Annotated in this window: 47 protein-coding genes, 3 tRNA genes and 2 pseudogenes; 17 read left to right on the top strand and 35 right to left on the bottom strand. The window is 50.7% G+C overall.

Annotated features, from left to right (window positions below; translation table 11 throughout):
* Positions 1-207: pseudogene (locus FDW92_RS23235) on the top strand (L,D-transpeptidase); the annotation flags it as partial.
* Between the two features lie 85 nt (positions 208-292).
* Here the strand turns inward: FDW92_RS23235 and bhsA are convergent.
* Positions 293-550 carry a multiple stress resistance protein BhsA gene (bhsA, locus tag FDW92_RS11370; protein WP_029139491.1) on the bottom strand — a complete coding sequence of 86 codons (258 nt, stop codon included), beginning with the start codon at positions 548-550 and terminating at the stop codon, positions 293-295.
* Positions 551-793: 243 nt separating this feature from the next.
* On the opposite strand from bhsA, the gene comR reads away from it, so the two are divergent.
* The gene (gene comR / locus FDW92_RS11365; protein WP_042309103.1) at positions 794-1429 is read left to right on the top strand and encodes a TetR family copper-responsive transcriptional repressor ComR; all 636 of its coding nucleotides are present in this window, start codon (positions 794-796) and stop codon (positions 1427-1429) included.
* Positions 1430-1678: 249 nt separating this feature from the next.
* Positions 1679-3859, top strand: a complete 2181-nt coding sequence (locus FDW92_RS11360) for a TonB-dependent siderophore receptor (protein WP_042309105.1) — start codon at positions 1679-1681, stop codon at positions 3857-3859.
* 56 nt (positions 3860-3915) lie between these two features.
* Here FDW92_RS11360 and FDW92_RS11355 read toward each other — a convergent pair whose 3' ends face one another.
* The 8 genes from FDW92_RS11355 to hinT all read right to left on the bottom strand — a co-directional run bounded on the left by FDW92_RS11355 (position 3916) and on the right by hinT (position 9960).
* Complete coding sequence (locus FDW92_RS11355) at positions 3916-4455, bottom strand: glycine zipper 2TM domain-containing protein (RefSeq protein WP_003030814.1); 540 nt, start codon at positions 4453-4455, stop codon at positions 3916-3918.
* Positions 4456-4623: 168 nt separating this feature from the next.
* Complete coding sequence (ndh, locus tag FDW92_RS11350; protein WP_042309107.1) at positions 4624-5928, bottom strand: NADH-quinone dehydrogenase; 1305 nt, start codon at positions 5926-5928, stop codon at positions 4624-4626.
* Positions 5929-6163: 235 nt separating this feature from the next.
* On the bottom strand, positions 6164-6706 hold the full coding sequence (gene ycfP, locus FDW92_RS11345; protein WP_003030817.1) for an alpha/beta hydrolase YcfP: 543 nt from the start codon (positions 6704-6706) through the stop codon (positions 6164-6166).
* A gap of 21 nt (positions 6707-6727) precedes the next feature.
* Positions 6728-7753, bottom strand: a complete 1026-nt coding sequence (gene nagZ, locus FDW92_RS11340) for a beta-N-acetylhexosaminidase (protein ID WP_042309109.1) — start codon at positions 7751-7753, stop codon at positions 6728-6730.
* A 10-nt stretch (positions 7754-7763) separates the two neighbouring features.
* A complete protein-coding gene (thiK, locus tag FDW92_RS11335) occupies positions 7764-8588 on the bottom strand; it encodes a thiamine kinase (RefSeq protein WP_042309111.1) in 825 nt (274 codons plus the stop codon).
* Positions 8569-9210: a penicillin-binding protein activator LpoB gene (lpoB, locus tag FDW92_RS11330; protein WP_042309113.1), complete on the bottom strand. Its 642-nt coding sequence runs from the start codon at positions 9208-9210 to the stop codon at positions 8569-8571. The genes thiK and lpoB overlap by 20 nt, the downstream gene beginning before the upstream one ends.
* A 13-nt stretch (positions 9211-9223) precedes the next feature.
* Positions 9224-9598: a YcfL family protein gene (locus FDW92_RS11325; RefSeq protein ID WP_042309115.1), complete on the bottom strand. Its 375-nt coding sequence runs from the start codon at positions 9596-9598 to the stop codon at positions 9224-9226.
* Between the two features lie 2 nt (positions 9599-9600).
* Positions 9601-9960, bottom strand: a complete 360-nt coding sequence (hinT, locus tag FDW92_RS11320) for a purine nucleoside phosphoramidase (protein WP_042309339.1) — start codon at positions 9958-9960, stop codon at positions 9601-9603.
* A gap of 280 nt (positions 9961-10240) precedes the next feature.
* Here hinT and FDW92_RS23305 point away from each other — a divergent pair, with 280 nt between their 5' ends.
* Positions 10241-10372, top strand: a complete 132-nt coding sequence (locus FDW92_RS23305; protein WP_256372627.1) for a hypothetical protein — start codon at positions 10241-10243, stop codon at positions 10370-10372.
* Positions 10373-10397: 25 nt separating this feature from the next.
* Here FDW92_RS23305 and FDW92_RS11315 read toward each other — a convergent pair.
* Positions 10398-10473, bottom strand: a tRNA-Asn gene (locus tag FDW92_RS11315).
* 160 nt (positions 10474-10633) lie between these two features.
* Between FDW92_RS11315 and FDW92_RS11310 the strand changes: the two genes are divergently transcribed.
* The 3 genes from FDW92_RS11310 (at position 10634) to FDW92_RS11300 (ending at position 13720) form a co-directional block, all read left to right on the top strand.
* On the top strand, positions 10634-12121 hold the full coding sequence (locus tag FDW92_RS11310; protein WP_283205081.1) for an EmmdR/YeeO family multidrug/toxin efflux MATE transporter: 1488 nt from the start codon (positions 10634-10636) through the stop codon (positions 12119-12121).
* Positions 12122-12220: 99 nt separating this feature from the next.
* Positions 12221-12296, top strand: a tRNA-Asn gene (locus FDW92_RS11305).
* A gap of 161 nt (positions 12297-12457) precedes the next feature.
* The gene (locus FDW92_RS11300) at positions 12458-13720 is read left to right on the top strand and encodes an integrase arm-type DNA-binding domain-containing protein (RefSeq protein WP_042309119.1); all 1263 of its coding nucleotides are present in this window, start codon (positions 12458-12460) and stop codon (positions 13718-13720) included.
* A 621-nt stretch (positions 13721-14341) separates the two neighbouring features.
* Here the strand turns inward: FDW92_RS11300 and FDW92_RS11295 are convergent.
* From FDW92_RS11295 to FDW92_RS11270, 6 genes are all read right to left on the bottom strand, one after another.
* Positions 14342-15226, bottom strand: coding sequence for an integrase domain-containing protein (locus tag FDW92_RS11295; protein ID WP_020898928.1), 885 nt, complete (start codon positions 15224-15226; stop codon positions 14342-14344).
* 506 nt (positions 15227-15732) lie between these two features.
* Complete coding sequence (locus FDW92_RS11290; RefSeq protein ID WP_042309123.1) at positions 15733-16035, bottom strand: helix-turn-helix domain-containing protein; 303 nt, start codon at positions 16033-16035, stop codon at positions 15733-15735.
* Positions 16036-16039: 4 nt separating this feature from the next.
* The gene (locus tag FDW92_RS11285) at positions 16040-16393 is read right to left on the bottom strand and encodes a type II toxin-antitoxin system RelE/ParE family toxin (protein WP_000269841.1); all 354 of its coding nucleotides are present in this window, start codon (positions 16391-16393) and stop codon (positions 16040-16042) included.
* A 496-nt stretch (positions 16394-16889) separates the two neighbouring features.
* The gene (locus tag FDW92_RS11280; protein WP_042309125.1) at positions 16890-17111 is read right to left on the bottom strand and encodes a helix-turn-helix transcriptional regulator; all 222 of its coding nucleotides are present in this window, start codon (positions 17109-17111) and stop codon (positions 16890-16892) included.
* Positions 17108-17581, bottom strand: coding sequence for a hypothetical protein (locus FDW92_RS11275; RefSeq protein ID WP_020898931.1), 474 nt, complete (start codon positions 17579-17581; stop codon positions 17108-17110). Before FDW92_RS11275 ends, FDW92_RS11280 begins: the two co-directional genes overlap by 4 nt.
* A gap of 278 nt (positions 17582-17859) precedes the next feature.
* Entirely contained in the window at positions 17860-18870 is a 1011-nt protein-coding gene (locus FDW92_RS11270; protein ID WP_042309127.1) for a DUF4917 family protein, read from the bottom strand.
* Between the two features lie 287 nt (positions 18871-19157).
* On the opposite strand from FDW92_RS11270, the gene FDW92_RS11265 reads away from it, so the two are divergent.
* The 5 genes from FDW92_RS11265 (at position 19158) to FDW92_RS11245 (ending at position 31442) form a co-directional block, all read left to right on the top strand.
* Complete coding sequence (locus FDW92_RS11265) at positions 19158-20393, top strand: DNA cytosine methyltransferase (protein WP_023888430.1); 1236 nt, start codon at positions 19158-19160, stop codon at positions 20391-20393.
* Positions 20394-20395: 2 nt separating this feature from the next.
* Positions 20396-22954 carry a hypothetical protein gene (locus FDW92_RS11260; RefSeq protein ID WP_042309131.1) on the top strand — a complete coding sequence of 853 codons (2559 nt, stop codon included), beginning with the start codon at positions 20396-20398 and terminating at the stop codon, positions 22952-22954.
* 23 nt (positions 22955-22977) lie between these two features.
* The gene (locus FDW92_RS11255) at positions 22978-25074 is read left to right on the top strand and encodes a hypothetical protein (RefSeq protein ID WP_042309134.1); all 2097 of its coding nucleotides are present in this window, start codon (positions 22978-22980) and stop codon (positions 25072-25074) included.
* Between the two features lie 19 nt (positions 25075-25093).
* On the top strand, positions 25094-30934 hold the full coding sequence (locus FDW92_RS11250; protein ID WP_042309136.1) for a DEAD/DEAH box helicase: 5841 nt from the start codon (positions 25094-25096) through the stop codon (positions 30932-30934).
* A 94-nt stretch (positions 30935-31028) separates the two neighbouring features.
* Positions 31029-31442 (top strand): very short patch repair endonuclease, encoded by a 414-nt coding sequence (locus FDW92_RS11245; RefSeq protein WP_024142979.1) that lies wholly within the window; start codon positions 31029-31031, stop codon positions 31440-31442.
* A 200-nt stretch (positions 31443-31642) separates the two neighbouring features.
* Here the strand turns inward: FDW92_RS11245 and FDW92_RS11240 are convergent, their stop codons facing one another.
* The 11 genes and pseudogenes from FDW92_RS11240 to FDW92_RS11190 all read right to left on the bottom strand — a co-directional run bounded on the left by FDW92_RS11240 (position 31643) and on the right by FDW92_RS11190 (position 39103).
* A complete protein-coding gene (locus FDW92_RS11240; RefSeq protein ID WP_042309140.1) occupies positions 31643-31975 on the bottom strand; it encodes a type II toxin-antitoxin system PemK/MazF family toxin in 333 nt (110 codons plus the stop codon).
* Positions 31976-32233: an antitoxin gene (locus FDW92_RS11235; RefSeq protein WP_042309142.1), complete on the bottom strand. Its 258-nt coding sequence runs from the start codon at positions 32231-32233 to the stop codon at positions 31976-31978. It abuts the gene before it with no gap.
* 189 nt (positions 32234-32422) lie between these two features.
* A pseudogene (locus FDW92_RS11225) lies at positions 32423-32515 on the bottom strand (helix-turn-helix domain-containing protein); the annotation flags it as partial.
* Between the two features lie 48 nt (positions 32516-32563).
* Positions 32564-33589, bottom strand: coding sequence for an AbrB family transcriptional regulator (locus tag FDW92_RS11220; RefSeq protein ID WP_042309143.1), 1026 nt, complete (start codon positions 33587-33589; stop codon positions 32564-32566).
* 65 nt (positions 33590-33654) lie between these two features.
* The gene (locus tag FDW92_RS23230) at positions 33655-34440 is read right to left on the bottom strand and encodes an ATP-grasp domain-containing protein (protein WP_227255145.1); all 786 of its coding nucleotides are present in this window, start codon (positions 34438-34440) and stop codon (positions 33655-33657) included.
* Between the two features lie 15 nt (positions 34441-34455).
* The gene (locus tag FDW92_RS23225) at positions 34456-34887 is read right to left on the bottom strand and encodes a hypothetical protein (RefSeq protein WP_227255146.1); all 432 of its coding nucleotides are present in this window, start codon (positions 34885-34887) and stop codon (positions 34456-34458) included.
* Positions 34887-35525 (bottom strand): 2OG-Fe dioxygenase family protein, encoded by a 639-nt coding sequence (locus tag FDW92_RS11210; protein WP_042309146.1) that lies wholly within the window; start codon positions 35523-35525, stop codon positions 34887-34889. The genes FDW92_RS23225 and FDW92_RS11210 overlap by 1 nt, the downstream gene beginning before the upstream one ends.
* A gap of 159 nt (positions 35526-35684) precedes the next feature.
* Positions 35685-35888 carry a 4-oxalocrotonate tautomerase family protein gene (locus FDW92_RS11205; RefSeq protein ID WP_038639801.1) on the bottom strand — a complete coding sequence of 68 codons (204 nt, stop codon included), beginning with the start codon at positions 35886-35888 and terminating at the stop codon, positions 35685-35687.
* Between the two features lie 15 nt (positions 35889-35903).
* Positions 35904-37244: a hypothetical protein gene (locus tag FDW92_RS11200; RefSeq protein WP_042309149.1), complete on the bottom strand. Its 1341-nt coding sequence runs from the start codon at positions 37242-37244 to the stop codon at positions 35904-35906.
* Positions 37245-37484: 240 nt separating this feature from the next.
* On the bottom strand, positions 37485-37916 hold the full coding sequence (locus tag FDW92_RS11195; RefSeq protein ID WP_042309153.1) for an FAD/NAD(P)-binding protein: 432 nt from the start codon (positions 37914-37916) through the stop codon (positions 37485-37487).
* Entirely contained in the window at positions 37913-39103 is a 1191-nt protein-coding gene (locus FDW92_RS11190) for an MFS transporter (protein WP_042309155.1), read from the bottom strand. Before FDW92_RS11190 ends, FDW92_RS11195 begins: the two co-directional genes overlap by 4 nt.
* A gap of 108 nt (positions 39104-39211) precedes the next feature.
* Between FDW92_RS11190 and FDW92_RS11185 the strand changes: the two genes are divergently transcribed.
* Positions 39212-40084, top strand: a complete 873-nt coding sequence (locus FDW92_RS11185; protein WP_042309157.1) for a LysR family transcriptional regulator — start codon at positions 39212-39214, stop codon at positions 40082-40084.
* Between the two features lie 105 nt (positions 40085-40189).
* On the opposite strand, the gene cbl is transcribed toward FDW92_RS11185, so the two are convergent.
* Both cbl and nac read right to left on the bottom strand, forming a co-directional pair.
* Positions 40190-41140, bottom strand: coding sequence for an HTH-type transcriptional regulator Cbl (gene cbl, locus FDW92_RS11180; protein ID WP_137400625.1), 951 nt, complete (start codon positions 41138-41140; stop codon positions 40190-40192).
* Between the two features lie 101 nt (positions 41141-41241).
* Positions 41242-42159 (bottom strand): nitrogen assimilation transcriptional regulator NAC, encoded by a 918-nt coding sequence (gene nac, locus FDW92_RS11175; protein ID WP_042309161.1) that lies wholly within the window; start codon positions 42157-42159, stop codon positions 41242-41244.
* Between the two features lie 325 nt (positions 42160-42484).
* Between nac and FDW92_RS11170 the strand changes: the two genes are divergently transcribed.
* The 4 genes from FDW92_RS11170 (at position 42485) to FDW92_RS11155 (ending at position 47453) form a co-directional block, all read left to right on the top strand.
* Positions 42485-42560: transfer RNA gene (locus tag FDW92_RS11170), tRNA-Asn, on the top strand.
* Between the two features lie 208 nt (positions 42561-42768).
* The gene (shiA, locus tag FDW92_RS11165; protein WP_042309164.1) at positions 42769-44085 is read left to right on the top strand and encodes a shikimate transporter; all 1317 of its coding nucleotides are present in this window, start codon (positions 42769-42771) and stop codon (positions 44083-44085) included.
* 119 nt (positions 44086-44204) lie between these two features.
* Positions 44205-45659, top strand: coding sequence for an AMP nucleosidase (locus FDW92_RS11160; protein ID WP_042309167.1), 1455 nt, complete (start codon positions 44205-44207; stop codon positions 45657-45659).
* Positions 45660-45674: 15 nt separating this feature from the next.
* Entirely contained in the window at positions 45675-47453 is a 1779-nt protein-coding gene (locus tag FDW92_RS11155; protein ID WP_042309168.1) for an aminopeptidase P family protein, read from the top strand.
* A gap of 55 nt (positions 47454-47508) precedes the next feature.
* Here FDW92_RS11155 and ptsG read toward each other — a convergent pair whose 3' ends face one another.
* The 6 genes from ptsG to pabC all read right to left on the bottom strand — a co-directional run.
* Complete coding sequence (gene ptsG, locus FDW92_RS11150) at positions 47509-48942, bottom strand: PTS glucose transporter subunit IIBC (protein ID WP_003036277.1); 1434 nt, start codon at positions 48940-48942, stop codon at positions 47509-47511.
* Between the two features lie 416 nt (positions 48943-49358).
* Positions 49359-50156, bottom strand: a complete 798-nt coding sequence (locus FDW92_RS11145) for a metal-dependent hydrolase (protein WP_061381762.1) — start codon at positions 50154-50156, stop codon at positions 49359-49361.
* A 10-nt stretch (positions 50157-50166) separates the two neighbouring features.
* Entirely contained in the window at positions 50167-51171 is a 1005-nt protein-coding gene (gene holB, locus FDW92_RS11140) for a DNA polymerase III subunit delta' (protein ID WP_042309172.1), read from the bottom strand.
* A complete protein-coding gene (gene tmk / locus FDW92_RS11135) occupies positions 51168-51809 on the bottom strand; it encodes a dTMP kinase (protein WP_042309174.1) in 642 nt (213 codons plus the stop codon). The genes holB and tmk overlap by 4 nt, the downstream gene beginning before the upstream one ends.
* Complete coding sequence (gene yceG / locus FDW92_RS11130) at positions 51799-52821, bottom strand: cell division protein YceG (protein ID WP_042309177.1); 1023 nt, start codon at positions 52819-52821, stop codon at positions 51799-51801. Before yceG ends, tmk begins: the two co-directional genes overlap by 11 nt.
* A gap of 2 nt (positions 52822-52823) precedes the next feature.
* Positions 52824-53372, bottom strand: a 549-nt coding sequence (pabC, locus tag FDW92_RS23220; RefSeq protein ID WP_249357170.1) for an aminodeoxychorismate lyase, incomplete at its 5' end; no start/stop codon positions are given.

Genomic DNA, 53372 nt, shown 5'->3' with positions numbered 1-53372 from the left:
ATGCGGCTGGCGGAAGTACACCAGCCGCTGTCAGAAAAGATTAATGACGACCCGCAACTGTTGCCAATCGTTTTGAATGCCGCAATGCAGACCTTTAAGAACGCGGCGCAAACGGACCCAGCCGTCATGGAACATGCGATGGAGATCCGCTCAGGCATGCCGGTCGATGTCACCCGTCATCACGACGTGGCTCAACAACCGATGTAAACGTTACGCATAAAAAAACCCCCGCTGGATTTTTTTCCGCGGGGGTTTTTATTTAACTCGCAGTGGCATTGCGATGGGTTAAATCTTATTTGTAGATTACTGCAGTCCCGTGAAGGGTGTTAGGACCGGTAACGGAAGTAATACGGAAAGACTTCGCGCCCATCTCATCCGCTTTCTGCGCCAGTTGATCTTCCAGAGAACCTAAGTTCGTCCCCGCATTTGCAGAGATAGTACCAACTTTCTGTTGACCTGCAGGCGTGGCCTGAACTTCAACAGCGGCGAAGCTGGCAAATGACAGTGAGCTAAGAACAGCAGCAACAAACAGAGTTTTTACGTTTTTCATAATAGTGACCTTTTGCAGATGAATGGGTGTCGTAAGGATTAACTTAACGATCGATAGGTAAATCATAGATGTGATCCAGGTCACACGTCAACATTTTTTTATAATGATCGTTATATAAAACATAAAGACCTTATTTTTCATGCTAATAGCTATAAATTATTTTTATCGCTAATCCGCTGGAGTGTGGGGGGGAATATTTTTATAATGGTTATTCAATAAACCCAACTAAGGTACATCGGCGCCATGACAACTGAAACGACAGGTTGTGCAAAAAAAAGCCGTGGCCGACCAAAAGTGTTCGACAGGGAAGCCGCGCTTGATAAGGCCATGACACTCTTCTGGCAGCACGGATATGAAGCGACATCGCTCGCCGATCTCGTGGAAGCAACCGGTGCAAAAGCGCCCACGCTGTATGCGGAGTTTACCAACAAGGAAGGGTTGTTTCGTGCCGTGCTGGACCGCTATATAACTCGCTTCGCGGCGAAACATGAAGCCCAGCTGTTTTGTGAGGAAAAAAGCCTGGAGTCCGCACTGGAAGACTATTTCACTGCCATAGCCACCTGCTTTACCAGTAAAGATACTCCGGCAGGATGTTTTATGATTAATACGTCCGCTACGCTGGCGGCCTCTTCCCGCGAGATCGCCCATACCGTGAAATCACGCCATGCGATGCAAGAACAGACGCTTACCCAGTTCCTTCGTCAGCGCCAGCAGCGGGACGAAATTCCGGCCCACTGCGACGTGCAAAAGCTGGCCGAATATCTGAACTGCATTTTACAGGGTATGTCGATTAGCGCCCGTGAAGGCGCAACGTTTGAAAAACTGATGCAGATCGCACACACCACCCTGCGACTGTGGCCCGAACTCGTCAAAGCTTAACCCTTTCCTCTCTCTTCCATGAACAGATGACACCCCCGGGGGCCAAAAGCCCTCGGTTTTTTTGTACCAATACCCCTTCATTCCTTATTGTTTTCATCGCATTAGCAGATCTTTTTTAAAAAAGGTATTGATAACGACAATTATTATCAGCAATATTCGCATTTGTTTTAACTCCTGTTTCCCAATGTAACTATCGGTTTCTCTACCGCAATAACAAAAACAGACTGACTTTTTTAAAAAGGAATACAAATGCATAAGCGTCTCTGGGTGCTCAATCCGCTCTTATTATCCTTAACCCTACCGGCCATCGCGGCAGAGGAAGAGAATCTCATCGTCAGCGCTAACCGTAGCCAACGCACCGTGGCAGAAATGGCGCAAACGACCTGGGTTATTGAAGGAAGCGAAATTGAACAGCAAGTTCAGGGTGGTAAAGAGTTCAAGGATGTTCTTGCTCAGTTAATCCCCGGAATTGATGTCAGCAGTCAGGGACGAACCAACTACGGCATGAACATGCGCGGTCGCGCCATCGTAGTATTGATAGATGGTGTCCGTCTGAATTCTTCCCGCACCGACAGCCGTCAACTTGACTCCATTGACCCGTTTAACATTGCGCACATTGAAGTCATCTCAGGCGCAACATCCCTGTATGGCGGGGGAAGTACCGGCGGTTTGATCAACATCGTCACCAAAAAAGGTCAGCCTGAGCATGAAGTTGAACTCGAACTGGGCAGTAAAAGCGGGTTTAATAACAGTAACGATCATGACGAACGCGTCGCCGCCGCGGTGAGCGGAGGAACCGATCGTGCATCCGGTCGTATGTCCGTCGCATATCAACGGTTTGGCGGTTGGTATGATGGAAACCACGATGCTCTGCTGCTGGATAACACCCAAACCGGCCTGCAGCATTCCGATCGTCTGGACGTGATGGGCACCGGGACGATTGAGCTGGATGATAACCGTCAATTGCAACTGGTTACCCAGTACTACAAGAGCCAGGGGGATGAAGATTACGGGCTGGATCTCGGCGAGAACATGTCCGCCGTGACCGGAAATGGTAAAGCTTATACCAGCAGCGGACTGAACTCCGATCGTATTCCCGGCACCGAACGTCACCTGATCAGCCTGCAATATTCAGATGCAGATTTCTTTGGTCAGAACCTGGTCAGCCAAATCTATTACCGCGACGAATCGCTGAAATTCTATCCTTTCCCGACGCTCAGCAAAGGTAAGGTCACCAGTTTCTCCGCCTCACAGCAGGATACCGACCAGTTCGGTGCCAAAATCACCCTCAACAGCCAGGTGATGGATGACTGGGAACTGACGTGGGGTATCGATGCGGATCATGAAACCTTCGACTCCAATCAGAAATTCTTCGATCTGGCTTACTCTCTGCCCTCCGGCGGCATGGACAACCGTACCGCCTATACTACCGGGCGTTATCCTGGTTACAGCATCACCAACTTCGCACCTTTCCTGCAAAACAGCTATGACATAAACGACATCTTTACCCTCAGTGGCGGCGTACGCTATCAATGGACCGAAAACAGGGTTGATGATTTCGTTGGCTATGCGCAACAGCAGGGCATCGCGACGGGCCTTGCAAACTCCGCGGATACCATTCCGGGCGGCAAAACCGATTACGATAACTTCCTGTTTAACGCCGGGATCCTCGCCCACCTGACTGAGCGCCAGCAAACCTGGTTTAATTTCTCTCAGGGCGTGGAGCTTCCGGACCCGGGGAAATATTACGGTAATGGTACCTATTCTCTGGTTGGCGATCATTACCAGCTTCAGCGCAGCGTCAACGTTGCGGATTCACGACTGGAAGGGATTAAAGTTAACTCGTACGAGCTGGGATGGCGTTACACGGGCGATAGCCTGCGCACGCAACTCGCCGCTTATTACTCCACTTCGGATAAATCGATCGTTATCAACCGCAGTGATATGACCATAAACGTACAGCCCGACGATCGTCGGATTTATGGTCTGGAAGGTGCGGTAGATTATTTCATCGCCGATACCGACTGGAGTCTGGGCGGCAACTTCAACGTCATTAAATCCGAAGTGAAACAAAACGGTAAATGGCAGAAATGGGATGTCACTCTGGCTTCGCCATCTAAAGCAACCGCATGGGTCGGCTGGGCGCCTGAACCGTGGTCGCTGCGAGTACAGAGCCAGCAAACATTTGATCTGAGTGACGCCAGCGGCAATAAGCTGGACGGCTATAACACCATGGACTTTATCGGCAGCTACCAGCTCCCGTTAGGTAAGCTGACCTTCAGTGTGGAAAACCTGCTGAATGAAGAGTACACCACGCTATGGGGACAACGTGCGCCACTGCTGTACAGCCCAACTTATGGTAGCCCGTCACTGTATGAATACAAGGGCCGGGGTCGTACCTTTGGTCTGAACTACGCCTTAACCTTCTGATAAAAAAAGCCCCCCAGCCTGAGCGAATGGGGGCTAATGTTCAGGATAATGCTATTTTACGCTTTGTTATTCAGTACCAACTGTCCGTTGTTATCCAACGGAATTTGCGCGCCGGGGTCCTTATCCATGCGAATTTTCCCCTGCTGATCGCCAATTTTGTACGTCACGTCGTAGCCCAGCATTTTTTCTGATTTGTCATACACCGTTTTACAGCGCTGCTGCGTGGTGGTGTACGTATCGTTTTCTTGCATCGAACCCTGGATCTGGTTACCGGCATAGCCGCCGCCTAACGCCCCCGCCACGGTGGCAATATCTTTACCGCGTCCGCCACCAAACTGATGGCCGATAACACCGCCGGCTACGGCACCCAGCACAGAACCCGCGATACGGTTTTCATCTTGCACCGGCTTGCGGTGCGTGACCGTCACGTTCCGACACTCCTGACGTGGCGTTTTTACCGACTCTTTAATCGGTGTTGCAGAGACAACTTGCGCATACTGTGGGCCACGCTCGAAAACGTTAAGACTGGCCACCGCTGCAACACCCAGCGCAGCAGCTACGCCAATCCCTATACCCGCCAACATTGATTTATTCACGGGACTTCCTCCTTTTTTGCTATTAGCAACAACTTTGCAACAGAAGGTAAGGAATGCCAATCAGATTACGGATGAAAATAGCGGAAGGAAGGGATAAAGCGAGATGATTCAGAGAACTCTGAAGGAAGGCGTCGGATGCGTGAAAGCGTCCGACGCCAGAGGTCAATATTAATGCAGCTTCAGACGCGGGCGAATCACCCGGTTAATACTGCCGACCAGCATCATCAGGCCGGTTTTGAAGTAACCATGCAGCGCAATCTGATGCATACGATACAGTGAGATGTAGACAAAGCGCGCAATACGGCCTTCTACCATCATTGAACCGCGCGTCAGGTTGCCCATCAGGCTACCGACGGTAGAGAAGTTAGAAAGCGAGACCAGAGAACCGTGATCTTTGTACTGATACGCTTTCAACGGCTTGCCGTTCATCTGCGCCAGAATATTGTTCATCGCGCAGGTCGCCATCTGGTGCGCAGCCTGAGCGCGCGGCGGCACAAAACCACCTTCCGGACGCGCGCAGGAAGCGCAGTCGCCAATCGCATACACGTCAGGATCGCGAGTGCTTTGCAGCGTCGGCTCAACCACCAGTTGGTTAATGCGGTTCGTTTCCAGACCGCCAATATCCTTCATAAAGTCTGGCGCTTTGATCCCTGCGGCCCACACCATCAGGTCGGCCTCAATGTATTCGCCATCTTTGGTATGCAACCCGCCTTCGTCAGCGCTGGTAACCATCGTCTGCGTCAGTACACGTACGCCCAGTTTGGTTAACTCATTGTGCGCGGCGCTGGAAATCCGCGGCGGCAATGCCGGCAGGATACGCTCACCAGCTTCAACCAATGTGACGTTCAGCGCGTCATTGGTCAGTCCTTTATAGCCATAGCTGTGCAGCTGTTTGACCGCATTGTGCAGTTCCGCGGAGAGTTCAACCCCCGTTGCGCCGCCGCCGACAATGGCAATATTCACTTTACCGTTAGCGCCCAGATTCGCGGAATACTTGAGGAACAGATTCAGCATCTCCTGGTGGAAACGACGCGCCTGATGCGGGTTATCAAGGAAAATACAGTTCTCTTTGACGCCCGGCGTGTTGAAATCGTTGGACGTACTGCCCAGCGCCATCACCAGCGTGTCATACGGTACTTTACGCTCGGGAACCAGCAGATCGCCCTTCTCGTCGCGCAGCTCAGCAAGAGTAATGGTTTTCGCTTCGCGGTCGATATCAACCACCGAGCCCAACTGGAACTGGAAACCATGGTTACGGGCATGCGCCAGATAGCTCAGCGCATCCACACCTTCATCCAGAGAACCAGTCGCCACTTCATGCAGTAACGGTTTCCATAAATGGCTGTGGTTTCTGTCCACCAGCGTAATTTTGGCTTTTTTCTTACGCCCCAGCTTTTTACCCAGCTGCGTCGCCATTTCCAGTCCGCCAGCACCGCCGCCGACAATCACGATCCTTTTCAATGGTGTAGTCAACGTGACCCCCTCAAATTTATTAACCAATTGTTAATTAAAAGTTATTAACATAGCCTTTAATTAACAACAAGTTACGATAATGAAAATGTCCTTCGAGAGTGAGAATAACACGAACGGTGCATTGGTCATACCAAAATTGATGTGCATCAAGTTTTGATGCTGAAAAGATAGACAACCCGAAGGTTAAAGACAAAAAAACCAGCCCGAAAGCTGGTTTTTTAGACACTCATCAGGCTTAACCTAACGTCTTGAACGCCTTAATGCGCTGCAAATGCGGAGAGATATTTTTAAACTTATGCGTCTGCTCTTCGTCCCAGACGATCTCATAAAAGTGATGCAGCTCTTCTGACGAGCGCTGACTGTTCAGTGCTTCATCATGGCGAGAGAGGATCACCAGGCAGCGATCGCGGTTCTTTTCACGAAAATTGGTCACGCATTTTGTCGCAATGTCAGCATACTCTTCAGGTCTGTCGATTTTCCCTTCCATATTCTCATACGGGAACAGGTTAGGATTAAATACCACCTGACGAATATCACACAGGAAACCAATGCGTTCTGCCCAGTATCCCCCCAGCCCGACGCCACAAATCAGCGGACGGTCGTCCACATTAAGCTGCAGCATTTTGTCCACTTCTTTCAGCAGATGCTGCATATCATGTTTAGGATGCCGCGTACTGTAGCTAATCAGCCTGACATCCGGGTCGATAAATTGCAGCTGCAACACCTTCTCGTGGTTGCCCGGACTATTAGAGTCAAAACCGTGTAAATAGATAATCATCGCATCCTCGCCAAACGTGCGTTAATGACCTGCTTTCTCTTCCTGCCAGCGCTCATGAAGCTGGTTGAGCTGGGCGCTTACCGTCTTCCAGCGTGTCGTGTCCATCAGTTCCTGACGTGAAAATGAACCTTTATGATACAAACGTGTAACACGTTCTGCATTGATCGGCGACAGATTATCTAACACACTGACCGCTCCCTTACGATTATTGCAGACCAGGATCATATCGCAACCAGCATCCAGCGATGCCTGCCCACGCTCGGCGTAGCTTCCCATAATCGCCGCACCTTCCATCGACAAATCGTCAGAGAAAATAACGCCGTCGAAGCCAAGCTCCTGACGCAGTACCGTCTTCAACCAGTGAGGCGAACCACTCGCCGGACGCGGATCCACGTCGCTGTAGATAACGTGCGCAGGCATAATGGCATCGAGTTTGTTTTCTGTAATTAACGTCCGGAACACGGACATATCTTTCGCACGAATCTCAGCTTCTGCGCGTGGATCGGTTGGCGTTTCTTTGTGCGAATCCGCCGTCACCGCCCCATGCCCGGGGAAGTGTTTACCGGTGGTCTTCATGCCAGCGGCATGCATACCGTCAATAAAACGGGTCGCCATCGCCAATGCTTTCAGCGGATCGGCATGGTAAGAGCGCTCGCCAATCGCTGCGCTGATATGTCCCACGTCCAGAACCGGTGCAAAGCTAATATCAATATCCATGGCGATCATTTCGCTGGCCATCAGCCACCCGGCGTCCTGAGCCAGTTTGCCGCCCTCTTCCAGACCGTGTAGCGCGGCAAAAGATTGGGCCGCAGGCAGGCGGGTAAAACCTTCGCGAAAACGCTGCACGCGTCCGCCTTCCTGATCAACCGCCACGACCAAATGATTACGTGACGCGCTACGGATCTGACGCACTAACTCACGCAACTGTTCCGGGTCATGATAATTTCGGGTAAAGAGAATCAACCCACCTACCAGCGGATGCGCCAGAATCTCACGCTCTTCAGCGTCCAGCTCATACCCTTCGACATCCAACATTACTGGGCCCACACTACTCTCCTCATCCTTTCATTGTTAGCTGCCGCCAGGTTTCATCGGCCAGCCTGATAAATTGTTGATCGCCGGTTTGTCGCCAGCGATACTCAAACCACCCTGCTTTTAGCATGATTACCCAGGGTCGCCATCGCCTGACCTGTCGCCACAAAACGGTTGGCTCAATGCACGCTCGTCGGGCATAGGCGCTGACTAGCTGTTGGTGCTGGAGCTCATCACTGACCCACACCGCCGCCAGCTCGAGGGCGATATCGCCGTCTCCGGCATATTCCCAGTCAATCAGCCGCAACCCTGACGGTGCGCGTACGATGTTGTCACCGTGGACATCCATATGTAGCGGCCCCAGCCGCAAAGGGCGGGGCTCGCCGCTTTTTCTTAGCCGCTTTAACGCTCGTAACCAATGTGGTGTACGACGCGCCGGATCACCACACTGCCAGTACTGTTCAAGTAACGGCAGCAGGCTGATTCGCCAGCCCAGCCGAGGTTGCTGATGCAGATAATACAATAAGTCAGCAAGTTCGTCGGCGTCCGGTAATCTGGATTCTACCTTACCGTGAAAAAAGTCGACTGCCATCCACCCACGCGTATAAAAACGAGGTCGGGGCGCAAGATTTTCCGGTAGGTGTTTTAACGCATGATATTGGCGCAGAAAATGCGATTCCGGCGCGTCGGGGTCGTGATGGCAGCGCAGCACTAAGCGGTGGGTCTGATGTTCGATAATGCAGCTCCCGCCGCTCAAGCCGCTCTGGCTGGCTACGACGGGATGATACTGCGGAAAGTAGCGCGACATAACTTCATCGCGCGTCAATCTGTTATTGTTGCTGAACAGCACCTTTACCTGACCAGATTATCTCGCCAGTTTGTACCAGCATTAATTGCATTTGCAGCGCCGGCGAATTGACGTTGCCAGATGCGCTGGAATAGAGCACATACTGCGCACCAACGTTACGGGCAATACCAATCGCTTTGCTGCGCGTTCCCAGGCTATCGTTCGGCGACAGACCTAACTGCTGCTTGGCGACAGCCAGTTGCTGGGCGGAAACCAGGGTAAATTTGCCGTTATTCGCCAGCGCGTTACGTAAGGTTTCAGTCGCTTCGCCAGCGTTCAACGAACCGTTGGTACGGTTATTCACACTATCAACCAGCAGAACACCACCCGCTTTGACGCCATCGGCCTGCAGCATTTTACCCACCATCGGCTGCATTGCGCTGTTCCAGTCGTAGTGACGTTGGCGCGGTGTTGGCTGCGCCGTTTGATCCTCGTGTTCGATCGGACCCGGCTGCTGCGGTATACCTGGCACCGTTGGTACCACCGGTACCGGCTGTTGCGGCTGCGCTGGCTGTTCCGGTACCGGCTTCACTTCCTCTACCGGCGCAGGTTCACGTTGAGCCACACAACCAGAGAGAAACATCGCCAGCGCGGCAAGCAATGCGTAGCGATTCATTTTGATCATCAAGATTCACCCCTTACAAATATAGATAAAGTCTAACCTTGTGCGCACCCAGATAATTGGCGCTGCCGTACAGTGTTACCGACGAATGAGCCGGGATAGTCACGCTGCGTGGCGCTTCCAGAGGGTGCATCTCCAACCCTCTGGCGTCATACCAATAAAACCGATAATGCACGGTGACGGATTCTTGTCTTTCGTTATAGAGTCGCGAGGATGCTGAAGCCTGAATATCAGACGTTGTTAACACGGGCTGTTCTGCGGTTATGCCCGCCGCCAGAATAGCTGACTCCATCACCAGAGACTGTTCATCACTGACCGGAATTTCAGGGTGTGAGCGACAGCCTGCCAGCAACAGCAAGCCCAGTGAAAGTGCAATGCATCCTCTGGTCATGCTTAAAGACCTTTATGTGCGAGCATCGGACCAAGCGCACGTCCCCCCAACAGGTGCATATGAATGTGATACACCTCCTGGCCACCGTGACGGTTGGTATTCATGATTAAACGGTATCCATCCGCAGCAATGCCTTCCTGCTCCGCGATTTTCGCCGCAACGGTAATCATTCGGCCCAGCGCATGCTCATGTTCTGCCGTCACATCGTTGACGGTGGGGATCAGGATATTAGGGATGATCAGAATATGCGTAGGTGCCTGAGGGGAAATATCACGAAACGCAGTGACCAGTTCATCCTGGTACACGATATCCGACGGAATTTCACGACGGATAATTTTGCTGAATATAGTTTCTTCTGCCACGACGTTTTCCTTTTTCATTAACAGCCCAAGCGTTATGCCATGCTACGCCGGGTAACACTGCGAGTATAGAGTATGAGCGAGTTACTCACGCTCTTTCAACTTTAACCCTCGATTTTTTAAGCAAAAACCCTGGTCAGCGCCGCTCTTATAACCATTTCCCTACGCTATTGCTTAAGCATAGTACTGAAACAACATTTCATATGTGCTGTATCATCTGTATGCGTATGGAATGTTAGTGGTTATAGAGAATCTCGATGATACTCCCATAGAGGAGGATTACATGGAGCAATCAACTGGCGTGCTAATCACCGGTACTCAGTGTGGAAAAACAACACTGTATAGCTCAACTCAAAAAGCAGCTTGCCAGGTAACTGCGCCTGGCAGCAAAAACAAAAGCAAAAAACCCGCTTAAGTTTCCTTAAGCGGGTTTTTAAATTTGGCTCCTCTGACTGGACTCGAACCAGTGACATACGGATTAACAGTCCGCCGTTCTACCGACTGAACTACAGAGGAATCGTTGTGGAGGCTAATCTTAGCGGCGAAATTTTTTTTGTCAAACCCCATTTTCCTGAATAACGCTCAATTGATGCTTCTCTCGACAGTTTGTTGCATTTGCAGACATTTTAAATGGAAAAAACTTTGCAGCTTTTTGGATTCTCCCTCATCATTTGAAATGAGGTTTCAACTTTCTTCTTTAAGGTCCACTTTGAACGTCTCCGCAGCCTTACGCCAGGTCGCATCTCGCACGCCCTGGTATGCCAAACGCAAGAGTTATAAGGTTCTCTTCTGGCGCGAAATCACTCCGCTTGCCGTGCCTATTTTTCTGGAAAACACCTGCGTGCTATTGATGGGTGTCCTGAGTACTTTCCTGGTAAGCTGGTTGGGAAAAGAGGCGATGGCAGGTGTTGGACTCGCCGACAGTTTCAACATGGTCATCATGGCATTTTTCGCCGCTATCGATCTGGGTACCACGGTGGTTGTGGCTTTTAGCCTGGGAAAACGAGATCGTCGCCGGGCCAGAGCTGCTGCCCGGCAATCGCTGGTGATTATGACGATTTTTGCTACCGTGCTGGCAGCGGTCATTCACTATTTTGGTGAACAAATTATTGACGTTGTCGCAGGTGAAGCGACGCCCGATGTAAAAGCTCTGGCACTCACCTACCTGGAGCTGACGGTGCTCAGCTACCCGGCAGCAGCCATTGCGCTAATCGGTAGTGGTGCCCTACGCGGTGCGGGTAATACAAAAATACCGCTGTTGATCAACGGTGGTATGAACATTTTGAATATCATTATCAGTAGCATCCTGATCTACGGCGTATTTTCCTGGCAAGGACTGGGATTCGTGGGGGCCGGACTCGGACTAACCATTTCACGCTACATAGGTGCGATCGCCATTATTTGGGTACTGATGATTGGTTTTAATCCGGCGTTACGTATCACTTTCAAAAGTTATTTTAAGCCACTCAACCTCGCCATTATCTGGGAGGTGATGGGGATCGGTATTCCAGCCAGCATCGAGTCAGTGCTGTTTAATGGCGGTAAACTGTTAACGCAGATGTTTGTCTCAGGCATGGGCACCAGCGTAATTGCCGGAAACTTCATTGCCTTTTCTATCGCCGCGCTCATTAACCTACCGGGGAACGCTTTAGGCTCTGCGTCGACAATCATCACCGGCAGGCGTTTGGGAAACGGCCAGATTGCCCAAGCCGAAATCCAGTTACGGCATGTATTCTGGCTGTCGACCATCGGTTTAACTGCCATTGCCTGGCTTACCGCCCCTTTTGCTGGTGTAATGGCCTCGTTTTATACCCAGGATCAGGACGTAAAAGAGGTCATAGTCATTCTGATTTGGCTCAATGCGGCATTTATGCCGATATGGGCAGCCTCCTGGGTATTACCTGCTGGGTTTAAAGGCGCACGCGATGCCCGTTTTGCAATGTGGGTATCTATGCTGGGCATGTGGGGCTGTCGCGTTGTGGTAGGTTACACCCTGGGGATCGTTTTAGGATGGGGCGTAGTCGGCGTCTGGTTAGGGATGTTCTTCGACTGGGCCGTACGCGCCGTATTATTTTACTGGCGCATGGTGACAGGCCGCTGGCTATGGAAATACCCGCGTCCCGAACAGGAAAAGTGCATAAAACAACCTGTTGCGCCTGAATAATCGGCGAAATGGGGAATATTTCGGCAAACGATTGAATTTATCGATTCAGGCTTTGACATCACTGAGTGGTGTCGCTAATATGCGCCTCGTTCACACGATTCCTCTGTAGTTCAGTCGGTAGAACGGCGGACTGTTAATCCGTATGTCACTGGTTCGAGTCCAGTCAGAGGAGCCAAATTCTTGTTTTCAGGCGTGCTTATAAGTCCTTATTAACTTAGACTTCAATAAGTTAGCGTGAAAATCTTTCCCGATGCGTATCTGGTTTTCCCTGCGCATCCGGCGAAATTGGTGGTCTGATTTGGGGTCATTTCAGTTCGATAATGGAGTGACCACCATATGTCCCTGTCCGATGCGAAAATCCGCAGTATCAAGTCTTCTGATAAACCCTTTAAACTGACCGATTCTCAGGGTCTGTATCTGCTTGTCAATCCGGGTGGTTCACGCCTCTGGTATCTCAAATATCGCTTCAACCGAAAAGAATCCCGAATTGCCTTAGGTGCCTATCCGCAGGTCTCGCTTTCCGACGCCCGCCAACAGCGCGACGGTATCCGTAAACTACTGGCGCAGAATATCAATCCAGCACAACAACGCATGACTGAAAAAGCCGCCGCGTCACCGGAAAAATGCTTTGAGGCCGTTGCGGTGGCATGGCACAAAACCAATAAAAAATGGTCGGCTGACTATGCAGAGCGCATTCTTGCCAGCATGAAAAACCATATCTTCCCGGCAATCGGTCATCTGCCCGTCACGATGCTGAAAACTCAGCATTTCACGGCGTTACTGAAAGTTATCGAGGATAAAGGCTTTCTGGAAGTCGCGTCCCGAACCCGGCAGCAACTCTGCAACATCATGCGCTACGCCGTGCAGCAGGGGCTGACCGAAAGCAACCCGGCGCTGCATCTGGAAGGCGTCACCGCGCAGCCGGTAAAAAAGCACTATCCCGCCCTGCCGCTGGAGCGGTTGCCCGAATTGTTTGAGCGCATTGGCGACTACCAGCAGGGACGGCAGCTTACGAGGCTGGCGGTAGTGCTGACTCTGCATCTGTTCATCCGTTCCAGTGAACTGCGCTTCGCCCGCTGGAGCGAGATTGATTTCAGAAACAAAATCTGGACCATTCCCGCTACAAGGGAAACGATTGAGAAAGTCCGTTTCTCTGGCCGTGGCGCAAAAATGCGTACTCCACATATAGTGCCGCTTTCTCGTCAGGCTATCGCCATTCTGAAGCAGATAAAGGAAATCTCCGGGCATCTGGAACTGGTGTTCCCCGGCGACCATAACCCGTATAAGCCGATGAGCGAAAATACCATCAACCGGGCCTTGCGCCTGATGGCTTACGATACTAAAACCGACGTTTGCGGGCATGGCTTCCGTACAATGGCCTGTAGCGCACTGGTGGAATCTGAACTCTGGTCGCGGGATGCCGTGGAGAGGCAGATGAGCCATCAGGAGCGTAACAGCGTGCGGGCGGCATATATCCACCGCGCCGAACATCTTGATGCACGCAAGGACATGATGCAGTGGTGGTCGGATTATCTCGATGTGAGCCGCGAGGGGTACGTCGCGCCGTATATTTATGCGCGGCGGCATAAGGCAGCCTGAGCCAGTAGCAGTATAATTTGTTAAAAATGAAAAAGCAGTTTCCGGCTATTCAGGGACTGCTTTTTTGTATTGAAAATTTTTATCTGTGCCAGATACCATCGGATAAACATTGAATTGCGCCAGCTAAGGCCCTTTCAGCCCTTTGGCCTTTTCCGGTCTGGCGCTGTTACCCTTAGCCACCCTTTACCTTTATCTGGCCTTTTCCTTTTGCTGGCACAATCATCAGAAAAATACCGTAATGCTGCACCATAAACCTGTTAATAGGCTTTACCGTTCGTAAGCACCATTATTAAGAGGAAACCGTACAAAAAATTTCTACGTAGAAATTTTTTCGGTGGATAACGATGAATAAGGGGTATTTTATAATGTGATGGCTATCAAAAATCGATTATCAAAATATAACTACTTGATTTATCATGAATAGCCATGAGTTTAATAGTCGATTATTATTGTTCTTATCAGTATTGATAGGAAAGTATACAAAAAATTTTGCCCCCAAAATTTTTTGTACGAAAACCGATTAATCCCCTCAAGATTAATAGGAAATCACCCAAAATTATTTGAGGCAAATAATTTTGTACGAAAACCGATGGATAACTCAATTTTTCAAGGCAACGACTATCAGTCAGTATCCTTTCGCCCGTAAACCTGCGCTACATACCGCCCGCGCCCGTCGCCGTGCCCCAAATCCATCGCTGTCATTGCCAGCGCTTCTTTCTCACAAAATCCCTGCGCCAGATAATGACGGATCGCATCCTGCGCCCACGCATAGCGCAACGAGTGCGGGGAATATGCGCCCGTTAAGCCGAGACGTGACGCCTGACTGTGCCAGTATTTCATCGCGCTTTTCAGATCCGGCTTATCTATCAGCCTGCCGTGTCGATCTTCTGCCACAGCCAGCGCGTTATCCAGCGCTTTTCTGACAGCGACAGTATCAAGAATAATCGTCTCGCGGGGCCGTCCGCCTTTGGTGCCGAAAACCACGGCTAAACGGGTATCACCGCGCTCCAGCGCCTGCCGCCACGTTTTCAGCGACTGCACGCTCTGCACCACCTCCTGCGAACGCAGCCCCATCAGTCTTGAGAGTTCCAGCGCTGCCGCCATCCCCGGATCTTTTACGCGGGCTGTCTCCAGCACATCACGATAGTGCTCCGGCGTGATAGCCAGCTTTGTACCGTTACGGGATGCGCCGGACAACCCCAGCGAGCGGTTATTCAGCCGCTCACTCTGCGCCAGCCTGTCACGCCCGGCCTGTTTCAGAATGCAGCGCACCGCCGCCATCTCGTTTTGCAGGGAACGCTTCGTGATGCCCTGCACCAGCCGTTCACGGACATAGCCCTCAATGTGCCGCGCCTTAAGCTGCTCCACACGGCGGATCTGCACATTCTGCGCCAGTACCAGGCGCTCACAAAACCGCTGCGCCAGCTTAATGCGGTCGTGAACGGTCTTATGGCTGCCGCCCGCCTGCTGCGCCAGTCGCTTCATTTCCTGTTCCAATATTCCCATACATTCCCCTTTTCATGAATGCCGCAAACTCATTCCCCAAAAATCCAAAACTGATACCGCTTTCCCCGGCGCACAGGCCAATAGCCCCTGTTTTTTTGTCGGGGCTGCGAACGATACCTGAGCGCCGGGGCGGCAGCCGTTGAGGTGTGGTGGGGCTTCGGTTATGCTCTCTGAGCAGCCGCCCGCTTGTGCGGGTTATCCCCCGGATCGTCCAGATCCGCCTCGGTATCGGTTCATGTTCTCCTTATGGGGAAAATGGCCTGAAAAGGCAGTGTCAGAATCCAGCCATGAGCTGGCACAGTTGAGTTGTCTGGTGCAGGTCGAAAGGACTGCGTGCGTCACTTTCCCGCTTTGCGCGGTTAAAGTGACGCACTGGACTGGTGCAGCGTCTGAAAATTTATCGTCTGGTGCAGTTTTACGGTCACGCGGCAACAAATGCCTGACGGCAATGCAGGCCGCAGCCCGTCATGAAGGGGTTGACGCTCCGGTTAAGGGAGCGTCAGTGTTTACAGTACAAATCCGTAGTGAGAACCATCCGGCAGTTCAACATCAAGACGTAGCTTACCGCCAGTCGCTTCAACGTAGCGTTTGAGAGTGGAAAGCTTCAGATCGCGCCCTAGCTTTTCCATTCCTGCAACGGTAGGTTGCCTGATGCCCAGCGCCTGTGCCATCTCCACCTGCGTTTTCTGTACTTTCTCACGCAGTTCAGCAAGGTGAATGTTGAGCAGGATGTCCGTCGCCATCGCCTGAGCTTCGGCCACGACTTCAGGTTTCTCATCCGCAATAAGCTGTTCCAGCGTTCTGCCCATCGCGTTACTCCTTCTCTTTTAATGTGTTCAGCCAGTTCGTGAATTCCCTGTCAGCAACAGGGAGCATCTCATCGTAAAAACGTTTTTCATTGCCGACCTTATTTCCGGCACAAAGCACAATGCCGGTACGGGTTGGGTCAAAAGCGAAAAACGCCCGTATCGGCTCGCCCCGACTCTGAATACGTAGCTCTTTCATGTTGCTGTAACGGGAACCTCTGACCGTATCGGCATAAGGTCTGGACAAACCCGGCCCCTTTTCTCGCAGGACCAGCAGTGCTGCAAGCACGCTGACCCTGTCGGTATCGTTGAGCGAGGCAAACCAGCGATCAAACGTATCCGTTGTTTTAATTGTCCACACGGGACCTCCCAATTAATATAGGTTAAATGCTATATAGATGTAAAGCTATAAAGCGGATTATGAAGTGATGGGATGAAGGATTCATGCGTCATTACTTCAAAGATGAAGACGCATTCGGGTATTTCAGTGAATAACATGCAAGACATTCACCGTTTTACGACCTGTACCGAAAAACCAGTTCAGGTATTAACGCAGTGTGAAGAGTGACCTTAACTGCAAAGCAGTCCGACATTTTCAAAGGTATTGTCGGTAACGGGACGACCAGCCTGAAATCAGGCCGCTTCTTGCAGGTCATGAAGCGTAAGGGCAGCCCGGAGGGCCATTCGTTGCATGGGGGAAATTATACGAATGCTACTGGCGCAGAAAGAGGAAACTGTTTTTGCCTGAAAAACATTTTCCGTTGATTTGATTAGATGCTGAGTTGCCGCGCGTCACTGGCGTTCTCTCGATCTCCCACCCGCAAGGGCAGGCAGAAGATCGGGAGGATCTGTTTACCTTATCGATATTCTGATTTACTGTAGCGCGATGGCCAGATGTCCTCAGGCGCAACATCTAACGCTTCAGCAATCAATCTTTCGCCTTTGGGCCAGTGGCGGGTAAGCGCATTAGCCAGCGTGGAGGACGCCAGCCCGGCATTACGGGAAACCGCCGCCAGCGACATTCCCCGCTTTTTCAGCGCCGCAATAATGTCGGCAGAATGCCAGTCCTGTAGCATCATGCGGCCACCTCGTCGATAAACTTCACGCCATCGGCAGTGCGGAGCCAGCGCGGCGCTTTCATTTCCGCAGCGAAATAGTTGATCAGTTCATACAGCAAGCAGCTAAGGTGTTTCTCCATTTCAGAGTAAAAGCCTTGCCCTGCCAGCATCTGCGTCAGGGAGAGACAGTAGCGACAAAGCTCTGTGCATTCAGGCTCGAAACGGGGGGAATTTGCAGGGAGGGTGTCAACGGTCAGGCTTTCAATAAGATGGGGCGGGACTGGCTCTAACAACGTGTGTTGTAACAGCGTCAGACAGGCATTGAGCCTGCCGCATAGCGCCATTTTCAGTGTGGGATCGTTGCTTTCAATCATTGTTTCGGCGAAGTTTTCGCAGTGGCTGGCAAGGACGGTGAAGTCCGTGGCGGCGCTAAAGGGAACTGTAAGCAGCTTGTCGGGCGATTGACTTAAAGGAAGTGAAAAATTAGGCATAATAACCTCGTTAGTTTCTTTGAGAAAAGCACCACCAATAGGGTGCCGGGAGGCTCAAAACGGTCTAACGAAACCGCGGACTTATTTCCCCGAAGGGTGTTGTATTCGTCGCCCTCCCGACCTTGATCGGGCAGCATACACCCTCCGTCCTTACGAACGGAGGGTACAAAAAAGCCAACACTGACGGGGTTGGTTTTGGCCGCGTTAGATGAGGTTTTGAGTCCTCAGTTCATAGGGTATTACAACCAAATGCGGCAGGCAAGAATGGCGAGGAAATATTACTGATTTTCTGGAGGTTTATTCCAGCAACCGGGACTTTCGCTGTCGAAAAACTCTATGCGGACATCCTGCCCCAGATTCTCTTTGATTAATTGGCTTGCCCTGTTGCAATAAGCATGATCTCTTCTAAAAACAGATACCGCAACTCGCTGTATTCCTGTTCCCGCCATGCGTTTTAACAGATGTATATCATGCTCTCCCATTCCCCAGCCCAAAATCACCAGACTTTCTCGCGGCTCGACGAGAACTTCCCTATAAACCGTTGAAAGATAGAAACTATTTTGAATGGAGTTTACTTTTTGCTTATGCGTTCCTTCACTCACAAACAGAGGAATAACCTCCTCGCTCTGCCATCGTTCCAAAATGGATTCAAGCAGCCCCGCTCCCCGGATATGAATTTTATGTTCATGTTCAATACGGTTTCGACATAATACGAGACTGCCATGCGGATAAAAAACAAGCGTATTGGATTGTTCATCGCCGTATAGCGCTCTTAACCGCTGCCAGTCTTCTGCAAAAACGCCTCTGGCAAGAAAACAGTCCTTAAACCGGTGATGATCGTTTTTATCCAAGCCGTAGGTCATCGTCCAGTAAACAATAAGGTCATAGTTGAGCGAAATAACCGTATCGAATCTTTTCAAAAAATCATAAATACAGGGCAGTTGCCCGCTAACTTCATGGTGTTCGGGGTGTACATCGCGAACGGCCTGAATAAGGCATTCACGAATACTGAGGTAGGCGTCGCGAGTACGCGCATCCTCAATTCGTAAAGATTTATTGACGTTAGAAGCTTGCCAGACAATGCGGAGGATAAGCTCAAAATCTTCGGTTTCAAAAAAATCAAACAACCTGCGCGCGTCTTCCGCCAGACTCTCTCGCTGTCTGACGCATTCAAGCAGAGATCTATACGCAAAACGAGAGCTTACGGCGATACTCGCGCCATTGCCTAATAAAATCGTTCCATCATAGCTTTGCTCAAGCTCAGACCAAGGACGAATAACAGACTCCATACTCGGTTTTCCTGTCTATAAATAAATTATTTCTTTAAATATAAATACGTTATGTCAACGACACAACCTCGCGAATAAAATCAGACGATCTATTTCGCTATTCGAATCAGAAACATACCATTAACAGTTAAGGGATAGCTCATCACCGGTACTTAAGTCCAGGTAATAAGCCGAATGTCCATGTAGCTATTATCCTCATGATTTTATAGACTATCTCTCCGACAGTATCGTTTTGCGGCAGCTAAGCATCCCCCTCCGATTCATCAATATAAATTTATGGTCAAGCAATGAAAAAAGAAGCCGTTACGAGCAAGAACGGATCAGGATCAGAAGAGATGCGCGAGGCGGAATTCGGTTTCTATGAGTTTTTCGCCGGTGGCGGCATGGCCCGGGCCGGCTTAGGAAAAAAATGGCGATGCCTGTTCGCCAACGATATGGATCCGATAAAAACGGCGAGTTATATCGAAAATTGGGGAGCCGAACATTTTGATGGCCGCGATGTACGTGAAATAAAACCAGACGATTTAACAGGATCCGCAGATTTAGTCTGGGCCTCATTTCCCTGTCAGGACTTGTCTCTGGCTGGTAATGGACTTGGGATCGGCGAAATCGACGCTAGTGAGGATGAAACCACGCGTTCCGGCGCGATATGGCCTTTTCTTGATCTAGTAGACAAACTTGAGGAGGGAAATCGGAAGCCGCCGATACTGATTCTTGAAAATGTCCTTGGGCTGCTGACATTGGATCAGGGACGGCATTTCGCTGCGATATGTCGCCAGTTAAGTAAAATGGGCTATCGCTATGGCGCAATGATCATCGATGCAAAGCTCTTTTTGCCTCAATCCAGACCCCGCGTGTTTATTGTTGCGATTAGTCGTCAGTTCTCCGTTCCTGCATCTTTACTTTCAAAAGAACCTCTAACGCAATGGCATTCTTCTTCGCTTCTTCGCGCCTGCGAAGCGCTTCCAGCGGAGACGCTCGGCGACTGGATCTGGTGGACGCCCGGCGATGCGCCGGGTTCGAGAACAAAGGAACTTACCGACCTTATTGATTGTGAAGATCAAAACACATTATGGCACTCTGCCGATGAAACCCAAAGACTGATCGATATGATGGCTCCGGCGCATCTGACACGTTTGGCGAAGGCGCGGGAATCAGGAGAAACGACAATAGGCAGTCTTTATCTTCGCATGCGCAGAGAAAAAGGCGTTAACCGGCAACGAGCAGAAATCACGTTTTCTCCTGTTATCGGTTGTCTGAGAACGCCGAAAGGCGGCGCATCCCGCGCCCGTATTATTGTCGCCGATAAAGGCGAGGTGAAAACGCGCCTGCTGTCGGTTAAAGAAGCGGCGGCATTGATGGGGCTGCCGGAAGATTTCATCCTTCCGACCGCGTATCAATCAGCGTTTAAGATCATTGGCGACGGACTTGCCGTTCCTTCCGTCCGTTTTCTGGCCGAGCGCATACTAGAGCCTCTGGCGGCATCGGTCCGAAACGACAGCCATCAGACGGAGAACAGATAAGCATGAACTGGACGCTGCCCGTAACACCTGATGGTTGGGAAAGTAAGCTAGTCGATTATTTTCTCCGTTTCGGCGCCGACGGCGACGCACAGGATATTCGTTGGTTTGAAGTGACGCCGTCGACGCTCTCGGCGGCATTCGCAGGAAGCGGCGTCGGTGCGGATGAAATAGAAGAAGCATTTCGGACCTGTATGTCGAACATACCGGATCTGCCTCAGCGCCTTGAAAGCGGCATGATGGAAAGATCCAATGACAAATCGCCCGGATATTTCACTTATCTTGTCATGACGCTACTTATCAGCAGTCAATTCGATGCCCAAGAAGGACACAATGACTTTCGCCTGAAGTTACAGAACTGGCTGCGGACCGGACATAGCTATCAGAATCTGGCGGGCGTTAACGCCATGTGGGAAGCGCTGGCCGGTTGGCTTGAACGACGAGTTCAGAAAGGAGAACCTTATCGCCGACTGTGCCTACCGGAGATCCCCCCAAGCTGGAGCCATATCGGATATACCCTGCGTCTGGCTTTTCCCGGGAAAGCGGATGTGCGCTTGATGCGCCGTGTTCTTACGAGTCATCCGCAAACCATTTCCAGTCCACGGCTGTTAATCAGCTATTTTCAGGTCGCTATCCAGAAAGAGAACGCCTCTCACGCTCATGCGCTGAAACAGGCGTTTAGCGAGTTTAAAGACGCTTGGTTTTCAGGACGCAGAGCGCTTGCCGACATGCCTTTCTGGCGTTTGCGACAGCGGGCTATAGCGCTGATCTCCGATGTTGAGACGCGTAAGGCGTTCATCGATATGCGCGTCGATTTCGACGGTTCGCGATGTTACTTCAGCGCCGCAAGCGAGAATGACGAAAGCGTTTTCGCCCCTTCGTTGTCTGACGCGTTATTATCGGCTTCTGCGGGAAATAGCTATAATTTGGGCATCGCCACGCAGAGCGGCCTGCTCTTTTTCCATCAAGTCGGTCATGGATGCTGGAGAGCTATAGCCGCTCCCGATGCGTTTTCTTTCAAATTTCACATCGCGTTATCCTGTAAATACGCTGCGCGCGCGAGACAATATTTTGACGATGCGGTCACAGAAAACGACTGGATTCTGACGTCGCGTCCGCAGAGTCGTCATGCGGCGATGGAAATATTTCGTGCGCTGAAAACATCATCGACTACGCTGGATGAACAGATCTCTCGCTTACAGCTTTCCGGTGGCATCCGAGTGCCGGGCGGGTGGCTGGGACTACCCGCTTTTCTACCAACCGTCCATTCAGACACGCAAAATTACAGAATTTACTCGCCTCAGGGAAACGGCGCGAAAGTTAGCGTCAGGGAAGAAGATGGACGCTTGACGTCATCAATGCCTCTTAACGGCGAGTTTATTATCGAACCTGAGCTGGAAATTGGCGAGAAAACGCCGCCATGGCGACAACGGGCGCGTTTTTTCGAGCGCGCCGTTCCTCGCCCTGCGCAGGAAGATAGCGCCAGATATCGCCTCGAACTTCTTACCGATTGGAAGACGTCTCCCCTGACAACGCCGGCATTCCACATTGAACTCCCCCTGACGACAGAAAATAACGATGAACGTCTCGAACATCTCCTTGAAGCGATTTATGCAAGCGGTGCCAGCGGATGGGAGGAAATCGAATTGGTCGCGCTTCTGGAACGCGCCGCAGACAGCGTCAATGTGTGGCATTTGATTCGCTGTTTGCATGACGCAGGTCTGATAGAACCGCGCTTACGCCAAGGCTGGAAAGGTCGGGTATGGACGTTAGTCAAACCTTCGCTGTTTCGTATCCGCAATGGGGATAACAGCATGATCGTCGTGGAAGGCGCTACCTGCGCCAGCCTTATGGATGATTTTCAAAAAGCGGTCTCCGGGCTGGGCGGAAAATGCTTTCGTCGCAGCGGCGTAAGCGTCTGGTCTCCTCCCGTATGCGGCGCGGAGATCGATGATCCTGTCGAGTTGTCCCGAGTTATGGAATGGCCGCTTATTGATATATCGTCAACGCCTGATATGACGCCGCTCGCGTTAACCTCGACCTGTCGTACCGCCGAATTCCACCTTCAAGCAGCAGTGTGGGACTGGCGTTCAGGGCGTTTCTCTCCGCATGCGGCCTCCAATAACGCCTCGACGCTTTTAACGCGCCATGTCCATCCGGGCGGGCGCGATCATGACGTATACAAGGTTGTTTCCCGGCGCAAAATGGCGTTTTTCTTATCCCGAACCGCCGCGATTATCGCCGCGAATGTGAGTGCGCGCCGCCCGACATTCAGACGCGTCGGGAATCATCGCTTTATTTGCCTTGTCGACGATTGTGGTTTGCCTGACGCACTGGCGATGGGATTACGACGCAGCGTGCTCAGAAACGGCGGCCCAACGGAAGCCGGATACGCTTATCCTATCGACGACGTCGCTTTCCGTTGGCTAAATCGACTGCTTCCCGGATGCTTCGCTCCATTCCCGCCGGATGACGGCGATGACGCAAATCGTTTAGTTGCGGCAGCGCGCCATTCCGGCGGGAAAACGCGCCTGCGGTGGCAAAACGGACATCTGGCGTTATAGGCTAAAAAATAAGGAAAAGAATAATGAAAGATCTTCCCTGGTATATTGGCCGATACGATCGACGAAACGATCGGTTCTCGTATTTTAAAGTCGTCGCTCAGCAAACGGAAAATGGTTGGCACGCAATCGACAGCCCTAAAAAAATGTTTCCTCGTACAGGTGAAGTCGAACTTACCGGATTCGACGCGTCTCAGCTTCGTCCAAACGACTGGATCGTCTTTCAGGTAGATACCAATACGCGCAGCAAATTGACGAGAGCGAAACATCCTCGCCGTATTTATCCTTATTATGATTTATCCTCGGCACAGTCTCTTCAGAAAGCTCGCCATCGTCTGAGCCTGGAAGGCATCGAAACGTGCGGCGAACCGGGGCAATGGACTATTCGCTTCGAGACGGGCGGAGCCATTCTGGCGAACCTGACAGAGTCGAAACCAGGTTTTTTTATTTTGTCACGGAATCAGTACGTTGCCGAATATGCGTTTAATGACAGCGGAATCATCTCCGTATCCGGTCTGTCTGAAAATAACAAAATATTTTATATGCCGGACGCAGATGCCTCGCCCACGCGACGCCATGACTGGACACCTGACAAACATTACATTGAAAATGCCGTTCAACTTATCGCCGGAACCGACTCGTCAACGCAGATCGCTTCCTGGCTTCGCAAGCATGTCGACGAGCAAAACGGAAAATTGAAATCCGGCGTCGACGATCTGTTGGCTGCCGCTCAGATTCTCCGATCCGGAGAGTTGGCGAAAAAAATAGAAGAAGAGGACGCGCTGGCCCGGGAACTCTCCCAGGCTGTGTTGAATGACGAGCGTATCGCCGCTCAGCTTGAACGCCAGATACAAAGCATCGCGGAAGAAGAACGGGACAGGTTGCGCGCCGAACAACAAAAAGCGCTCAACGAAGCTTTTTGCGCCGAGCGTCTGCTCCGTAGCGAAGCGATTGAAGCGGAAATGACGGTCTTTCAGACGGAGAGAAAAAGCGAGATCGAACAGCAAATCGCGCAATTACGTTTGGACGAAGAAGAAAAATTACAAAAGGAATTCGAAGAAAAGCAGTTAAGCATAGAAAAAACGTTAAAACATGAAAAAGACGCTCTCGAAAGCGAAATCAACCGGCTGAAAAACGCCGCCGCGGATTTATGCCGTCAAAACGAAAGTCAGCGCCGGACGTTGTCTTCTCTGGAGATCAAACGCGAAGCGTCTTCAGGCGCGCTTCGGGAAGTTGAAGAGCGCGTTGCGCTGGCGCGGATCGAACTTGAGAAAATCAATGCCGCTATTGCTGAAAAAGCGCGTCGAATGGCGCATTCGGCGATCCCTGCGATATGTCTTCCCGCCGAAGCTAAAACAGTTTCCCGCGCAGAACTGGGACGTATCATCAGTGAAAACAAACTACTGACGCACGAAGGAAAAATACTGATGGAGCAATTCCTGGCGTTGACGCTTGCCGGCGAATGCCCGTTGCTCTACGGCTCTGAAACACAGGACTTTCTGGCTATCGCCGCGTCGCTTATTTCTTCAGGACGCGCTATCCGACAAATTGCCGATCCGACGATGATTTCCTATGAGGATCTGTGGATCCGCGCAGGAAATAATCTGGCGACGCCGCTTTATCAAGGATTGTTATTAAGCGACGCCCATCGTCCCCGAACAATTCTTGCCGTCATCGAACGCGTCGAATGCTCCGCCGTGCGTTTCTGGCTGCCTGCTCTGAAAGAGGGGTTGCGTAATGGCGATCTGCCCCGACGATTCCTGGTGTGCGGCACAATTACGAATGAAGATAACGAGGAAGCGGAAAAGATAAAGGAGGAACATCTTTTTCTGCCGGTGGAAAACATTGTCGTTCGAAATGCGATTACGCGCGCGCCGCTTTATCTCTCCACCAGACATCATAGCGAACTAACGCCCGAAGCCGCGCCGCCAGAATCGCTTGAGGAAAAACTTGCCATTGCGGATGAAATGTCGGGCGAGCGTCTGAACGTGGTAAATACGCTGCGGGCGACGAAAGCGGCGCTGGAGGTCGGGTTGGCCGTCGACGAAGACAAAACGGCGCATCAAAAGCGATTAGTCGATTTATTCGCAAATTTGCAAAATAGCGAAATCTGCGCTCCATAAATTACAGGAGAAGGAAATCATGTTAGATCCGATTGGCGGCTTTCGCCGTATTCAGGATTTCTTTATATCATATATTGAAACCAGTTTCCGAATTGCCGATCCGTTCGTAGCAGCGTCAAGGCGCGAATTGCTGAACAGCAGCGGAGAGTTCGCCGCAGAGCCCTATATTGAACCCGTTTTACGGTATGAGTCTTCGGATAAAACTCTTGAAGATTTGGCCGATATGGAAAACGGTCCGTTAAAGAGCTTATCGCAGGAAGGCCGAAAAGCGTTCGTCGAACTAGCGTTATCCGGTTTGTTTGATTCAAAATCCGGCGACGCGTCTTGGCGGCGTCGGTCAGTCCATGCGCCTTATATTCATCAGGTGAAAATGCTGGAACGAGGCATTCGTGCCGGTCGCCCTGGCATAGTGACATCCGGGACGGGATCGGGAAAAACGGAAAGCTTTATGTTGCCCATACTGGCCGCATTATCGAATGAGGCGATCGGTTGGCCCGCTCCCCGCGACAGTTACCTGCAAAATCGCTGGTGGCATAACGCGGAAGCGAACTGGGTTTCTCGTCGTAAAGGGGAAAAACGCCCGGCAGCAATCAGAGCGTTAGTGCTTTATCCGATGAACGCTTTAGTTGAAGATCAAATGGCGCGTTTGCGCAAAACGCTGGATTCCGATGAAGCGCGACAGACGATGGAACATCGTTTCGCCGGAAACCGCATCTTCTTCGGACAATATACCAGCGCCACGCCGGTTACCGGTTATGCCAGCCATCCTCGCCTTTCCGGCGATCGTACGGAGAAAAGCCGCCGCGCCCGTAACCTTGAAAAATTACGTAAGGCGTTGAACCGAATCGATTGCGATCAACAGGCCGCTCGCGCATTCGACAAGGAAAAAGAAAAATCGTCGGAGAAGACCCGATATATCTTTCCTTCAACAGACGGCGGCGAGATGGTTACTCGTTGGGATATGCAGGCCGCTCCGCCTGACGTACTCGTCACCAACGCTTCCATGCTGGGAGCGATGCTTTCGCGAGAAGTCGAAGACGCTATTTTCGACATGACGCGCGAATGGCTTATGAGTAATGAAGACGCTTACTTCTATCTGGTATTCGATGAATTACATTTAATGCGCGGCTCCGCAGGAACGGAAACCGCAATGTTGATTAAGTCGCTAATCATTCGACTAGGACTCGACGATCCGAAGCACCGCTATAAGCTGCGTTTGCTGGCGTCTTCCGCGTCTTTGCCGATGGAAGGCGCGGATGGAGAACAATCGAGAAAGTATCTACGCGATCTCTTCGCTCCCTTCGGCACTTGTCGCGATCCCCGGGATGAAGGCAGCGACTCTCCGGAATTCTGGCGTAACTGCGTCGTTGAGGGTACTCCCTTCATACCTGAACCAGAAAGTAAAGTTGACGCGCGGCCTTTTGCCGCCCTGATGAGGATGGCGCTTACAGGGCAAGGCGACGTTGTCCGCCGCGTAAAGATGACAGACGAGTTTGAGCGAGCTTTAGTTAACGCTTTTCAGGCTCTTGGCGTAAAAGAGCGAAATATCCGTCAAGGCGTTAAGCTGGCGGCGGAAACCGCAGCCGCGTTATTAACCCACGCCTGCATTGAAAAAAAAGGCGACAAGCCGCGCGCCACGTCTCCCAAGCATATCATCGACAAAATTTTTCTGGCGGAAAGCCTGGAAGGAGAGAAGGAATCTGAGCTCGCGTTACGCGGATTAATGTTGTTACGCGCGCTTCCGGATTCCGTACTTGACTGCGATAAGCCTGACGCCGCTACGCCGGCTTTTCGCGTGCATACGTTCGTCAGAAATATTGAAGGTTTCTTCGCGTCGGTCTCGCCCGGAGAGCGAAAAGCGAAATTCGCCGATTTTTGCCTAGAACGTGGCCTGTCGCACGCGCCTTCAACCTCACAAGAAAAGCGCGGTCGGCGTTTATTCGAAATGCTTTATTGTGAAGCTTGCGGCGATTTACTGCTTGGTGGTCAGAGGGGACAAAATTGCGGAGGCGCTACGGTAGAACTATTACCCTCGACGACCAATCTTGAAAATCTTCCCGAACGCCCCGGCGCGGAATATTACGATGATATGGCGCTGGATGAATTTGCGGTTTTCTGGCCTGTTGAAAAAACGCCCGCCGCTAGTGAAGCCAGTGAAAAAAGGTGGGATGTTTGGCAGGAGGCGACGCTGAATCCTGTCACAGGTATTGCGACTGTCGGGCAAGAAACATCGCCATTGAACCCCGAGGCGATTCGCGGATATCTCTATTTTCAGAACCCGCCCCCGGCGAAAAAAGGAGAGCCGGTAAAACCGCCTTCCGCACAACCTTTCTGTTGCCCTAACTGCGGTATCGACTATTCCAGTCGACCGGCAACTAACCGCGCCAGAACGCCTATTCGCGCATTCCGTACCGGCGTGACGAAATCATCTCAACTGGTAGCGACAGAGCTATTCGAATTGCTGCATGCGATAGGCGCGGATGCGAAGAGTATTGTCTTTTCGGATAGCCGACAGGATGCGGCTTCGATGGCGCTGGAGATCGAACGCCTGCACTTACGCGATTTGCGCAGGGAAATACTGGTCGCGGCCGCCAGAACGATGATCAGCGAGGCGGAAAAAGAATATATTCCAGAAAAAGAATTTAAAGAAAAAAGAGATAAAGCGATACAAGCTGGGGATGATGATGAACTCGACAGGCTGTATGAGCTCAAAACAAGGCAAAAAGATATTGCGAGCCTTTGTAAATTCCGACGGGTAAAAATAGATAGCTTATTGGAGTCAGAAGGAGACTCCATCGGAAAAATATCCTCAGAATTAGCTGGGTTGGGAATATCACCTTACAAATATCGCCCGAGCGCTGATGGAAACGACAAAGTCGTTTGGTACGAAAACTTTGTAAAAGATAAGAACATTGTTAGGTACCACGAAAAACTTTCTTTATCTGACAGGCTGGCGATCAAACAAAGGATTATAGACGATCAATCTGAATTGATAGACGATGTTATTTTCGCCAATACTTTTTTCGCGTTAGAGGAAACGGGTCTGGCGTATCCCTGCGTCTCGGATAATGAGAATACGCCCGAACTCGACGCCTGGTTAAGAGTGTTCGCAGGCGTTTATCGCGTAAAAGAAAACAAATATGTCGATCCTGAACAATCCGACGGCTGGTACGTTGGAGAAGATATTAAAAAAGCGAAAGTCAAGCGCGTCGCCAGAGCCGTATTCAGCGACGACAAATATCTGGATAATTTGACGCTAGTCTTAAATCAGTTCGCTGATCGAGAGCATACGGCAGGGCTATTCAATATTGGCAAATTGTTCCTCAAGGTAGCGAAATCAGGCGATCCCTACTGGCAATGCGGCAACTGTGGGCGGATCCACTTACATTTAGGGTTTAAACGTTGTACCCGTTGTGCGGAACCGCTTGATATCACTCCCAAAGATTCTGTTGAAACGCTATGGGAACAGAATTTCCTTGGCAAACGCATTGTACGCGGCGAACGGGACGGCGTTAAGCGATTTCGATTGAACGTTGAAGAATTGACAGGGCAGACTGATGACTTTTCCGATCGACTTCGTAAATTCAAAGGGATTTTCGTCGATAAGATGAGCGAACTTGAAAAACTGGACGCCGAGATCGATATGCTTGCCGTCACCACGACAATGGAGGTTGGTATCGATATCGGTTCGCTTCAGTCGGTTTATCAGGCCAACATGCCGCCTCAGCGTTTCAATTACCAGCAGCGCGTCGGTCGGGCCGGGCGGCGCGGTCAGGCTTATTCTTTTGTCATTACGTTTTGCCGTGGACGGACTCACGACGCCTATTATTTCGCCCATCCTCACGCGATTACAGGCGATCCGCCGCCCCCACCCTTTTTGGCGGTAGATCACGACGCTATCCCATTAAGGCTTTTGCGTAAAGTCTGGCTCAGAAGCGCCTTTAATCTATTGCGTGAAGAAGATCGCGAGAACGGGATAGATTTTCCTGGCGATAAACTTGTCCCGCCTGACGTTCATGGCGAATATGTTTCTACGCATGATTACTATTATGACGATAACGCGAACTGGGCTGAACGATTGCAGGGTGCGCTGGAAGCGACGCAGAGCATACGCGAACGTTTTATCGAAGCGTCGACGTTCGATCCGGAACAACGCCAGAATCTTCATTCCGCATTGAATGCGAAAAAAATAATCGATGAAATCGCCGACCTGAACGCTTACGCGCCTGACGACAACGTGGGGCTCGCCCGTTTTCTAGCTGAATGCGGAAAATTGCCGATGTATGGAATGCCGACCCGGGTACGCAATTTGTATCTGGGATTACGTGAGAAAAAAGGTCTGAACAACCAGACTGAATACGAATGGTCGACAATGGATCGCGATCTTGACCTTGCGGTATTCGAGTATGCTCCCGGCTCGGTATTAATTAAGGATAAGAAAAAGCACAAGGTGATCGGCTTCACAGGAAATTATCGGGAACCGCATAATCGGAATAATCGCGTGTCGGATCTCTCGACGGTGGGCTCGTGGCTGGAGTCATCCAGTCATGTCGCATTTTGCCCGGCATGCGGTTCCGCAAAGCTGGAATTGCGTCAACCAGACAATGAAATTCAATGTAAGGATTGCGGCGCGCCTATAAATCCTGACGAGTTCAAACTCTACATCACGCCTGCCGCTTTCCGTACGGATTTCGAGCCCAAAGACGATCTGGATAGTTTTACCCGCATGTCTTTAAAGACTACCGCGACAGTATTAAACGAAGAAACTCCTACACACTGTGATCCCTTGATCATACGACGTGGAGAAGTCACTATACTGCGCCTTAACGACGGTCCTATTAATGGAGAAAAAGAAGGAGAACGTTTTACTGTCGACCTCACAAGCGATCAAAAAGCGCCGGTTCCTTTCGTTGCTTACCGCTCGCCGATTAAAGGCGAGCAAGCGATTGATTCTAATTGGTTAAAAGAGCAAGATAATTCACGTTGGCGGCGTAAAGGCGAGAGCAGAAATTTCGGTCTGGTCTCCAGTAAGGAGACTGAGTCGCTTCATCTCGAATTAACAAGGTTCGATCCTCGTCTTAATTTGAATATGGTCGCCAGGTATGGCGAGCATATGCACTTGCCTACGCGAGCGGCGGCCATCAGCGCGATTCAGATATTAACGCATAAGGCCGCCCTCTATCTGGATGTCTCGCCTGATGAGTTCGAAACGCTTGAACCTCGATTGCATTTTGGCAAACCTATACTGCAGATCGCAGACGCGTTAATCAATGGCTCAGGATTATGCAGACGTCTTGCCGAACCGGCGGTTGCCGGAAGTTCTCCCTTAATAATCAAATTGCTGCATGAAATTCTGACAGATGAACGCGGCTGGCCGATGGTTGATTTTCTAAAGAAAGATCATCCAGTTCAATGTCGGACAGCATGTTACAAATGTATACAACGCTACGGAAACCGCCAATATCACGGCTTACTGGACTGGCGTTTAGGAATAGCCTATTTACGCGCCATGGTTATGCCGGAATTCGCATGCGGCCTGAATGTTGAAGACTGGAACCATCCAGAAATGAAAGGATGGAAAGAAAGAGCGTTTGAACTTGCGGAGGATGTCGAGGCGTTACGACCGGGGACTATCAAATTGTTAAAGGAACATTCTTTACCAGTTCTTGAAATAAATGATGGAAAAGATCTTTGGCGCGCGGCTGTTACACATCCCTTATGGCAATGCCGAGACGCTGAACGTGATGCCCTAATTGGTTCTTTTGGATTAGATAATATAGGAGCGCCATTACGATTTATCGACACCTTTGAACTGGAAAGACGGCCACTGCGCGCTTTGGCGAAACTTAACCGAGGTTAAAATTTAGCTTAGCGCTATTGGACAATGTTCTAATTCAGCCGAAGACGCTTTGCATCTGAAGCGTCTTCAATCGACAGCATAGCGAGGTTTTCTGATGGATACAGTAACACCAGCTAAAAGAAGCTTTGTGATGTCCCGAGTTAAAGGGAAAGATACTAAGCCTGAGCTAATCGTCAGACGCCTCGTCTATCATGCCGGATTTCGTTATCGTTTATGCGACCCTCGACTGCCTGGCAAGCCCGATTTAGTCTTTTGGGGAAAGCGCAAAGCCATCTTCGTACATGGCTGCTTTTGGCATGGTCATAAGGGATGTCGGCGAAATCGCATGCCAAAATCAAATCAGGAATATTGGTTTGCAAAACTGGAAAGAAATAAATCAAGGGACTCCATGAGCTTATCAAAGTTACACGAAATGGGCTGGCGAACGTTGGTAGTTTGGGAATGCGAACTTAAAGAGACGGATATCCTGCTGGAAAAATTGAAAGCGTTTTTAATAGAGGATGCCTAGATAAGAAGCGACATTGTTTTTAACTGCTATATCGCAAGTAGAAAATGGTGGTCATTCTGGTGGTCTTGACAACCTAACTTTTTAGGTTTAGCTTACCAATCAGCCAGTTAATGGCAAAGGCGATCCCAGTCAGAGGAGCCAAATTTAAAAAGCCTGCTTAGGAAACTAAGCGGGCTTTTTGCTTTTTTGCGTCTCTGGTGTTAACTCAGAATCGCATCCAGCCTTGCAAGCACCTCATTGACAACGGCGTCAGGTATGCGTTCCAGACACTTGCCGTTCCGGGCCGCCATATCTATAGTTCTGGGCTGGTCGCAGCCAATAACGCCCATAGTTTTTGTCCCCGCCCCTTCCAGTGAAACAGTGAAACCTGCCGTGCGAGCAAAGTTTCCGCCACTGGTGAAGGGAACGACAATAGGTAGCCGGGTGAACTTATTAAATGATGCCTTCGATACGATAAGTACCGGACATTTTCCGCTTTGTTCATGTCCGGCTGTAGGATCCAGTGAGACAAGCCAGATTTCCCCTCTGTCCATTTACAGGACCTCTTTGCCCATCGCAGGCGCATCAATCCATATCCGATCCTCGTCGCTCATTTCGGCGTGCGGATCGCACTGTGCCAGCAGTTCCTCAAGCGAATAACGGGGCCGTTTCTGGGGTTCAATAATCAGGCAGCCATCATCAATGGTCATACCCACTTCGCTGTCCGTCGACAGCCCCAGCGTTTTCAGCACGGCGGGAGGGTCCGCCAGTATGACGGATCCGCCAACCTTTTTCAGACGAGTGGTATACATAGAGCACCTTCGGATATTATATTTTGATATAACATCTGTATCAGGCGATGCACAATTATTCATCAGATTTATCGTGATTTCCTGAGCGTAATAAAGCGTGAAAACTGTTTTTGCGGTTCAAAGGATTATGACAGATCTGATAAACGAAATACGGCGCACCTTCCATATCCGGACTGCACCGGAGGAGCATCAGCGATAGCATGAAGGCCAGATTTTTTCAGGCACGACGTCAAGCGCTTCGGCAATCAATCTCTCGCCTTTGGGCCAGTGGCGGATAAGCGCAATAATAACCGCAACGCCACAACATTACCTTGCTCTTCAAGGAAGACATTAATCCACTTTCATCTGTCTTTTGCGAAAGAAAACCAATGCTGGAACGGTATGAATGAGAAGCATACGAATAATATGATTCGCCATAACAAAGCTCGCATCCGCTTTTAACGCCAGCGCGGCAAATGACATCGACTCCACACTGCCGGGAACCCAGGAGAGCATCAACACCGGGAAGGGATAATCCAGCAAGCGCGCCGAGATAAATGCCATGATTATCGTCACTCCCAGTCCAATGAGAACAAGCTGTACCGAAGACCAAAGATAACGACTAAATTCAGCCATCAAATAAGTCGTAAAATGATGCCCCAGCAAGATCCCCATCAGCACCATGCTAATCTGGTTAAAGAGATCGGGGAAAATTAGCGGTTGTGAAGATAACGGGTGCAATGCCGCCGCGCAAACCAGCGAGGTTATCATAAAGGGTGCAGGGAAATGTAAGCGCTCCAGAAACTTCCCTGCAATATATCCTGCTAATACCATTCCGGTCAGCCAGAGCAGATTGTGTCCGGAGAAAAAAACAGCTGGAGTCGCTGCCAGAATATCTGCAGATGCCCCACGCGTGATATACCCGGCCAGAAACGTCAGGGTAATGAGACGCAGAGAATGCGAGATCACAATCTTTTGTGGCGGCGTCTTAATATGGGAGGCTAACGCCAGTACCGCCGCCATCGCTCCTGGCACCGCACCTAAAAGCGCCTCTTCTTTACTCCAGCCTAACCGCCGCACACACCAGAAGTAACTCAAGGTAAATTGTAAAGATAAGCAGAGTAATAACAAAGCAAACAAAAGGCTTATCTGTCGATGTTCGCCATATGAAAAATCTCTGAACATAATCCCTATCGAGATTCCGAGAGAAAGCTGGATAACCGTGATACTCCCCGGCATTGAGGATACGGAGAACCCAATACGTTTAAGCATAAGCACGGTAAAAAGGGCACCAAACATCATGCCCAGTGGAACGTTACAGAAAGTGAATCCCTGCCCGACGAGAAAACAGAGGATAATACCTGCCAATACTCTCATCCAGTACCTCTCCTGGCCGGTTGTTCAGATAACAATAGTTTTCGCCGGCACCGTCATGAATATATTCAGTGCACCGTATCTTTAACCCAATGCGTATTATCGATCACCCATTGCGTTAGCATCGCAAGATGTTCCTCAATTTCGCGACTGGACTCACCTTCAACAATAGCACTGACAATCTCACCATTCGTCAGTTTCATCACATCGTAATGACGTCCGACAACACCTGTAGCCCGATAATTGATCACAAAAGGTAACGGACATTTATCCGCAATAGCCTGTAAGGTTCCTTGAGAAGGCGGCACATTCAGTTGTCCAACCCGGATAACAGGTATTCTTTGCGCTAAATCCCGCGGATACGTTTCGTTCAGACAGGCCTTCAGCCATGTCATACGCGGATCGAGGCCAAACGCCGCACCTAATTCTTCATTAACGAAACATCCGCCTAACCGGCAGGCAAGCTCGCCGAAAATAATATTACCGCCCTGATCCACAAATACCTCAAGATGAAGTAAGGTGTTTTTCTCAATAGGGAAGACTTCTTTCGCAAGGTATTTTGTATAGTCAATCAACTTCTGGTGTAGTGAATTATCATCTTCCATGACCAGCCCTAAGGTTTGCCCTGATAGAAAATCAAGACAAGATACCGTGGCCCGAGAGGCGGAAATAAATATGGTTTTCCCCTGCAGATACAACGCGTTGATCTGATAAGCCTCACATTCGATAAACTTCTCGATTAACAGATTATGGTATTCAGAGGATTTCATCTGCGCCAGATATTTAAATAACTGACCTTCATTTTTTAAAACCACCACTCCCAGAGATCCACGTCCATCATTTGGTTTTATCACGCAGGGATATCCTTGTTACGCAATAAATGAGGCCATTGCCGTCGCATTTCCCACGCGAGCCATTGCTGGAATCGGTAACTGATATTGCTGCACACGGGATTTCATCAGAAACTTATCGCGAAACAGGATCACCGCATTCTCACGCCCCTGCGTTAAACCTAAACGATCGCTGATCCTTGCCGCTCTGAGCACATCAATTTCAGCCAGGAAGTAAATACCGCTGGCGTTGTTCGAACGAGCATAATGATAAATATCCAGTTCTACCAGGGGATTATCGTTAAAGTTTTCATAAAACAGAAAGGTAAAATCATTCCCCATATGATGCAAGATCGCCGCTTTTTGACTAGCGCAGGTGGCTATCACTAACGGCGTTGATTGCTGGAGTTCATGCCAGGCGTTTGGCGAGTGTTGTAAAAGAATTTTGGGTGGGCACAGTAAGATGTTCATTATTTTTCACTCTCGATATCAAACGTAATGACAAACACATCCCGAAATCCTTTCCCGGGCAACAGCGGTACGATAGGTGCGGTATAATGCAGATAATTAACATCATTGAAAATGATCGCCTCCCCCGCCAGAATTTTGAAGGTTGTTGCGTCATTTCCGCCGTCGTGATGAGGGATTAACGTAGTATCGCCACCGGCGATATTTTCCATTTCGCTGCAATAGACGGCAATGAACTTAAAGCCATCCTGATGTATACCTTCCGGAGCAGGATAGCCCGGTTGTCGATCATGTGTTGTAATTCTTATTTGATGAATACCTACGTTATAGTTCTCCTTCGGTAACAATGGCAGTAATTTGCTAAATACCAGATTCATAACTTCTTCGGCAACATCCTGTTTTATTTCTGGATACTTTCTGCTGATACCACCTGAATACGTATTAACTTTTTCAGACTGAAAGAAAACTCCGGCCTCACACAAACTAAAATATTTTTCACACCCTGCTTTTGCCTGAAGATAACTTCGAAAACGAAATTTTCCATCTTCAGCTTTAAGCCAGGGATCAGGTAGCAACTCATCAAAGCTTTTTTTAACATTAATCGAGGTATTACCCAAACGTATATGATGATAAGCATGCATATATGACATCCTCAGAAAAGAGACAATAATGTATGTTGGTTATTTTTCTCAACTTATGACACCGGCAAGGGCCAATATCATTACCTGCATCTTGGGCAAAATACGATGACTGCGGATATCAGGCGAGGAACGCACGTTCCCCCGCCATCACATTCACTATTACTGGCTTTTTTTACGCAACTCGGTCACCGGTACGCCGCCAATCCCCCAGTTATCGGTATCGACTTCGTCAATAACCACAATGGTTGTAGCAGGGTTTTTATTAAGCACATCCACCAGTAGCTGAGTCGCACCTTCCATCAGCTGTTTCTTTTGTTTATCGGTCACACCTTCTTTAGTGATCTTAATATTTACGTAGGGCATAACAACTCCTGTAAACTAAATGATTGTGGATAATGCGCCGAGGTAGCTAAGCGCAAACAGGTTAAACAGCAGAACATAACCATAATGCATCTGGAAACTGGTTCTGCCGGGAGAAACATTAAGGCTGTTAGCAGCAAAAATTGCGTTTATCGATACCGGAGATAGCAGTTGCGTAGCAATAAAAAGGCAAATCCAAATCTGATAATCCACCACGCTGCCGGAAAGATAGTCGGAAAAAATCGACCACGACACGCTAAATATAATTAGGGGATGAATACCGAGGATACCAGGCAAGGGCAGAACAAATAAAATAATGGCATAGCACTGAAAAGTTGTAAGACCGCTAACAAACGCTGTAATGCCTTGCGGGATGTTTGCAAATAACATCATACATACCGATGTTAATAGGCTACATGCCAGGAGTAATACCACTTCGCCGGAGATCCCCTGAGCAGATTCAGACAGTTGTTGTGCCCACTGCTTTTTGCGATTCACAAAATGGCTGACGATAAAAAGAACAACTGCCGTGAAGGTGATGCTCTGCAAAGGATTCAACCCCAGCACGCTCAAAGATAGAATAAAGCTTCCCCAAAACAAGCCGATAAAAGCAAGAATCGAGGTCATATTGCCGCGGTCAGAAACCGTATGACTATCTTCGGCAACCAGTTGGACACGCGATTTCTGGTTTAACAGGATACTGAATAAAAACAGGGGAATGCCGACCAGCATCGCCGGAACATGAGGGATATCCGGCATAGCTGCCCATACTGCCGCAGCACCAATAGTCGTCGGCATTAAAACCATCGTGATACATACCGTACGAGTGACAATCTTCGCCAGGTTAAACTTCGGTTGAACCACTTTTTTCAGGCTATCAAGCAGGAGCGGAATGGCCCCAAGGCTCATTGGCCAGGTTAAAAAAGCGGTCAGCAACGTAATGGACAATGTGACTCGAGACGGTTTTTTCTGCAGTAAATATGCCCCCAGCGCAGCGTTAAAATTTATCGCGTTCATCACCTGCCGGAGTAATGCAATCCCCACCAGCAAGAGCATGACGTCTGAATATCGTACAAATACAGCGAGGAGGTTAAGTTCCCCACTCTTGTTTGCTGTCAGTAGAAAAATCATCGAAGCGAGAAAAATGAGTATCCCACTTCTTGCCGATGATTTTTTCCACCAGAATGAAAAAGTTGACAGGATATACAATATTGACGCAACGAGTGCTAAAGCAGACATCAAGGGATATTTACCGGCGAGCACACAGGATGCAAGGAAAACACCCAATGAGATCACAATCATTGAGGATTGCAGATTTTGCCAGAGATTACCGTGCGTCTGGATTTGCTCAGTCTGCATTAATGACAACCTCATGCTGAACATTGCGATGGTGCAATTGTTGATACATATCGGTTACACAGCGCCCGGCATCGACCAGGAACCTCGAATTGACAAGGGATCGGGGCAATACGTAAGTGTAAAAATTAGCCCCTTCCGCTGGATTGCCTAACACCCAAATCGATTCTTGCGTTTCCCCAAGGCAGTTAATCGGATGCTGATTGATATCAATATCCAGCCCGCCTGGATGATAACCATCGTTCATAAAGGGACGCACAATACCGTTTTTAGTATTCTCTCATACGCCCAATTCAAATATTCCCCCAATAAGCGACGAGGCAAGTAATCATTTGCATCAATAGCTCTACCTGTTTCGCTTTTTATATAGCGATCATTCACTTTGCGATAACCCTGATTGTTAGCCCATTGATGAAAACATGGGCCCGGGCGAAAAGGGTCGGCATTTTTTACGGTCGCATCGCCAAACAATGTTATTTGACAGGCAACAGTATTAACTAATAAATGATCGGGCTGAGACAAACTATGCGCTCCCACACTCATGGCATTTTTATCAATAATAATGATCTGCATATGTTCATTAATCGCAGACTCTGTATGCAGGGCACAAATCCTTTCCAGAATACTTAAACCACGCGGTCCCATACCCAGTATAGCCACTGTCATTTTTTTCATTCTTTGCTCCAACTGTCTGAATATTTAACTTTACTGTATTGTAAATAGCTAATCCCTGCTGCGATGAATAACGAGGCTGCACCCAATAATATGGAATAGGTCATTCCATTTTTATTGCTCTGGAAAGCACTGACAATTAATGGACCGACGATCTGCCCGACCCCATAAGTCAGCGTAACGAGGCCAAGAAGGTTAATATTTTTTGGTGCCCTTATTTTTCTTGCCAGCGGCATGACCAAAGAACTGGTCCCCATGAATGTGCCGCCAAAACCAATACAGCTAATGGTTAGTAGCAGTGGTGAGTTAATAAATATGGCCATGACTACGCAACTCGCCTGAACAATTAAGTTAACACTTAGGCAGGATAATATATTCCACTTGCGCGCAGCCCATAACCAGCCATAGCATCCAGGAATAACGGCAAGACCGACAATGGACCAGATATGGTCGGCTAAAAAGGTGTTGCCAACCCCCCGGGCCATTAACGGTAAATATGTAGCGACAATGATATAACCGAATCCGGCCAGACCATACAGTAAGGCTAAATTCCACCACTGGATTTCAGGTTCCGCACTTACGACTGCTTTTACCGCGGGGATCATATGCTTATCTTTCGGCAATAAAATTACCAGGATGACGAAAAATATCGTTGAAAGTATGGAAGCGCCAATCCACAACAAGCGTGAATCTAACGCGTAAGACACGCCAGCAATGACATATTCATTACCGATAAAAATGCCTATTCCTACGCCTGAAAACAGTGAGGCGATAACAAAAGGATTATGGGTATGCTGGAGCACCAGCATTGAACCAAATATCATCATTCCCGCGCTTGCCACACCCGCAAGGAATCTGATTAACAGAATAATTTCAGGCTGAGTCACTTGTGCCATCAAAAAAATCAGCAGGCCTGTGAGTAACGCTGAAGCCAGTAACAGCATTCTTAACTTATTGACTGCGTTAAAAATACCAAAGGAGAAAAGGAGACTGCCGACGAGGTAACCTGCATAGTTGGCGCTGGCAATTAAGGATAATTGCGAAAAGGTAAAAAGCCCTTCATGAAGCATAACGGGAAGCATAGGGGTATATAAAAAACGCCCAATTCCCATTCCTAAGGTCAAGACGATCATACCAAATACAGCAGTACTCAACTGACGATGGCCAACAGCACTGTGATCGAGATCCATTTTTTGGCCTCAAAAGACGAATTAAGTTTGATTGTTATATTACACAGGGAAATGATAATAAAAAGTTAATAAAAATGACGAAAACATTCACTTTAGGTAATGCCTTCTATGAACAGTACCTCGCTTAATTTGTTTAAAACGGTTGCGGAAACGGGTTCCATATCCGCTGCTGCACGTAGTCTGCACTGCGTTTCATCGAATGTCACAACCCGTCTCAAACAGCTGGAAGCCAGCCTTGACGTATCTCTGTTTGTCCGTGAGAAAAATCGTCTCTACATCACCCCTGAAGGCGAGCTTCTTCTTCGCTATGCCAACAAAATTCTGGCTCTGTTACACGAAGCGGAATTGTCCATGCATGGAACAAAAGTGGCGGGGCCGTTACGCATCGGCGCAATGGAAACGACCGCAGCGGTACGTCTGCCTTCGATACTGGCGAATTTCCACCGCGAAATGCCTTCCGTTGAGCTAAACCTGAAAACCTCCCCCACGGAGGTACTGGTGCAGCACATCCTGAACAATGAACTGGAAATCGCTTTCGTTGCCGATCATCAGGGACTGCACACGGAAAATTCGCCTCTGCAATCGCACATTTTATGTCAGGAAACGCTGGTACTGGTGACGGCGGCAGAACACCGGGATGTCATTACCGGCGCGGATCTCAAGGTGTCAAGACCGCTGGTCTTTGTTAAGGGGTGTAACTATCGCTCCCGTCTGGGACAATGGCTGCGGCTGCAGGGAGTCGATTATGCCGATCCCCTGGAGTTCGGCTCTTTTCAGGCGATCCTTGGCTGCGTGAGTGCCGGAATGGGGATTGCCCTGTTGCCAGAGAGCGTAGTCAGACAGTATGAACATAATTTCCCTATCCGTAGCCATGCGATTACGCCACAAATAGGTAACGTGAATACTATGATGATATGGCTTAAAAACCGAGAAGTCAGCCGGGTGCTTAATCGCTTTGTCTCATTTATTACCGGGGCTTAATTTTTCGCTACAGACACCGGCGCAATGCAGGCCGCAGAGTCAGTGGAAGACTGGCGCACTCAAAAGAGCGCCAGTGGCAACGTAATTGATATTGAAAAGCCCGCTTTATATCTGATAGTCAATCATCATTTCATCCGGCTCCATTGCCTGGCGCTTAATTTCATCCACGGATAATCCTGCGTTGCATAGCTCGATGAATCGCCAGACATAGTTGCGCTGTAGTTGTCCTCGTTTCAACCCCAGCCAGACGGTGTTTGCATCAAATAAATGCCGGGTATCCAGACGGGTCAAACTGCCCTCCTCCTGCTCGCCACTGGATTGCTCTGCCACCAGCCCAATACCCAGTCCCAACGCCACATAAGTTTTAATCACATCCGAATCCTGGGTGCTGAGTATGATATCCGGCACTAACCCTTTTCGGGCAAACGCTTCATCAATACGCGAACGCCCCGTAATCCCCTGGCGATAAGTAATTAACGGCCAATGGGCGATGGATTCCAGCGTTAAAGGTGATGTCTTGACGATTGGATGGTCGTGCGGAACGAGCAGACTGTGGTGCCAACGAAACCAGGGAAAAGCCACCAGCAGTGGATCGCTACTCAGACGTTCACTGGCAATCCCAATATCTGCTCCGCCATTTTGCAACAACGCTTCGATCTCCTGTGGCGTGCCCTGAATCAGTTCCAGACGCACTTCCGGGAAAAGCTCACGAAATGCTTTAATCACTGCAGGCAGGCTATAGCGCGCCTGGGTATGCGTGGTGGCTATCGTCAGAACACCTGAGGTGTCATTGGTAAACAGATCCGCCAGACGGCGGACGTTGCTGGCCTCATTCAGAATACGTTCGGCAATGCCCAGTAAGGCTTTACCCGGTTCGGTCATGCCCAGCAGGCGTTTCCCGCGACGAATAAATATTTCGATGCCAAGTTCATCTTCAAGTTCACGAATATGTCGGCTGACGCCCGACTGCGAGGTATACAATATATTCGCGACTTCCGTCAGGTTGTAATCCTGACGGGCCGCCTCGCGGATTATTTTAAGTTGCTGGAAATTCACTTTACACTCCGGGCACATCAGACATTACGCTATTGTTAAAGTCTGATGCCCGGCATAACAAATAATAAAAACCTGCATCTTATTCCTCTTGGGAATAAGGTTTAGCTCACCAGTTGCAACTCACGGTTTTCCAGCATTGGTCGGCTAACCAGCGACAACAGGATCTCCTTGACTGCCTGCGCTTGTGGCGACAAGCTCCCCATGGCCGACACATTCAACGAGAGCGGCAGATTCATTGATGGAGCAGTAATCCGCGCCATCCAGCCATTTGCTGCATTGCACAGTGCGCGGGCTGCCGATTCGGGTAACACAGTGACGCCCATACCGCTGGCAATGGCAGCCGTTAAGGTCGAGATAGACTCGATTTCGCCAATGACTTTGGCCGTTAAGCGACGTAGCGAAAAAGCCTCATCCACCCGCAAACGCACCGCACTGTAATCCCGCGGCAAAAACAGATTCATCTGCGCCACTGCGGCTAAATCGACGCTTTGGCCTGGACAATCACGCGTCCCCACAAGGAAAAGATCCTCTTTCAGCAACGGCTGACAACTGATGCCCGCCACGGGCGAGCGCTCATAGAGCACTGCCATGTCTAATTGTCCGCTGAGAAGCTTGTCATTTAGCACTGCCCCACTGTTTTCATGCAAATAGACCAGTACATCAGGCAGTTCGGCACGTACTGTTTGTAACAGTGGCATAGTGATGGATGATGCTGCCGTACCCGGTGCCAGGCCAATAGAAACCTGACCACTCAGAGTCTGGCCAACATTATTGACTGCAAGTTGCGCCTGTTCACACTGACGTAAAATCGTTCGAGCGTGGGTATACAGCACTTTCCCCGCTTCCGTGGGCGTGACGCCGCGTTTGGTACGAATCAGCAATTGCTGATCCAGTTCGCCTTCCAGCGTGGCGACCTGCTGGCTCAGCGCGGGTTGCGCGATGTGCAACACTTCCGCTGCCTGGGTCAGGCTACCAATATCGACGATTTTTACGAAATATTTCAGTCGTCTGAAGTTCATTTTGCCTCCTGTCGGAATACCAGAACCCGTGCTGGCAGTCATGTGATTCAGGATTGCAAGATACTTGCCAGTTTCGTCTGAAGCTGCATTTTACGCTGACGCCGCGTCAGGTAAGGAGCAAAGTGAAGAACGACATTTTTTGTACGCTTATACAGATAACTGTGGCTGCCCTGGAAAAGGTAGAAGCGCACCAGAATGGGGCAAAAGCATAAAAAGACGGAAAGTTCGCCGCTTTGCTGATTTTGTCAGCAAACGAACGCACAATTGCATTTCGTCCTTTGACAACCCTCATCACCCTCGCTAATATGCGCCTCGTTCACACGATTCCTCTGTAGTTCAGTCGGTAGAACGGCGGACTGTTAATCCGTATGTCACTGGTTCGAGTCCAGTCAGAGGAGCCAAATTCAGAAAAGCCTGCTTTCGAGCAGGCTTTTTGCTTTTCAATTTTCTCATTCGTCTAATTATTCATGTTGCCCTCTGCGAGGGATATAATCGTTTCCTCTTCATGCCTGTCGCGGTAATCTCATAACGGCCGGTAATCTATCGGCTGCAATGTGTGTAACCCAACTCAAATACTAATAACTAGAATACAGTACAGACAGGATAACTATGGATTCCACCCTCACCTCCACGGGTTCCCAACAGGACACCTCTTCGCTCAACCGTGCCCGACGCGCTGCGCTTGGTAGCTTCGCGGGCGCCGTGGTCGACTGGTATGATTTTCTGCTCTATGGCATCACCGCTGCGTTAGTCTTTAACCGCGAGTTCTTTCCACAGGTCAGTCCGGCGATGGGCACACTTGCCGCCTTCGCTACCTTTGGCGTCGGATTTCTGTTCCGCCCGCTAGGCGGGGTCATCTTCGGCCACTTCGGCGATCGTCTTGGGCGTAAACGTATGCTGATGCTCACCGTCTGGATGATGGGGATCGCCACGGCGCTGATTGGCATTATTCCTTCCTTTGACACCATTGGCTGGTGGGCCCCTGTTCTACTGGTGACGCTGCGCGCTATTCAGGGCTTCGCCGTGGGTGGTGAATGGGGCGGAGCCGCGTTGCTCTCCGTCGAAAGTGCGCCGAAAAATAAAAAAGCCTTTTATAGCAGCGGTGTACAGGTCGGGTACGGCGTCGGTCTGCTGCTTTCTACCGGCCTGGTCTCGCTGATTAGCTCTCAAACCACCGATGAGCAGTTCCTCAGTTGGGGCTGGCGTATTCCGTTCTTGTTCAGCATTGTGCTGGTATTAGGCGCGTTGTGGATGCGTAACAGAATGGATGAATCGGCCGAGTTCGAACAGCAGCAACAGGCGCCGCAACCGGAGAAAAAGCGGCTTCCGGTCATCGAGGCTTTAATCCGCCATCCGGGCGCGTTCTTAAAAATTATCGCCCTGCGCCTGTGTGAACTGCTGACGATGTATATCGTCACCGCATTTGCTCTTAACTACTCGACGCAAAACCTGGGCCTGCCGCGCGAGCTGTTTCTGAATATCGGATTGCTGGTCGGCGGGCTGAGCTGTCTGACCATCCCCTGTTTTGCGTGGCTTGCCGACCGCTTTGGTCGTCGTCGCGTCTACATTACCGGGGCACTGGTCGGTACGCTGAGCGCCTTCCCGTTCTTTATGGCACTGGAAGCACAGTCTATTTTCTGGATCGTGTTCTTCGCGATTATGTTAGCCAACATCGCGCACGATATGGTGGTGTGCGTACAGCAGCCTATGTTTACCGGTCTGTTTGGCGCAAGTTATCGCTACAGCGGCGCAGGCGTTGGTTATCAGGTGGCCAGCGTGGTTGGCGGCGGTTTTACCCCCTTTATTGCGGCGGCACTGGTGACATTCTCAGGTGGAGACTGGCACAGCGTAGCTATTTATCTGATGGCGGGTTGTCTTATCTCCGCCACTACCGCGCTGTTAATGCGAGATAAGCAGCACGGTTAAACCCCCGGTGCGAGGGTCGTCCGGTCTTCGCACAATCTTCCTTATCGTCTGACTTTTGTTTCACATTCCTGTGACATACTATCGGAAGAGCGGTATATCTGTGGAACAAGGAGACAGACATGAACAATAAGGGCGCCAGCCTGACCCCGGCTCAGGCACTGGATAAACTGGACGCGCTGTACGAACAGTCGGTTAAATCACTGCGTAGCGCCATTGGTAAGTATATTGAAACAGGGACGCTCCCTGACGTAATCGCCCGCCATAACGGTCTTTTTGTTTACCCATCACTTCGTGTCACCTGGGATGGCAGCGCCACCAATCCTCCGAAAACCCGCGCCTATGGCCGTTTTACCCATGCGGGTTGCTATACCACCACCATTACCCGTCCGTCGCTCTTTCGTCCTTATCTTGAAGAACAGCTTACGCTGCTGTATCAGGATTATGATGCGCATATCTCTGTTGAGCCATCGCAGCATGAAATCCCCTATCCCTATGTGATTGACGGTTCAGAACTGACGCTGGATCGCTCGATGAGCGCCGGATTAACGCGTCATTTCCCCACCACTGAATTGTCGCAGATTGGTGACGAAACGGCGGACGGGATTTTTCATCCGGCGGAATTTTCTCCGCTGTCTCACTTCGATGCCCGACGCGTGGATTTTTCGCTGGCGCGACTACGTCATTACACGGGCACGCCGGTTGAACATTTCCAGCCCTTTGTGCTGTTCACCAACTACACCCGCTATGTCGATGAGTTCGTACGCTGGGGCTGCAGCCAGATCCTCGACCCGGACAGCCCGTACATCGCGCTGTCATGCGCGGGCGGGATCTGGATCACCGCCGAAACCGAAGCGCCAGAAGAAGCCATCTCTGACCTCGCCTGGAAGAAGCACCAGATGCCCGCCTGGCATTTAATTACCGCTGATGGTCAGGGGATCACGCTGGTAAACATCGGCGTCGGCCCGTCTAACGCCAAAACTATTTGCGATCATCTCGCCGTATTGCGCCCTGATGTCTGGCTGATGATTGGGCACTGTGGCGGCCTGCGTGAAAGTCAGGCAATTGGCGATTATGTTCTGGCCCACGCTTATTTGCGTGATGACCACGTACTGGATGCCGTTCTCCCACCGGACATCCCGATTCCAAGCATCGCTGAAGTGCAACGCGCGCTGTATGACGCGACCAAAGAGGTCAGCGGCATGCCCGGCGAAGAGGTCAAACAGCGCCTGCGTACCGGTACCGTTGTAACCACCGACGATCGCAACTGGGAATTACGTTACTCCGCCTCTGCGCTGCGCTTTAACCTCAGCCGCGCGGTAGCTATCGATATGGAAAGCGCCACCATCGCCGCCCAGGGCTACCGCTTCCGCGTTCCCTACGGCACATTGCTTTGCGTTTCCGACAAACCCTTGCACGGCGAGATCAAACTGCCTGGTCAGGCCAACCGTTTTTATGAAGGCGCCATTTCCGAGCATCTGCAAATAGGTATCCGGGCTATCGATCGTCTTCGTGCCGAAGGCGACCGACTGCACTCCCGTAAATTACGCACATTCAACGAACCGCCGTTCCGTTAAGGCCTGAAGGTAACTATGCACAACTCAACTCCTCTTTCCGCCCTGCGTAACCTGCTGATAGCGCAGGGACTGGACGGTATGATTGTCCCGCGCGCCGACGCTCACCAAAGTGAAGATTGTACGCCGCATGATAATAAGCTGGCCTGGCTGACTGGGTTTAGCGGCTCTGCGGGACTCGCATTGGTCCTGCGCGATCGCGCATTAATGTTTGTCGATGGGCGCTATCAGGTCCAGGTGCGCAATGAAGTCTCGCTGGATGATTTTGAAATTCACCACTTACACGATGAGCCGTTGGCCGACTATTTGCAGTGTCACGTTGCAGCGGGCGCGCGTATTGGCTTTGAGCCGCTGTTGATGGTCAACAGCCAGTTTGAAGCGCTGTCGGCGACGCATTGCGAACTGGTGCCTCTGGAGCAAGATCCTTTCGACCAGATATGGCTCGATCGTCCGGCTGCGCCCTGCGGCATCATTCGCGAAATGCCCCTCGACATCAGCGGTGAGAGCAGCGCGCAGAAACGTGCGCGGGTGGTAGAGCTGCTCGTTCAACATCAGGCCGACGTGCTAGCGATTACGCTGCCGGACAACATCGCCTGGCTGCTCAATGTCCGCGGTTCGGATCTTGCTATGGTTCCAGTGCCGTTCTCATTTGCCCTGCTCCATCGCAGCGGCGAACTGGAATGGTTTGTGGATAGCAACAAAACACAGCAGCTCCCCGCATCGCTGTTGGATACGCTTACGCTGGCCCCGCAAGAGAACTTCCTGGCTCGCTGCCAGCAGTTGGCAAATGGGAAGCGCTTTCTGGTCGATAAAGACTACGCTCCGGTGGCATTGCGTTTTGCCATAGAAGAACATGGCGGCAACGTCCTGTGGGCCCCCGATCCCATCACGTTAATGAAAGCGCACAAAAATGACGTTGAACTGGCAGGCTATCGGGAATGCCATGAACAGGATGGCGCAGCCTGGGTTAACTTCCTCGCATGGCTGGCGCATGAGGTCCCTTTACGCGAAGCGGCAGGCAATCCGATCACCGAACTGGAAGCACAGGCTAAACAGCTGGAGTTTCGCCAACAGCAGCCGGGATTTATCGAGCAGAGCTTCAGCACGATTTCAGCCTCTGCCAGCAATGCGGCGATGTGTCATTACCACTCCAGCGAAAAAACCAATACGCCAATTACCTCGCAGGCCATGTACCTGAATGATTCCGGTGGTCAGTATCATAATGGTACGACGGATACGACGCGTACCCTCGCATTTGGCCCACAGGATCCGCAGCGACGCTTGCACTACACCGCCGTGTTGAAAGGCTTCTTGTCACTTATTTCACTGCAGTTCCCCAGCGGTACCCAGGGCCATCAACTGGATGCCTTTAGTCGGCGGGCGTTGTGGGATTTGGGACTGGATTTTGATCATGGAACTGGGCACGGCGTGGGCCATCAGTTGCTTATCCATGAACAACCTCATCGCATTGCCAAAAAAGTTAACCCCTGGCCTCTGGTGGCGGGCAATATCATCACCATCGAACCGGGTTATTATCTGGCCGGGCAATATGGGATCCGCATTGAGAATCAGGTGGAGATTATCAACAGCCGTCCGGGCTTCTGCCGATTCTCGACGCTGACGCTGGTGCCGATTGATTTGAACCTGGTGGAACTTCATCTGCTGAGCGATGCTGAGAAACAGTGGATTGATGATTACCACCAGCAGGTCAGAGAGACGTTGTCCCCACGCGTAAACGCAGAAGCCCGTCCGTGGCTGTTCGCCGCCACTGCGCCCATTCGCGTTCAGGCCAATTAAGGCATTAAAAAAGGCAGCCCGCAGGCTGCCTTAGTTCTCCCCAACTTCTTACTGCTTAGCTGTTACGGATGTACTCATCCATTTCAGTTTTCAGGTTATCGGACTTAGTACCGAAGATCGCCTGAACACCGGAACCAGCAACCACGACGCCCGCCGCACCCAGTTTCTTCAGGCCAGCCTGATCCACTTTGGCAACGTCAGCCACGCTAACACGCAGACGAGTGATGCACGCATCGAGGTTAGTGATGTTTTCTTTACCACCGAATGCAGCAACCAGAGCCGGAGCCATTTCGCCGGACGCACCCGCTTTGCTGTCTTCGGTAGCATCTTCGCGACCAGGCGTTTTCAGGTCCAGCGCTTTGATCAACACACGGAAGATGGTGTAGTAAACAATCGCATAACCGATACCGACAATCGGGAACAGCCACAGTTTGCTGCTGTTACCGGACAGAACGATAAAGTCGATCAGACCGTGAGAGAACGATGTTCCGTCACGCATACCCAGCAGGATACAGATCGGGAATGCCAGACCAGCCAGAATCGCGTGGATGATGTACAGGATCGGCGCCACGAACATGAAGGAGAACTCGATCGGCTCGGTAATACCGGTCAGGAACGAGGTCAGCGCCGCGGAGATCATGATACCGCCCACTTTCGCGCGGTTTTCTGGTTTAGCAGAATGCCAGATAGCGATAGCGGCAGCCGGCAAACCGTACATTTTGAACAGGAAGCCACCGGACAGTTTGCCCGCAGTCGGGTCACCCGCCATATAGCGAGGGATATCGCCGTGGAACACCTGGCCCGCAGCGTTGGTGTACTCACCGATCTGCATCTGGAAAGGAACGTTCCAGATATGGTGCAGACCAAACGGCACCAGGCAGCGTTCAATGAAGCCATAGATACCGAACGCCACTACCGGGTTCTGGTATGCAGCCCACTGGGAGAACGTCTGAATAGCAGTACCGATCGGCGGCCAAATGAAGGACAGAACCACGCCTGTGAAGATGGCAGCCAGACCAGAAATAATAGGAACGAAGCGCTTACCCGCAAAGAAGCCGAGATACTCAGGCAATTTGATACGGTAGAAACGGTTGAACATATACGCTGCAATCGCACCGGAGATAATCCCCCCGAGAACACCCGTGTCAGCAAGGTGTTTAGCGGCGATCTCTTCAGCAGGTAAATGCAGAACCAGCGGCGCAACAACAGCCATGGTTTTAACCATGATGCCGTAGGCAACAACGGACGCCAGTGCAGATACGCCGTCATTGTTGGTGAAGCCTAACGCAACACCGATGGCAAAGATCAGCGGCATGTTCGCAAAAACAGAACCGCCTGCTTCTGCCATTACGTGCGATACAACGGCTGGCAGCCAGCTGAAGTTAGCGGAACCGACACCCAGCAGGATACCTGCAATCGGGAGTACGGATACCGGCAGCATCAGCGATTTACCGACCTTTTGCAGGTTAGCAAATGCATTCTTAAACATAATTAGGAGTGCTCCTGAGTATTTGTGCTTATACACTTCATCCTTCAAACCGCCTCAACGTTGGCTGTGCTCGTTCACTCCAGTCACTTACTCGAGTAAGCTCCTGTCATTCACTCACTTGCCGCCTTGATGCAGCTTGAATGATTTTGTGTATTCTACGTTCTCACGCATTGGCAAGGGGGGAGAGCCTCGCCGTGGACAGAGCATCTAAGTGCTCTTTATTTATTACACAGAGTAAAATAATTCAGTCTGTTTTTGTTTGACGGCTATCACAATTCAGTTGTGAATGGCCGCAAAATTCGCACATTCCGATAAAATGAGTTTCTGAATGTGTCTAACTGGTTATTCACCGCCCATTTTGTGGCGGTGAACTTTACTCGCTTTAGTTATTAATTACGAGCTTTAAAAAAAGTCAGTTAACGGACTGATTGCAGGCGAGAAGCATCGATGTGAAACAGGCGGGCAAAGTTATCAGTGGTTGCCTGCGCCAGTTCTTCCACGGCAACACCTTTCACTACGGCCATATACTCCGCAACGTCACGCGTCATGGCAGGTTGGTTCTCTTTTCCACGATGCGGCACCGGCGCAAGGTACGGAGAATCCGTCTCAACTAACAAACGATCCAGAGGAACATAACGGGCAGCATCACGCAGTTGGTCAGCATTACGGAACGTGACGATGCCGGAAAACGAGATATAAAAGCCGAGATCCAGCAATTTGCCCGCCGTTTCTCTGTCCTCTGTAAAACAGTGTAGTACGCCGCCACAATCCGTCACCTTTTCTTGGCGCAGAATTGATAATGTATCGGCTCGGGCATCACGGGTATGCACGATAACCGGTTTCTGTAACTCGCGGCCAATCTGAATATGGTGGATGAAAGATTCCTGCTGGCGCACCTTCGTTTCCGGCGTGTAAAAATAATCCAGCCCGGTTTCTCCCATCGCTACCACACCGTCTTCGGCGGCAAAACGACGCAGGTCTTCAACATCATAAGTTTCATCCTGATTTAACGGATGCACACCGCAGGAGAAAACCACGTTGTCACGTTGGCCAACCAGTTCACGCATACTGCGGTATCCCGGCAGGGTTGTCGCGACGGCAAGACAAAATTTCACATCGCGTGCGGCTGCTTTCGCCAACACGTCATCCACGTCCTTATGCAGAGATTGATAATCCAGGCCATCAAGATGGCAGTGTGAGTCGACTAAAAACATAATGTCTCTCTCAAAGATGAGGAACAGGCAGTACGGTGCCCGGTTGCAGGTAATGCTCAATACGAAGGATAAGATCGGTTAACACCAGTTCACGGTTTAAACCCGTCACGTTCAGCAACTGCTGACGGCAATGACAAACATCACCGAGTATCGCCTGTATCTGGGCGACGGATAACCGCTCTGCGATAGAAGAGATGAGATCCTGAGCATCAGGATTGGTTAAATGGGAAACCCCATAGGGACGCTTTAGAGCATCCGTCAGCAGCGTTGCCAGCCAGTGTAAACGAGCGGCAGCCTGATCGTGGTTGAGCGCCGTTAACAGGATATACCAGTCGCCTGAATGCAGGATGTTCGCCAGCGCAGCGAGGAAATCTGTGCGGTGCGTCCAGCTTGCGTCCTGCAGTAACGTTAATGCCGCACCCGGCGATCCCGCACTCAGACGTAATGCGCTCAACAATGCTTCCGGTGACAACGTCACTTCACGACTAAGCCAGGAGATAGCGTACGACTCTGCCGGTGGTGCAAGGTGATGTAACCGACAGCGGCTACGTAGCGTGGCCAATAAACGCGCAGGCTCTCGACTGGCGAGGAAGAACCAGGTCTGCGCCGGAGGCTCTTCCAGCGTTTTCAGCAACGCATTAGCGGCGGCGTCGGTTAACTGGGCGGCATCCGGGATCCACACCACTTTCGCCCCGCCCAGGCGTGAATGCTCGTACAGTTTCTCACTGACTTCGCGTACCGCATCAACCCCGAGCGTGCTTTTACCTTTTTCCGGCAGCAGCGAATAGTAGTCCGGATGCGTTCCCGCCTGCATCAGCTGACAGCCGCGGCAGTGTCCGCAGCTTTTATGTCCTTCCGGCTGCTGACACATTAAATAGCGACTGAGCGCGTAAATCAGCGCATCGTCGCCCATGCCGGGTAACGCCTGAATCAGTAACGCATGGTGACCACGACCGGCCTGGTAGCTCGCTACCAGTTTTTCAAAATCAGGTCGTAACCATGGGTACCATTTCATGCGCCCTGCTCCTTCACCCACTGGGTAACGGTATTGCGGATATCAGCCATCACAGCCTCCAGCGGCTGCGTAGCGTCGATAGTACGAATGCTGGCGTCTTTGGCAGCCAGCTCAAGATAGCGCGCTCGGGTGCGATTAAAGAAATCGAAAGATTCCTGTTCAATACGGTCCAGTTCGCCGCGCGCACGCGCACGCTTCAATCCGACTTCTGGAGTGACATCCAGATAGAGCGTCAGGTCCGGACGAAAATTTCCGAGTACCGCATCACGCAGCGTTGCCAGCATATTTTGATCAATGCCGCGGCCACCGCCCTGATACGCCTGGGTCGACAGGTCGTGACGATCGCCAATGACCCATGCTCCTCTCGCCAGAGCAGGTTTAATAACAGTTTCGACCAACTGTACGCGCGCGGCGTAAAACATCAGGACTTCGGCTTTGTCGGTAATGACCTCGTCACCCACCGACTTAATGTCCAGCACCAGACTTCTTAGTTTCTCAGCGAGCTGCGTTCCACCAGGCTCGCGGGTAAAAACCATGTCACGAATACCGAGTTGCTCAAGTGTCTCTACCACCACATTACGCGCAGTGGTTTTTCCGGCGCCTTCCAGGCCCTCGATGACGATATAGTTACTGCCCATTTTTTTCCTTAAGCACTTTCAGGTAATCCTGTACTGACCGGTTATGGCTGACAAGATTGGTGTTAAATGTGTGGCCGCCTTTACCATCTGCCACGAAATAGAGATACGGCGTTTTTGCCGGATGTGCGGCAGCCTGCAACGAGGCCTCTCCCGGCATGGCAATCGGGCCAGGCGGCAGCCCGGTGATGGTGTAGGTGTTATAGGCGGTTGGCGTTTCTAAATCCACACGCGACAATTTGCCATTATACCGTGTCCCCATGCCGTAAATCACCGTCGGATCGGTTTGTAAACGCATGCCAATACGTAAGCGGTTAATAAAGACCGAGGCCACCTGGTCGCGCTCGCTGGCGACCGCAGTTTCTTTTTCAATAATCGAGGCCATTGTCACTAGCTGATTTTTATCCTGATAAGGCAGACCATCAGCGCGCCCTTCCCAGACAGTATCCACCGCTTTAACCATCTTTTGATGCGCACGTTTTAGCAGTGCTACGTCGGTCGTATTGGCGGTATACATCCAGGTATCGGGCCAGAACCAGCCTTCCACCCACTGCGGGTTTTCCAGCTTCAGCGCCTGAGCGACAGTCTCGTAGTTATCGTCACTCAGCGTATGTTTGATATAGGGCGCATCGCGCAGTTGTTTGAGGTAATCACTCAGGCGCATCCCTTCCACCAGACGTAACGGGAACTGCGCCTCTTTACCGCTTTCCAGCAGTAGCAGCATCTCTCGCACCGTCATGTCGGGCGTCAGGCGATAGGTACCCGCCTTAAAATGCGACAGCTCAGGCTCCACACGCAGCAGCCACTGGAACACGCGCGGACGATTGATAACCTTATCCACATACAGCTGTTCACCGAGAGCCAGACGGCCTGTCCCCGCTTTCAGCGTAAAAATGGTCTCTTCTTTAATCAATAACTTACTGTCCGCCAGATGGCGAACTTTCCACATTCCCACTCCCGCGGCAATGCCCAGCACAACCAGCAATAACAGGACAACGAGTAACAGTTTTTTCATGACTAATTCGGGTGCTCACAAAGTGGGGCTAAAAAATCGAATAATAAACGTGAAGACAACAACGTGCCGCCACAGCTCCGCACGGGAATAACCGGCATTAATGCGTTACAGACGACGATTTCATCGGCTTGCATAATCTCCTCCAACCCGGCATACACTTCGACAAGACTGAACGGTGATTGTGCCAGCATACGGATACAGAATTGTCGCATAATGCCGTTCACTCCGGCCTGATCCAACCGGGGAGTGTAAACCACATTACCTTTACGCCAGAACAAATTAGCCGCACAGCATTCCGTAACCCATCCCTCGCTGTCAAGAACCAGCGCTTCATCGGCATCCGTCTGCTCAAGATGAGAGCGAATCAATACCTGCTCCAGGCGATTCAGATGCTTAAGTCCGGCAAGCAGCGGATTACGGCCCAGACGCACTGGACTCAACGCCAGCGTAATCCCTTCATGGCGCCAACGATCGTAATGTTCGGGCCAGGCTGAAACAGAGAGAATACGGGTGGCGTTGTGACAATTTGCGCCGCTGTAGCCCCGACCGCC

It is taken from the genome of Citrobacter sp. wls706, from assembly GCF_005281305.1.
Taxonomy (GTDB): domain Bacteria; phylum Pseudomonadota; class Gammaproteobacteria; order Enterobacterales; family Enterobacteriaceae; genus Citrobacter; species Citrobacter werkmanii.
This window is presented reverse-complemented; position numbering and strand designations above follow the sequence as displayed.

What these genes read in the sequence shown, in the direction of transcription:
- FDW92_RS11325 (WP_042309115.1), bottom strand. Translation starts at nt 9,598, where the DNA reads ATGACCAGAGGATGCATTGCACTTTCACTGGGCTTGCTGTTGCTGGCA.
- nac (WP_042309161.1), bottom strand. Translation starts at nt 42,159, where the DNA reads ATGAACTTCAGACGACTGAAATATTTCGTAAAAATCGTCGATATTGGT.
- FDW92_RS11260 (WP_042309131.1), top strand. Translation starts at nt 20,396, where the DNA reads ATGAACTGGACGCTGCCCGTAACACCTGATGGTTGGGAAAGTAAGCTA.
- FDW92_RS11270 (WP_042309127.1), bottom strand. Translation starts at nt 18,870, where the DNA reads ATGGAGTCTGTTATTCGTCCTTGGTCTGAGCTTGAGCAAAGCTATGAT.
- shiA (WP_042309164.1), top strand. Translation starts at nt 42,769, where the DNA reads ATGGATTCCACCCTCACCTCCACGGGTTCCCAACAGGACACCTCTTCG.
- lpoB (WP_042309113.1), bottom strand. Translation starts at nt 9,210, where the DNA reads ATGATCAAAATGAATCGCTACGCATTGCTTGCCGCGCTGGCGATGTTT.
- ycfP (WP_003030817.1), bottom strand. Translation starts at nt 6,706, where the DNA reads ATGATTATCTATTTACACGGTTTTGACTCTAATAGTCCGGGCAACCAC.
- FDW92_RS11265 (WP_023888430.1), top strand. Translation starts at nt 19,158, where the DNA reads ATGAAAAAAGAAGCCGTTACGAGCAAGAACGGATCAGGATCAGAAGAG.
- FDW92_RS23305 (WP_256372627.1), top strand. Translation starts at nt 10,241, where the DNA reads ATGGAGCAATCAACTGGCGTGCTAATCACCGGTACTCAGTGTGGAAAA.
- FDW92_RS11240 (WP_042309140.1), bottom strand. Translation starts at nt 31,975, where the DNA reads ATGGACAGAGGGGAAATCTGGCTTGTCTCACTGGATCCTACAGCCGGA.
- FDW92_RS11190 (WP_042309155.1), bottom strand. Translation starts at nt 39,103, where the DNA reads ATGGATCTCGATCACAGTGCTGTTGGCCATCGTCAGTTGAGTACTGCT.
- FDW92_RS11250 (WP_042309136.1), top strand. Translation starts at nt 25,094, where the DNA reads ATGTTAGATCCGATTGGCGGCTTTCGCCGTATTCAGGATTTCTTTATA.
- FDW92_RS11310 (WP_283205081.1), top strand. Translation starts at nt 10,634, where the DNA reads ATGAGGTTTCAACTTTCTTCTTTAAGGTCCACTTTGAACGTCTCCGCA.
- FDW92_RS11195 (WP_042309153.1), bottom strand. Translation starts at nt 37,916, where the DNA reads ATGAAAAAAATGACAGTGGCTATACTGGGTATGGGACCGCGTGGTTTA.
- FDW92_RS11185 (WP_042309157.1), top strand. Translation starts at nt 39,212, where the DNA reads ATGAACAGTACCTCGCTTAATTTGTTTAAAACGGTTGCGGAAACGGGT.
- tmk (WP_042309174.1), bottom strand. Translation starts at nt 51,809, where the DNA reads ATGGGCAGTAACTATATCGTCATCGAGGGCCTGGAAGGCGCCGGAAAA.
- FDW92_RS11290 (WP_042309123.1), bottom strand. Translation starts at nt 16,035, where the DNA reads ATGGGCAGAACGCTGGAACAGCTTATTGCGGATGAGAAACCTGAAGTC.
- ptsG (WP_003036277.1), bottom strand. Translation starts at nt 48,942, where the DNA reads ATGTTTAAGAATGCATTTGCTAACCTGCAAAAGGTCGGTAAATCGCTG.
- FDW92_RS11255 (WP_042309134.1), top strand. Translation starts at nt 22,978, where the DNA reads ATGAAAGATCTTCCCTGGTATATTGGCCGATACGATCGACGAAACGAT.
- FDW92_RS11300 (WP_042309119.1), top strand. Translation starts at nt 12,458, where the DNA reads ATGTCCCTGTCCGATGCGAAAATCCGCAGTATCAAGTCTTCTGATAAA.
- holB (WP_042309172.1), bottom strand. Translation starts at nt 51,171, where the DNA reads ATGAAATGGTACCCATGGTTACGACCTGATTTTGAAAAACTGGTAGCG.
- FDW92_RS11235 (WP_042309142.1), bottom strand. Translation starts at nt 32,233, where the DNA reads ATGTATACCACTCGTCTGAAAAAGGTTGGCGGATCCGTCATACTGGCG.
- FDW92_RS23225 (WP_227255146.1), bottom strand. Translation starts at nt 34,887, where the DNA reads ATGAACATCTTACTGTGCCCACCCAAAATTCTTTTACAACACTCGCCA.
- FDW92_RS11145 (WP_061381762.1), bottom strand. Translation starts at nt 50,156, where the DNA reads ATGTTTTTAGTCGACTCACACTGCCATCTTGATGGCCTGGATTATCAA.
- FDW92_RS11295 (WP_020898928.1), bottom strand. Translation starts at nt 15,226, where the DNA reads ATGGGAATATTGGAACAGGAAATGAAGCGACTGGCGCAGCAGGCGGGC.
- FDW92_RS11245 (WP_024142979.1), top strand. Translation starts at nt 31,029, where the DNA reads ATGGATACAGTAACACCAGCTAAAAGAAGCTTTGTGATGTCCCGAGTT.
- FDW92_RS11360 (WP_042309105.1), top strand. Translation starts at nt 1,679, where the DNA reads ATGCATAAGCGTCTCTGGGTGCTCAATCCGCTCTTATTATCCTTAACC.
- comR (WP_042309103.1), top strand. Translation starts at nt 794, where the DNA reads ATGACAACTGAAACGACAGGTTGTGCAAAAAAAAGCCGTGGCCGACCA.
- FDW92_RS11275 (WP_020898931.1), bottom strand. Translation starts at nt 17,581, where the DNA reads ATGCCTAATTTTTCACTTCCTTTAAGTCAATCGCCCGACAAGCTGCTT.
- FDW92_RS11200 (WP_042309149.1), bottom strand. Translation starts at nt 37,244, where the DNA reads ATGCAGACTGAGCAAATCCAGACGCACGGTAATCTCTGGCAAAATCTG.
- FDW92_RS11220 (WP_042309143.1), bottom strand. Translation starts at nt 33,589, where the DNA reads ATGAGAGTATTGGCAGGTATTATCCTCTGTTTTCTCGTCGGGCAGGGA.
- FDW92_RS11210 (WP_042309146.1), bottom strand. Translation starts at nt 35,525, where the DNA reads ATGCATGCTTATCATCATATACGTTTGGGTAATACCTCGATTAATGTT.
- FDW92_RS11205 (WP_038639801.1), bottom strand. Translation starts at nt 35,888, where the DNA reads ATGCCCTACGTAAATATTAAGATCACTAAAGAAGGTGTGACCGATAAA.
- yceG (WP_042309177.1), bottom strand. Translation starts at nt 52,821, where the DNA reads ATGAAAAAACTGTTACTCGTTGTCCTGTTATTGCTGGTTGTGCTGGGC.
- FDW92_RS11160 (WP_042309167.1), top strand. Translation starts at nt 44,205, where the DNA reads ATGAACAATAAGGGCGCCAGCCTGACCCCGGCTCAGGCACTGGATAAA.
- bhsA (WP_029139491.1), bottom strand. Translation starts at nt 550, where the DNA reads ATGAAAAACGTAAAAACTCTGTTTGTTGCTGCTGTTCTTAGCTCACTG.
- FDW92_RS11280 (WP_042309125.1), bottom strand. Translation starts at nt 17,111, where the DNA reads ATGATGCTACAGGACTGGCATTCTGCCGACATTATTGCGGCGCTGAAA.
- FDW92_RS11155 (WP_042309168.1), top strand. Translation starts at nt 45,675, where the DNA reads ATGCACAACTCAACTCCTCTTTCCGCCCTGCGTAACCTGCTGATAGCG.